The following is a 57671-nucleotide window of genomic DNA, read 5'->3' on the forward strand; positions in this document are numbered from 1 at the left end:
ACACCCGACAACGACCCGTCCCTGGCGAGCCGGGCGCCGGGCGGCAGTCCGCTCTCCACCGCATAGGTCAGCCGGTGCCCCTCCGGGTCGACCGCCGTGACGGCGCCCCGCAACTCCCGCCCCTCGCGGCCCTTCACGGAGTGCGGCATGGGGCCCGACGGCGGCCGGTTGCCGGCGATCGGCGTGGGCTCCGGGACCGGGGACGTCGGGACCGGCGTGGGGACCGGCGGGGCGGGCGTGCCGCCGAAGAAGGAGACGGCGAACGCCGACAGCAGGATCACCCCGGTCACCGCGGACGCCGCCGCGACGGCCCGGGCGTGGGTCCAGTCTGTGCGGGGTGAGGTCACCGCCCCTCCTTATGCGGGATGACGACAGGGCGCGTGCGGAGGCGCGGCCTCCCGGCACCCCCTTGTGCCGGGAGGACCACATCCACGTCCAGATCGATCATGTCCGCGCAAAGCTCAAGCCCGGGTGCCCCTGAGGCCAAATGTCGGCCAGGGTGTTGGCCGGCACGCGTTGGCAGGCGCGGCGCGGCATTGGCGGCCGTCCTCTCCTGGCCTCGGTTAGGCAGGCTCTCTCGCACAGGTCATGCCGGATCCCGGGAAGGCCTCGCCCCCTCCCCGGAAGGTCACGGCGCGACGGGGAGTGCGGCGAGCGTCGCGGCGGTGCCGGCGAAGAGCTCCACCGGAACGGGGTAGAGCCCCAGCGAGTTGTGCTGGGCCAGCCCCTGCATGGCGGCGATCACCACGGTGGCCGTCACAGTGGCGTGTTCTGAGGTCAAGGGGGTGCCGTCCGGGCGGGGACGCCCGGCGAGCGCGCCTGCCAGGGCGGACACCCGGGCCTCGGCACGCGGGGGGAACTCCTGTGCCGCCGCCTCGGAGCGGGCCGAGTGCAGAAGCAGTTCGAGTTCGAGCAGCAGGGCGGCGTTGGACATCTGTCTGCGGATCACGTCGCCGTAGCGCCGCCCGTAATCCGCGAGCGCGGTGGCGAGGTCGCGATCGTCGCCGTTCAGGCCATAAGGCGTCACCGCCATGTCGCACGCTTCCTGCTCCACGAGATCGGCCATCAGCGCGCTCAGCAACCCGTGTTTGCTCTTGAAGATCGAGTAGATCGCGCCCTTGGTCAGGTCGGCCTGGGCGGCGATCTCCTCGAGCAGCGGCCCGCCCGCACCGTGCCGGACAAGGTGGTCCGCCGCGGCGTCGAGCAGGCGTCTGCGGTTGTGGGCCTTGGCCGTCGCCCGGCGGCCAGGCTGCTCACTTGTCGCTCCCATAACACGACTGATACCTTGAGTATTGTAATACTTCAAGTATCAATTCAGCGGCGAAACCTGCCGGAGGGGTTGCATGGACGCGCTGATCAAAGCCATGGAACAGGTCCGCCCTGTGGCGAGATTTCCCACGGTCGACGAGATAAGGGCGTGCGCCAAGTCGCTCGCCGAAGCCCATCCGGACATCGCGACGTTCGAGCAGGTAGGCGTGTCTACCCTCGGTGAGCCCATCGAGCGGCTGACCATCGGCGACGGGCCGGGCAACGTCGTGGTGATCGGCATGCCCCACCCCAACGAGCCCATCGGCATGGCCACTATCGAGCACCTGGCGAGCCTGCTCTGTGCGGACGCCGCCGCCCGTGAGGGCGTCACCTGGCATTTCCTCCCCTGTGTCGACCCGGACGGCACACGCCGCAACGAAGGCTGGTTCGGCGGCCCCTTCACCCGTGCCCACTACGCCCGCCACTTCTACCGGCCCGGCTCCGAGGCACAGGTTGAGTGGACTTTTCCGTACAACGAAGGCGGACTCTCCTTCAACAATCCGCTGCCGGAGACCCAGGCGGTCATGAAGGTCATCGACGAGGCCGCCCCCGACCTCGTCGTGTCGCTGCACAACGGTGAGTTCGGCGGCGTCTTCTATTACGTGACCGACGACGCCCCCGAGTTCGCCGACGACCTGCGGGCGGTCGCCGCCCGCGCCGGTGTGCCGCTCTACCTCGGCGCACCCGACGCCCCGGGGTCGCGGCCGGTCGGCGACGCGGTGTTCGTGATGCCGTCGGCCGCCGAGATCGCCGACTCCCTCAGGGCCGCGGGCGCCGACCCCGGCCTGATGCTCTCCGGCGGCAGCAGCATGGACTACGCACGCCGCCACGGTGGTGACAGCCTCATCGTCGAGCTTCCGTACTGGTCGGATGTGCGTGCCTGCGACCCCGCAGACTCCGGGCGCACGCACGGCGAGATCGCCCGCGAGGCGGCGGCGGGTTACACGGTCACCCTGGCCGCCTTGCAGGAGGGGTTCACCCGGCTGACGCCCCGGTTCGACGTGGATCCGGCGCTCCGCGACGCGTGCGCGGCGTTCCTCAGCGCATTCGAGCACTACGCCCGCGTTCCCGAGGGCGACGACCCCCGCCCGGCGTCGGTCGCCGAGGAGTTCACCAGCGCCGAGTGGGTGCGCGGCCTGCGCCTGCGCCTGGTCGGCATGTATCTGCGCCTGCTGCGCGAGGTCCTGGAGCGCTCCGAGGCCGCAGGCGAGCCCGCGGACGAGGTGCGTGCCGAACTCGACCGGGTGGAGGGGCTGTTCGACGTCTGGTGCGCCGAGGCCGAGGCGGCGGCTCCCGCCGTACCGGTGCCGATCGAGAAACTCGTCGCGGTCCAGGCGGGCGCGACGGCGGTCGCGGTGGCGCGGCGCGTCAAGGCCGCGCGGGAGGTGTGACGCTGAACCGTACTTTCGTACGAACCACACGGGCACAAGTGCTGAGTGGGTCTTCGACGATATGACCTCGGAGTGCAGGAAGTCCCCCTGACCTGCGGAAAGACCCTCTGGGGGCACGGCGGCAACGAGGCGGGCCATTCCACCAGCGCCTTCACGACGCTGGACGGCAAGCACAGGTTCGTGGCGTCGATCAACACCTACAACGCCCCCCGAGGACGACGGCGGGCTCTTCGACAAACTGGTCGAGGCCGCCGTCTGCTAACCGGAAAGGCGAGAGGGGGCGGCCGTCCGGCCGCCCTCACCTGGCATGTCGAGCCCCGTGACCTTCCGGAGCCCCGCGCTTCTATGCGGGCCGGCGGCCGGCGTGTGGGAGCCCACGCCGGACGTACGGCATGAGCCGGTCAGTAGGAGTGGTCGGCTGTGACGTCCGCCGACAGGCGCAGGGTGTGTTCGGCCGGGGCGCCGCGGAAGGCCAGCACGGTCAGGGTCAGAGCGTCGATCACCGCGAGGTGGGCCAGACGGCTGGCGACGGTTTCGAGGCCGAAGACGAGATCCTGGCCGCCTCCCACCAGGGTGTGCGTGCTGAGCTCGCCGAGGGGGGAGCGGGCGTAACTCGTCACCGTGACGACCGCCGCGCCCGCCTCACGCGCGCGGCGGGCGGCGTCCACGGTGCTGCGTGTCGCGCCAGTGTGGCTGACCGCCAGGCAGACGGCGGAGGCGGGGAGCGCCGCCGCGGACAGGTGGACGGTGATCGGGTCGCCGGGGGCGTCGACCGTGAAGCCCAGCGCGCGCAGGCGGTAGGCCGCGTCGAGCGCCACGGCGCCCGACAGCCCCGCGCCGAAGACCAGCACGCGAGAGGCCGCGTCGAGGGTGCGTGCCGCGGCCCGGAGACGCTCGACGGGGAGCGTGGCGGTCAGTCCGTCGAGGGCCTCCCGCGCGGCGCGCAAGGTGTCGGCGAGCGCGCGGGCGGCGGGGTCCGGGTCACGGGAGGGGGCGGGCGGGGGAGCCTCCCCGGCTGCGGCGATCTTGACCTCCTGGAATCCGCGGAATCCCAGGCGCTGGCAGGCGCGCACGACGGACGACGGCGCGGTCTGGGCGAGCGCGGCCACATCACTGACGCTGAGATGCACGAGCTCCGCGCCCTTGTCCAGGATCACCTGCGCCACGCGGGCCTCGGTGTCTCGCAGACCGGACATGCCCGCGCGCACGCGGGCCGCCAGCGGACCCCTGTGTCTGGAATTGTCTTCCATAGGATTAGATTACTGTGGAATCTCATTCCGAGAGGTGGGTTCCATGGTGGCCGGATGTGGTCGACGGCGGGCACGGCGGTCGGCACGTCAGCCGGCACGTCAGCCGGCATGGCGGTCGGCACGGTGATGGGGGTGGAGACAGGCGCGGCCGCCGTGCCCGTCGCTGTGCTGGCCGCCGCCGTGTTGCACGCCGTCTGGAACGGCCTGGCACACAGAGTGAAGGACAAACTCGTCGTCTTCACCTGGATCAACCTCGCCTGCACCGGGGTCGCCGCCGTGCTGGTCTGCTTCACCCCGGTGCCGGACGCCGCGGCGTGGCCGTACATCATCGCGTCGGCCGTGCTGCAGGTCATCTACCAGCTTCTGCTGCTGCGGTCCTACCAGCTCGGAGACTTCGGCCAGATGTATCCGATCGCCCGCGGCACCTCGCCCCTGCTGGTGGCGGTGGTCTCGACGACGGTGCTCGGCCAGTCCCTCCCGGCCGGCGACCTTGCGGGGGTGGCGGTGATCTGCCTGGGCCTGATGGGCCTGACGCTGGCGGACGGTGTCCCGAGCCGGGCCGCGCTGCCCGCCTTGGCCGCGGCTCTCGGGACCGGTGTGGTGATCGCCGCCTACTCGGTGGTCGACGGCACCGGAGTGCGGCACGCCGGCACGGTCGCCGGCTACATCGCCTGGCTCTTCCTGATCCACGGACCGGTTCTGCCGCTGATCGCCTGGAGCCGGCGAGGGCGGTCCTTCGGCGCCCAGCTTCGCCCCGTGTGGGGGCGGGGCCTCACCGGAGGGTTCCTGTCTCTGCTGGCCTACGGGCTGGTGGTCTGGGCGCAGTCCCGCGGCGACCTCGCCGCCGTCGCGGCATTGCGGGAGACGAGCATCGTCATCGCCGCCTTGATCGGCGCCGTGGTGTTCCGCGAACGGCTCGGCCGCAGACGCGTCGCGGCGAGCGCGACCGTCCTGGCGGGGATTGTCCTTCTGGAGGCCGCCGGTCCCTGACCGCCGCTCGGTGGGTGACGCCGATTGTTTGTCGGCTCACCACTCATCGACGACCATCGGCGGCCCGGTCGTCGATGAGCAGTAGACGGATGCGGATGAGTGGGCCGGTGAACGGCCCGCGAGCGGTAGGCGGTGGGGTGAAGAGGCGGCCCGCGGAACGTTCCTGACGCTGCGTACTTCGTGATGTCGGGGAGTTTGCTGCATTATCAACCTTGCGCCTCGCTCTGGGCGCGGATGGACTTCGACAAACGGCAGGTGAGGTCATGAGCGAGTTCGCGATGGAGCTGCAGGCAAGCATCAGGGAGGCCGAGGAGGAGGTGACGCGCATGCGGCTCGCGGGCGACGAGCATGCGGTCGAGATGATGTCCGGTCGGCTGGAGAACCTGATGCGCATCGCCGGCAGGCACGGAGTCGAGGCACGCGGAGGTGGCGATGCGAGCGCGGAAGGCCGGCCATGACCAGCCAGGTTCCCCTCTATCAGGTCAAGGCCGAGCTCTTCCGCATGCTCGGCCACCCCATACGCATCCGCATACTGGAGCTCCTGTGTGAGGGGCCCCGGCCCGTCCGCGAACTGCTGGCCGAGACGGGCGCGGAGGCGTCCAACCTCTCGCAGCACCTCGCGATGCTGCGCAAGGCGGGGATCGTGACCTCCACCCGTGAGCTCTCCGGAGCCGTCTACGCGCTCGCCACCCCGGAGGTCGCCGAGATGATGGCCGCCGCGCGGCGGCTGCTCACCAGGCGGCTCGCCGGCCAGGGCGAGCTGCTCGCCGAACTGCGCGCGAAGGGCCGCTGAGAGGCGGCCCCAGGCGACTCAGCCCCTCACCGGCCCACCGCCGTAAGTGGAGGGGCCGTATCCGGGGTCCTGCCCGGGATATGGACTGGGGTGCGGACCGGCGTACGAACCGGGGTGCGCGCCGGGAAGTGTCCTGGGATCGGCTCCTGGAGGGTAACCGGGCTGCGCCCCCTGGTGGGGGGCCGGGTGGGTGCCGGGATGGGAACCGGGCTGCCACCCCTGGTGGGGAGCAGGGTGGGTTCCGGGGTGATGGCCGGGGTGCGCTCCAGCATAGGAGCCGGGCTGTGGGGCCGGGTGCGCTCCGGGGTAGTGGCCTGGCTGCGCGCCGTGAGTGTGGACGGGGGCATAGGCCCGGGGGTCACCGTACGGCTGGGGCATGGGCGGCATAGGCGGCATGGAGGGCATGGGCTGCATGGTGGGCACCGGCGGCATGGGCGGGTGGTACATGCCGGGAGCGCCGTGGCCGTACGGCACGCCGTACCCGGGAGGAGGGCCGGGGTGGACGGCGTAGCCCTGCCGCATCAGGTAGTCGTCGATGGCAGCCTCGTTCTCATGCCAGGGCGGAAGCCGATCGGCGGCGGTCTCACTCTGTTCGGCCAGCCAATCCTCGGCCTCCTCGTCGACGGTCTTGGGATGCGTTTCCTCCGGAAGCAGCAGGACGACGTGTTCGGCGCCGGACTGCCGCCGCTGCTCGGCCCACTCCTCGACCTGGGCGCGGCAGGCCAGGTCCAGATGGGATACGCCGATCATGTCGATGTGCACCCTGAGCTTGCCGTTCAGGGCCTCCAGGGTGTCGGTGAGCTTGGGCAGAAGCAGGAATGTCGCGTTGCCGGACATGGTCAGGTGGGTAGTGCCGTCGACCTCGCTCTGGTCGATCCGCAACCGCGACATGCGCAGGGCGGCCATCACCGTCGCGATCGCAAGTCCCGCCAGCACGCCCTCCAGGAGGTTGGTGAAGATGATGGCGGCGAAGGTGACCACCATCACCAGGCCTTCACCGCGGTCCTTGCGCCACATCTTCGCGAACTGGCCGGGATCGAAGAGCTTCCACCCGGCGTGGACCAGGACACCGGCCAGCACCGAGATCGGCACGAAGGCCAGCAGGTCAGGCAGCATCAGCCCGAATCCCAGCAGCCACAGGCCGTGCAGGATGCGGGAGAGCTTCGTCTTGCCGCCGGCCTGCACGTTCGCGGCGCTACGGGCGATCACGGCGGTGATGGGCAGCGCTCCGAGCAGGCCGCACAGCGAGTTGCCGACGCCCTGGGCCACCAGTTCGGGGTTGTACTTCGTCTTTGATCCGTCGTGCATGCGGTCGACCGCGGCGGCGCTGAACAGGCTCTCCGCCGAGGCGATCACGGCGAAGGTGATGGCCAGCTTGATCACCGACAGGTCGGCGAGGCTGCCGAAGTCGCTCAGGCCGGGGATGTGCACCGCCGCGAACAGGTCGTTGACCTCCACACGGTCGACGTGTACACCGGGGAGGGCCGCGATCAGCGAGCCCGCCAGCACGGCGACCAGCGCCGCGGGCACTTTGCCGAGGGCGCCGGGCACCTTCTTCCACACGAAGCACAGCACCACGGTGAAGGCGCCGAGTCCCACCGCCACCAGCGTCTGGTGGTTCGCCATGACCTCGCTCGCCAGCGCCGGCATGCCGGCCGCGTTCTTCAGCGCCGACCCGTGCTGCTCGGAGTCGGCCACCGCGTAGAGCTGGCCGAGGATGAGAGGCAGGCCGATGCCCGCGAGCATGCCCTGCACGACCGACAGGGAGATGGCCTGGAACAGGCGCCCGAGGCCGAACAGGCCCAGCGCTATCTGGATGGCCCCCGTGGCGAGCACGACGGGGCCGAGCATCCCCACACCGTGCTCTGTGACCATCTCCATGACCAGGGTGGCGAGGCCCGCCGCGGGCCCGCTGACCTGCAGGCTGCTGCCCGGCAGCAGTCCGACGATCAGGCCCCCGACGATGCCGGAGATGATCCCGAGTTCGACGGGAACCCCCGAGGCCACGCCGATGCCGATGCACAGCGGCAGCGCGACGAGGAAGACGACGAGCGAGGCGAGGATGTCCGTGCCGACGTGAGCTCCGCTGAACGAGAACGCCGGCGCGGGTAATGCCGACGAGGATGGTTTAGCGTGACGTGCTCGACGCTGCTGCACCATGGTGTCTGCCCCTCATTGAGTCGGTTGGGAAAGCCGGGGAGCGGCCGGACTCACGCATGCCGGATCGCCCGCCGGCGGAGAGCACGGACCGGGTAGGTGGCCGCGGGAAGCGGCGTGGATGGGCGGCGTCGAAGCCGGAGGGCCGACGGATCGCACCGCCGACGCGCGAGGTCGGCGGTGGACGGGCACGAGGTCCTGGGGCGGCCTTGGGGTGGATGGCCCTCACTCACCGTAGTGGCCCGCGGTCGAGGATGGGGAGAGCGAATGGCTTAGGGAAGGTGAGAAATCGGCGGGAGCACTCCGCCACTGTCCGCGGGCCGGGCCCGGGGAGCACCTTTCCGGGATGTGACCTGGATGTCTCCGCGTTTCCGCGGAACGCCTCCGCCGGATGTGTGCCGCCCCGGGGAGCGTATACGCCATCTTCCCGCCAGGGCCTGGCCAGAGCCGTCCCAGGAGCCGGGCAGCGGAGTGCGAGGAGCCGCGCCCGTGTCTGCCCGCGTGCGGACCGTATTTCCGCTGGTCGGCCGGGCCGGGGTGCGGGGCGGACGGTTCGCGCGGCGCGGGAGGCGGAGCGGAGGCCGCGTGGGTGGGCCCAGACGACATCCCCGTGAGGCGGCGGGGCCGGGCCGACGGCGGTCACCCAGAGTGAGAATCAAAGTATTCTCCCTGCTGAAGCCAGTAATTGCTAATTTACGCAATTTAGTACACCATGGTGCTTGGGTGGACAGAGGTTGGAGCCGGCGTGAGAAGGGAGTCGCCGCTGAACGTGGCGAGTGGTGGACGGCCAGACACTTCGCAGGAAAGGCGTCATCAGCTCTGGAAGGAACACTCGACTCGTGCCAGATGTCGTGCCCGACGACTTCACCGCGCTCGTGCGCGGCAAGGAGATGTGCGGACATGGCCACGGCGACTTCAGCGCGATCAACACCTCCTCCCGGGGCACGTCGCGATCAAGGAGAGCACCGAGCCCGCCGTCTGCCGGTGGACTTGAAAAGCCGGGTGGGGCGGTGCGATCGGCCGCAGCCGCCCCACCCTCCTCTCAACTCCGCTGATAAGCGGCGACCGCGGCATCCAGGGCGGCGAAGCCGCGCTGCATGCCACCCGGGCGGCTGCGCGCCGGCCAGCACGAGCGATATTCCTCGACCGCCTCGGTCAGGTCCGCCCGCAGGTCGTCCTCACCCGGCACGGCGAGGCCCGCCGCCGCCCCGAGCTTCCAGGCCCCGTGCCGCGCCGGCCGCACCGCCGCCGCGAGCCCGCGTACGGCGAGAGCCCCGTCGGACGACTCCGGCCGCGCGCCGGCCAGCGCCGCGAGCGAACTCTCCAGGACCGCGCGCGACCTCCGCCACCCGCTCGGCGTCGGGCTCCCGGTCGACGAAGTGCATCTGCACCGGCAGGAGCGCGGCCTGCAGCGGGCTGCCGTTGAAGGAACGCTGCCCCGTCCGCTTCCAGACGCGGCCCACACGGCGGTGACGCCGTCCGGCAGTTGCGCCACCGGCTCCGGGTGGTGGCGCAGGAAGTCGGCCCAGATCTGCACGCGGTAACGCACGACGAATATGGCGAACGGCTGCCTTCCGGGCTCACCCCCGCCGAGGTCGCGCCGCTGCTCATCGCGGTCAACGACGGGCTGCAACCGCAATGGTTGCTCAACAGCGCCGACGTCGACATCGCCGGGTTGTTCCGCGCCTTCCTCACCACGATCGTCGGCCCCCGCGCCGCGGGGCCGCCTCCGGCCGGAAGGTGATCAGCGGCGGTCTGGACCCCCACCCAGATGGATGCCGCCGAACACGTTGCCGGCCTGGATCACAGTGCCGGTGACGTGGGCGTCACCGCTGATGACGTTCGACACCTGCTGCCGCTGCTCCACGATCGACCCCGCCTGCCTCGCCCACGCGTCGAGCGACTCGGCGAACTCCGGATCCGATCGCGCCTCCTCCACCAGCACGCCCGTGATCTCCTCGGCGTCCTCGCCCCGCTCCACGGCGGCGACGGCTGCCGAGTCACCGCCGAACCTGTTGCGCACAAGCGTCGACAACGACATCCACGCGCTCCTGCCGGCCTCCCCGGCGACACCGCCGAGCAGAGCGGAGACGATCGCGGCCAGTGCGGTCGGGTCCATCGAACCTCGCTTCACGCCAGTCATCCGGAGATCACCTCCAGCCTAGATTTCCCTCACCGACTCCGCCACCGCCTCGGGGGGTTATGCCATGTTTCAGGGGTTCTGCGTTTCGGGGGCTCTGCCGTACGGGCTGTTGTGTGCCGGCTTTGGCCGGGTGGCGTCCTTAGCGGAGGAAGGCGGCTAGGCAGCCGAGGAAGACCAAGGCGAGGATGGTTGCGAGGCCGAGCAGGGGGATGAGGCGCAGCGGGCCGGCGATCGTGCCGTGTTCTCCTGGGGTGTCGCACCCGTTGCAGGTCGTTTCGGCGCCGTCGTTCCACACGTCGCACAGGCGGCAGCGCCAGGTGCTTGCGAGTGCTGTTGTGGGTGGGTGCGAGGTGTGATCTTCGGGGCGGCCGCAGCCGTCGCAGTTGTCCTTCTTCTGATGGTTAAAGGTGTCGCACTTCGAGCACTGCCAGGTGGGTTCGGTCAAGGCTCGTTTCCGTGTTCGGCCACGGTTGTCCGGGATCTCAAGACGGCGAGCAGGTCCTCCCCGATGGGCAGCGGGTCGAAACCGATCCATTCGTCAGCGGCATGTCCGTCTTCCCCGTCGTCGCCGGCCAGGGGGGAGGGGGCGGTCAACGCCTGGGCGACCTGCTCGGCCAGCGGCCAGTGGTGATGCGGCACGAACAACCTCAGCCTGCCGGCGTCCCCGGTGGGAGCATGCACCGTGTGCCGGAGGCCGATCGCCGGCTCGGCCGCCTCCCGCCGTTCCGTCCAGGTGATCTCGGCGCTGTCGCACCAGTTGATCGGCAGTTGGAGTTCGCCGTTCTCCGGCCAGGTGACGGTGAGGGGCTCGGCGTCGAATGTCATGTGTGCTCCGAAGCATTTCAAGGTGGTACTTGAGCCGGCGAACGGCTGAAGAGTCGTCGGGGTTCCGGGGGGAGGGCGGGGGAGGCACCTGCGGTCTGCGCCTGGGGATGAATCACTCCAAGACCATCGCAGGTGGACGATCACAACGTGTTCACGATTGTGTTGATTATCTCGTCCATCTCAAATTCTTCCAGACCTTCGCCCGCTTTCGAGGGAAAATGCATGGTCAGGTTCCACTCGTCGGCGATGTCTATCCAGGGGGCCGCCTCGGGGGTGAAAAGCACTAGGCGTTTGGCGGAGTTGTCCATGATCGAGTTCTGGCTGCGGGCGTAACCCCACTGCTCGAAGAGTTCGTCCATGCTCTGCGGAATGCCGTGCGGATATGTGGCGGCGGAGGTCGCCCCCGGCAGGCCGAGGGGGTGGGCGGGGGCGTCGGTGAAGACCACGATGACGTGCCGGCGCCGGTCGAGGCCGTTTTCCCAGGGCGAGCCGATGGCGAGCGCCAGGGCCTCCAGGCCGGATTCGGGCACGTCACCGCCGCCGAGGGGCTCCAGTTCGCGGACGAAGTCCTGGAAGTGGGTCACCTGCGAGGGGATGTCGAAGAAGCCGGTGGCGGCGAGGGCGTCGGCGGCGTGATCGACGAAGTCGCGGAAGGCGATGACTCTCAGCCTTAACTGACTGATCGATTTGCCTTTTTCGGCCATGGCATTGCTGAGCCTGCCGTGAAAGGACAGGGCGCTCTCTTTGACGGTGTCCAGGACCGGTCTCATGCTCGCGGTCGTGTCGATGCACATGACGATGTCGACTGCGTACTGCAGATTGCCGCGATACCACTGCGCGTCGGACACAGATGCCTCCTCGGCTCACAAGCTCCACGAAAAGAGATAAAGCGTTAAATATCGTTTTTGCCGCGATTAATCCGAACCCGGGAGACGCGCCGGGCCTCCGGCGCGGGGGTCTCTGAGGCGGCCGGCGAGGTCGCGGGCGGCGCGGGCGCGGCCGGCGAGGTCGCGGTGAAGGGCTCGGGGACCTTTGAGCGCCGGGGGCGAGACCTCAGGTTGGTGCGCAACCTGCTGCTTCTCGCCGCCCCACTCGCGGGCGGTGCCCCCGGCAGCGGCTCACCGGCGTCCGCTGGTGGAACCGCCGGCGCAGGCTCGTCGGCATCCGGAAGATCGGCGATGTCCGCCGGAGGAAACTCGCCGGCGTCGCGCAACTCGCACATCGCGAGGTTGCTCAACCGGGCCAGGAACCTGTCGACGGCGGGGCGGGCCGTCGGCGACCGGGCGGTGAGATTGTGGATGAGCACCGCCATGGCCGGGGAGAGCCGGGGATTCAGCCGCAACTCGGCACCGGCGTTCACGGCGTCGGCGGGCGAGCCGTACTTCTCGTCGAACCGGGGGATCTCACCGGTGAGGTAGTAGTGCGTCATGAGCCCGAGGGCGAACATGTCCACGGCGGTCGTGAGGTGCTCGGCGAGGGTGCTCTCGTCCCCGCGCACATAACGCATCCACTCGGGGGCGCCGAACAGGGAGTCCCCAGGGGCGCTCTCCCGATCGGGAGGTCTGCTGCTGAAGTAGGAGTCGTCGAGGTCGATGAGCTTGGCGGCGTGGAAGGCCTGCGCGTCCCGCTTCTGCACGAGCACATTGGACGGTTTGAGGTCCCCGTGCACCACGCCGATGCCGTGCAGCAGCCCGAGGCTCAGGCCGAGTGTCCGCAGGATCACCCGCTTGTTGAGCGGCGGCAGCGACTCGGGGTTTTCCAGGCTGGAGGTGTCGATGCGCTCGGTCACCTTGTAATAGGTGGTGCCCTCGTGGAAGAAGTCCAGCGCGAGCACGAGGTTGCCGCCGCCGCTCATGTTGTGCCGCAGGCGGCTCATCACCGTGCGGTGCCGCTCCTCGAACTCGCGGCACTCCTCAAGGCGGAGCTTACGGCTGATCTCGCTCGCCGTGGAGCCGGCCCTCGGCCGTTTGGGCTCGAGGAACTGCTTCAGGAAGTAGGTCTTGCCGTCCTTCTCGGCGAAGGCCCACAGGCACTTCCCGCCACTCGTGTTGGTCGGCTTGGTGACGACGCGGTAGCCGCCGACGACGTCGTGGAGCCTCATATCCGCCTCCCGTCCGCGATGCCGGGCATCAACTCCTCATAGAACCCCCGGTAGTCGCCCCACGTGCGCTCCTGCCAGAGGCGGACCGCGGCGAGGGGGTCGCCGAGGCTCGGCCGGTCGCGCCAATAGCGTGACCACAGGTGTTCCGTACGGCAGGCGAAGGCTTGGCGCAGGCTGCCGAGATCGGGATAGCCGAGCGCCACCAGCGACAGGGAGGCGTCGTCGCCGCTTCCCGCCGCCACCTGGGCGGCGAGCCTGGCCGCCCACTCGTGTTCGTCGCGCGCCGCCTGCAGGCTCTCCAGCAGGTGGTATTCGAAGTGCGCCGGGGTGGCGACGTAGCCGGACAGGCCGTCGGTGGCGCACAGCAGGACGCAGGGCAGCTCCAGCTCCACCTGCCGGAAGTCGACCGTGAAGTGCCCGGAGGCGTTGAGCACGTTCGTCAGCGGCGGATCCCGCAGCAGCTGCTGAAGGGTGTCGCTCTCGACCGTGTGGTCCCGGGTGAGCGCCTGAAGGCCGCGCCCGGGCGAGAGCGTGTAGGCGCGGGAGTCGCCCGCCCACATAGCCCGGCAGATCACCCGCCCGCCGCCCCGGCGGGCATAGTGCACGACCGCCATCGTGCTCGGCAGCTCCCGCAGGATGGTGCCGGTGAGCTTGCTGCGGGCGGCGGGCCGCATGACCGCGAGCAGCGCCGCCAGGTGCCGCTGAAGGGAGTCCGGGCCGAGCCGCCCGTCTCCGGCGATGTGGCGGCGGAACCACGACACGACCCCGGCGCGGGCCACGTGGGAGCCGACCCACGCGCCGCTGCGCGGGGTGCCGTCGCGCGACTCGAACGCCGTGGCCGAGCCCGAACCGCCCGAACCGTCGAAGACGCCGACGATGCCGGCGCCGGACGGCAGGTGGTGCTCCAGGAGCGGTTCGGCGTCCTCGCCGCCGCCGGGCACACGCTCGGTCCAGATGCCGATGGCCCGGACCGCGCCTCTGCCGTATTGCCAGATCGAGGTCCCGGCGGCGGGCCCGGCGCCGGCGGCGAGTCTCATCGTGCACCGCCGTTCGCGTCGGGCGGGATGCCGCGCACGCGGCTGACCCGGGGCCGGTCGCCGTCCACCGGTGCGGTGGGGGGCGCGTCCCGCGGCTGCCGTAAGAGGCCACCGCGGGACGCCAACCCGGGACGGCCGCGCGACGCCGGCGTGGACCCCTCCCGGCCGACGTCGCCCTGGCCGTCCCGGGAAGTCGCACCGGCACCGGCGGTGCCGACTTCGATCTCCCTGGCCATGGAGCCGCGCAGGCGGCTGGAGCGGGTGCCGCCGAAAGGCGCGGCGGACTCGCCGGTGACTTGATCCAACAGGACTCGCTGGGCGTGTATGAGGTCGAACGGCTCTCGACCGGGAGAGTGTTCAAGCACCCTTTCCAGGGCCTTGGCCGATTCGGCGCGCTCGGCCCGGTCGATCGCCACCACGGCCTCAAGCGCCGAGCACGGCCCTTCGAGTTGCCTGATCTCCGCGATCAGCCCTTCCGCGCCCTCCGCCCGCAGCCTGCTCATGTGCTCGTCGTGGCGCATGCCGGCGAGGCGTCTGCCCCGCTCGATCTCGCGGAAGGCCCGCCCGCTCGTCACGGCCTCGTCGGTGTCGATGAGCAGCTCGACGAAGATCCTGCGCACGGCGACGACGTCGCCGGCGATGTCCTGCACGCCGGTGTTGAGGGCAATTGTGTTGAGGGCGCCTTCGGCCTCGTTGAGGTCGTCGATGTCGTAAAGCCGGGCTATACGGCGGAGCACGTGTTTGATCTCGGTGTCCACGGTGTGCCCGAGGTCGGCGATGCCGCGCCTCACCACCTCGACGGGGTTCACGACGTGGCAGTCCACGGAGACCTGGGCCTGGAAGGCGAAGTTCGGGTCCCGGCTGAGCAGCGGATAGTGGTGGACGACCCGGTGTTCCCTCATGTCCACGAGCACCATGCGGGTGTAGCGGGCGTCCGGGATCGGCTCGCCCGAGTGGACGACGAGTGGCGCGCCTTGCCTGCGGACCAGCACGAGGGCGCGGCCGGGCCCGGGTGAGGGGATCGGCCTCAGCCGGAGCCGGGAGAGGGGCTGGTCGTCCACGATGGGGTTGATCTTCATGCCGAAATCTCGCTCTGGTCGGTGGGTCTGTGTCATCGCACCCGGATGAGGCCGGTGTAGAGGCTTGTGGCGGGGGTCTTCCGCTCACGGGCCCATTTGTCCAGGTAGTAGGTCAGGCGGGCGCGGTGCCGGTCGTCCCGGCCGGCGATTCCGGTCAGCAGGTCGCCGAGGTCGAGGCGGGTCCGCCGGCCCGGCACCGCGTGGTGTTCGACGAGGTGCCGCAGCGCCTTCAGCGCCTGCTCCTGCGCCTGGCCGTCGGCCAATGCCCGTGTCCACAACTCCACGAGCTGCCGCCGGTATCGCGGGGCGCGGGTGAGCAGCACTGGCACCGCCTCCCCCAGGGCTGCCGCGTCGTCCGCGCCGGGGCGGCAGGTGAGGTAGGTGAAGGCCCACAGGGCGGCCTTGACGGTGGCCGGCGGTGAATGCCGGAGGTCCGACCAGGAGAGGAGGGCTTCGAGCACCTCGGCGGTGTGGCCGTGGTCGAGCAGCCGCTGCACACATTGGCACACGGGGTGCAGCAGGTGCGCGTCCTCGCGGTCCAGGATCCGGCGCAGGATGGCCAGGGCCTGGACAGGGCGGTCCCGGCCGATCGGCCCCGCCAGGGTCGCGAGCACGGTCCGGGTGAGGCCCTGGCCGGCGGGAGGCGGCTGCTGATCGGCCCAGGAGGACAGCAGCACCCACACCTTGGCCGACAGCGCGGGGTGTTTGTCGACAGCCTCCAGCGCGCTCGCGGTGGCCTGCCGCATGGCGGGTGAGTCGCTTTCCGCCCAGGCGCGGAGGAATCGGTGGACGGCGTGGTGGAAGTCGCACCGCGCGATCACCCCGGCGAAGACCGCGGCCCGCCCCCGCACGTCCACGTCGGAATGTGTGATCAGCGAACGCAGCCACTCCAGGAGCGGTGCACGATAACCGTCGAGGTGCGTCCAGACATATCCGAGTACGGCGTGCCGCATGGACGGGTTCCTGAACACGACGCGGGGCAGTGCCGTACGTCCGTCCTCGCCGGGTGCGAACGCGACCTCGATCCACGGGAGGTCGGCGGAGAGGCGGTCCCGGAACCGTAGGTCGGGCATGACGGGCGCGGCGGGCTGGTCGGGGGTGTCCTGGCGTCCCGTCGCGAGTAGTGTGTGGAGGGCGACGGCGGCGTCCGACACCGTCAGGTAGCCCGCCCCCTCCAACGCGGCCGACGAGATCGCGAAGCTCACGCTCCCGAGGTCGTGGTGGAGCCCGAACCACGCGTGCACCTGGATGTCGGGGTCACGCTGCGACTTGACCAGCGCCGTCAGGTCCTCGCCCGCCAGGATGGCGAGGCTGAGCCGCTCGGCGACCCCCGGCTGGGGCACCTCGCGCAGCAGATGCAGGGCGTCGCACTCGGCGAGCCTGCGGCGCAGGGCCGCGCGGGCCTCGGCCGCCGGCGAGTGGCCGAGCACCCGCCGTTCGACCACCCGCACGAGATCCACGGTCTGCAGCGAGGTCATGACCTGCGGCGAACGGGTGGCCGCCTCGACCAGCGCGCCCTGCGGAGGGTCGGTCACCAGCACCATGTAGCTGCCCGACTCGCGGAGCACCGCCGTCACCTGCGCGATCCAGTCCTCGTCGATCGCCCTGGCCCATGTCCGCCGCAGGCCGGACACGTGGCAGCGTTCGAACACGGCGAGATAGCCGCTGTCTTTGTGTGGGGGACTCCAGCCCGTGCGGCCGATCCCCTCCGGGTCGTCGACGACGTAACACGCGCCCGGCGAGTCACCCCAGGCGCGGGTGGCGAGGGTCTCGGCCAGCAGGTTGATGGCGAAGGATTTGCGCCCGCTCCTCGGCGCCGAGGCCACCACCAGCAGATGGTGGTCCATGAGAATGCCCAGAGCCTCGTCGAAGCGGGGGTGGTAAACGTGGTGCTCGGTGTAGTGCGCGAGTTCCGCGGCACCGATCTGGGACACCGTGCCGGCCGGGTCGGCCGACCGGCCGGCCGACGGGTCGACCATGTGGAAACCGCCGCCGATGGTGACCTCGTCGTTGAAAAGGGCGACGGTGCCGGCATTGGGGTTGACCCCGGCTCGCTCGAATCTCTCCAGCACCCGGGTCGCGATCGCCGCGGCCTCCCTGGCCTCCTGCTCCTCGGCCTGGACCGCGCCTCCGCGCAGGAGCGCGGTCAGAGCCTCCTGGCCGAACAGGGCGTAGGCGTCCGCCGGGGACGCGTCTTCGAGGTCGCCCGCCGGGCCGTCGGGTGGAACGCCGGAGACCTGCTCATCGGCGGGGTCCCCGCGGGCGTGGCCCTCGGCGGCCTCCCGCCCGGCGGCCACGAGTTCGGTGTCGAGGGGAGGGGACATGGCGGTGGCGTGTGCCTCTCGCGGAACAGGCGGAACGGGCAGGACCTGCGGAGCGGGCGCGACCGGCGGAATGGTGGGCCACCCGGCCGTAGACCCACCGGATTTGTCGTCAGGAGAGAGTGAAGTCACCGGAGACGGTCACCGATTCGTTGAAGACCGGGGCTTTGATGAGCGCCGTGTTGAACGTCATCTGGCGTTCCTTGCGTGACGGAACCGGCGGAACCGACGGGACCGAAGTCGCGTCGAGCAGGCGGGCGACCGCCAGCTCGAACCCCGCGTCGCGGGACATGTGCGTGGCGATCACCGTCTCCAGCAGGCGCCACGCGCGCGGGCTGCCGTTCGCCTCGGTCAAGGCCCGCCGCGCCTCCTCGTCCTCGGCGATCCGCGCCCGCACAAGGTCGGTGAGTTCACGGCCACGCCGCGATGCCTCCGCCGTACTCCCGTGGCGGCGCGCTCCGGCGATCAGCGCGATGGCGCGGCCCGCGGTCGTGCGGAACGCGGGTGAGGGGGCGGCGGCGCGGAATGCGGGCGCCGCGGCGACCCCGTCCCTCGGCAAGGGTTTGACGCGTGGTTCAGCGCGTGGTTCTGTGCGGCCTTCGGCCGGAGGCTCGGGGCGGGCGAACGGCGGAGCGGCGAGGGCGTCGTCCTGCGCGGCGATGCGCGATTGCAGCCTGAACAACCAGGGCAGCGGGTCGAGCCCCTTCTGGGACTGCGCCTTGATGAGCTCCCCGAGCACCCGGAGGGCGTCGTCGACGTTCCCACAGCGATAGTGCGCGATCGCGAGAAGCTTGATGATCTCGGCGGACTCGGGGGTGCGTTCGGCCAGGGTGATGAGGTCGTTGAGGTGTTCGCGGTGCCTGCCGATCGCGAGTTCGACGTTGAGCCAGTCGACGACCGCGGCGTGGCGCTTGCGCAGCAGCTCGGTGCGCCGCCCCTCGATCCATGAGCCGCTCAGATCGGCGAAGGGTTCCGGGCCGTTGAGCGGGTCTGAGTCGAAGCTCCAGATCTCCAGCGCGGACTTGAAGAGCTCGGCCGCCCGCCACATGGCGCGTTGCCGGTCACTGGGGGTTGCATCGGCGGGTGGGCCGGTGGGCGAGCCGTTCGTGCGCCCCAGTGTGTGGGCCGCTTTGATCTTGTCGAGGAATCGGTGCAGATCGACCCGGTCTCGAGCCACTCTCACGAGATATCCGCCCGAGCACCTCGGCAGCAGGTCGTGGCCCAGGGTGCGGCGCAGGTCGCCCAGATAGCTGGTCAGTGTGTCCGAGGCGTGCCTCGGTCGCTCCTCGGGCTCCCAGCGTGCCCTGATCAGCTCCTCGCGGCCGACCTTGCGGCCGGGTGTCCACAACATCGCCGTCAGGAAGACCCGGTGTGCGGGTTGCCCAAGCTTGATGGCCTGCTGGCCGTCGGATGCCCTTACGGGCCCGAATAAATGAAATTCCACTTCCTGGTCCCTCTGGTGCCGGGTGGAGCGTTGCTATGACAAGCGGGACGGCGTACCGCGGCACAACCCCTAGGAGTTCTCCCGGTTTCCCTAGGTTTTCCGCCGGCAGCCGGCCCTGTTCGGTGCCTGAGTGTGGTGTCCATCGGGAGGACGACGAGGTCCTCGAAGACGAAAGGAGCACATCTGTGGAAAGCCACGAGGTTCTGGAGCACTCCGCCGGCTGGCGCAAAGCCTCGGCCAGCAACGGCGGCGCCGGCTGCGTCGAGGTGAAGATCGTCGAAGGCGGCGTCGCGCTGCGCGACTCGAAGTATCCCCAGGCGGGTGTGCTGCTCTTCTACCGGGCGGAGTGGGAGGCCTTCCAGAGCGGCGTCCGCGCCGGCGAGTTCGACCTGACCTGAGCCCGCCGCCGGCACTCGGGGGGCGTCCCTGAACTGCGCCCAGGACGCCCCCCGTCCCCTCCTGTGGTCGAAACGCCTATGGGGGGAATCATCGGAACCTCGGCCTTGTCGGCCTTGTCGGCCTTGTCGGCCATGAGAGCGCCTGAGGCCGATGTGCCGGGTCATGTCTGTGCCGCCATCTCGGCGGCGATGCCGGAGATGAGCTCCCCGGCCTCGTCGCCGTAAAGCGCCGAGCCGGCGAGCCGTGCCCATTGGCGCCGGTAGAGCGCGACGTCGGCGGGGGAGGTGACGGTCAGGCCGGCGTGGGCCGTCTCGACCTCGACGAGCACATCGCCCTGCCCGCCGCCGCCCTCGTATATGACGAACCCGTGCATCGGGCTCACGGTCGCCTCGCGGTTTTGCGGGATGACGCCGATGACGACGTTGCCGAGGCTGCCGATCGAGGTGATGCGGTCGAGCTGGGCCAGCATGAGCCGGGGCGGCCCCGGCCGCCAGCGCAGCGCCGCCTCGCTGATGAGAAACTCGAACTCGCGGTCCGGCGCGTAGAGGGCGAGCTGCCGCTGCAGGCGCGTGGCGACCGCCGCCGCGAGCCCCTCCTCGGAGTAGGCGGGGTCGAAGAACGAGAAGACCCGCCGTGCATATTCCGCGATCTGCAACAACCCGGGCACCACCGAGAGCTGGAAGGTGCGTATGGCGCGAGCCCGGTCCTCCAGGTCCTTGAACTCGTCCTGAAGATGCGGGCGGTCGGAGAACGCGATGTTCCACGAGTGCACCTCACCGAAGGCGGCCTCGGTCAGCGCGACGAGGGAGCGCCGTGTCTCCTCGGTCGCCTTGACCGCCGCGGCCCAGGTCTCCACCTGGGGCAGTGACGGGATCGTGGTCCCTGCTTCGATGCGTGACACCTTGGACTGACTGATTCCAATCTGGGTCGCGAGCTCTCTTCCCGAGATGCCGGCCTGCCTGCGCACTCGCGCCAGCTCGACCGCGAGTTGCCGGCGCTTGGTGCGCGGCCTGTCGTCACTGCCCGACGTGCCGCTCATCCGTCCTCGTCTCCCACTGCCCGTGCTTTGTAGCGCTCCAGGATTGGCCTTGATGCACTATGAGTCGTAACGTAGGCAGCATGAGTCGGCGTTGTCAATGCAACGACGTGTGATGATGATGGGGATTGCCGGAGGAGAGACCGCTCTCGTCTCTGTCGCCTTCACTAATACCACAGCTTCCGGGACGGATACGCGGCTTGACAAGCATTGCCTGGTGATTCACGGTGATTCACAGAGTGCCCGTGACGATATCCGGGAAAAGCCGGAGGCCGAGCGGGAGGGGTCCCCGCTCGGCCTCCAGACGGTCCGCACCGGTGGTGCGAGCGATCGAGTGCGGCGGATTCGCCGCAGGTCAGACCGTGATCGACAGGCTTGTCACGTTCCCGCGGCCGGCTCCTTCGCGGCGGTCAGCCCGGCCAGCGCCTCGGCGGCACGCTCGCGATAGGCGGCCACCCCCGACAACTTGATGTCCTCGTAGCCGCGGATGAGATCGGGCAGCTCGGCCACGGCCACCACCCGCTCGGCGGTGTCCGGCGTCAGGTGCCGCATCGCACGCCGCAGGTCGCCGGTGTATTCCGCGATGAGCCGCCGCTCCGTCCGCCGCACATGCGCCAGGCCGAACGGGTCCAGCTTGGTGCCACGCAACCCGCGCATGCCGTACAAGACCTTGAAGGCCGGGTCGAACCACGTGCCGAGCCGGATCTTGCGCCGATAACCCATCGCCCGGAAGATCGGCGGGTGGAGGTTGTAGGCCACCTTCGCCCCTGGACCGAACTCCGCGGCGATCCGAGCCCGCTCCACCGGGTCCAGGTGCAGCCGCGCCACTTCGTACTCGTCCTTGTATGCCATCAGTTTGTGCAGGTGGCGGGCATATGCCTCGGTCACCTGGGTGCCGCCGCCGGGAAGTGCGGCCCGCTCCTCTTCCAGCACGGCGCGTACGGCTTTCGCATAGCTCGCCGCGTAACTGATGTTCTGGTAAGCCGCCAGGTCGGGCACCCTGACCGTGAGCAGCCGGTGCAGTTCGCCGCCAGGTGTCGCGCCGACCGACTCGATGAGCGCCGCCTCGGCGGGAGCCGGCGCCGGGGCGACCGGCTCGGCCGGCTTGCCGGCCCGCTCGACCGACTCGGGCGCGGCGACGACGGCCCGCCCCCAGTGGAAGGCGGCGAGTGTGCGCTCGGCGGCCTTGCCGCCGGAAAGCCGGATGGCCCGCTCGATCGCGCCGAGGCTCAGCGGGATCAGCCCCCGCTGCCAGGCCGCCCCGACGACCAGCGTGTTCGCCGGCATGTGGTCGCCGAACAACTCCTTGGCGAGCTCCTCGGCGGAGAAATAGACGTTGAGCTCGCGCCGCGTCCGCGACTCAAGCGCGCCGATCGGCGAGCCGAGGTCGGTAACGTGCCGGGACGGGTCGACGACCATCGCGCCCGTCGGCACAAGGCTCGTCGACACCACGGCCACCGTACGCTCGCGGTCCGCCGTCGCCAGGTGCTTCGGATCGGTCGCCCCGATCAGGTCCAGCGCGAGATAGGCGTCGACGCTCGCCGCGCTCGCCCGCCCCGACCGGTCGTGCGGACCGTCGAAGATGCGCACGTCGGAGACGACCGTGCCGCCCTTCTGCGCCAGACCGGTCTGGTCGAGCCCCCGCGACCGCTTGCCGTCGAGCATCGCGGCGGTGCCGAGGATCTGCGCCACCGACACCACCCCCGTGCCGCCGATGCCGACCAGCCTGATCACGGCCTCACCGGTCACGACCGGCTCCGGCAGCGGCAGCGCCGGGGGCGCGGGCACCGCCACACGCTTCTTGGTCTTCTTGCCGGGCACGATGGTCAGGAAGGACGGGCAGTCACCCTCGACGCAGGAGTAGTCCTTGTTGCACGACGACTGGTGGATCTCGGTCTTCCGCCCGAACTCCGTCTCGATCGGCAGCACCGACAGGCACTCCGACTTCTTCCCGCAGTCCCCGCATCCCTCGCAGACCCGCCGGTTGATCGCGACCCGCGTGGCCGGTTCTGGCGCCTCCCCGCGCTTGCGCAACCGCCGCCGCTCGGCGGCGCACTGCTGGTCGTGGATGAGTACGGTGACCCCCGGCACCTCGGCGAGCTCCCGCTGCGCGTCGGTGAGCGCCGAGCGGTCGCGCACCTCCGCGATCGACGCCAGCCGCACGCCCCTGTAGCGGCCGAGCTCCTCGGTGGTGACGATGACGCGGCGCACGCCCTCGATCTCCAGCCACCTGGTCAGGTCGGCGACCGCGAGCGACGGCTGGATGATCTGGCCGCCGGTCATGGCCACCGCGCTGTTGTAGAGGATCTTGTAGGTCACGTTCACCCCGGCTCCGACGGCGGCGCGCACGGCGAGTGAGCCGGAGTGGTGGAAGGTGCCGTCGCCGAGGTTCTGGAAGATGTGCGGCGTGTCGGTGAAGGGGGCCTGGCCGATCCACTGGGCGCCCTCGCCGCCCATCTGGGTCATGCCGGTGAACTCGCCCTTGCCCTCCGGGTTCAGCACGATCATCGTGTGGCAGCCGATGCCGCCGGCGACCGGCGCGTTGTCGGGCACCGAGGTGGAGCGGTTGTGCGGGCAGCCAGAACAGAAGAACGGCGTGCGCTTCGGGCCGAGCAGGGTGAGCGGCGCGGGCCGTGAGATGACCTTGAGGCCGGCGGCGACGTGCTCGCCGAGCCCCTTACGGCGAAGCCGGGCCCCGATGGCGCGGGCGGCGAGGTCGGCGTCGAGGCCGCCCGTGGGCGGGATGAGCGGCTTGCCGTTCTCGTCGGTCTTGCCGAGGATCCTGGGCGCGTTGGCTGTGCCGTACAGGATGTCCTTGAGCGCGGTCTCCAGGACGGGGGCCTTCTCCTCGATCACGAGCAGCTCTTCGAGGTTGCTCGCGAAGTCGCGCACGATCTCGGGTTCGAGCGGCCAGAGCATGCCGATCTTGAGCAGCCGGATGCCGAGGGCGCGCAGGGCGTTGTCGTCGAGGCCGAGCTTGGTGAATGCCTCGCGCACCTCGTAGTAGCCCGCGCCCGCGGCGACGATGCCGAGCCAGGCGCCGGGGGCGTTGACGGTGACGTGGTTGAGGCGGTTCGCGGCGGCGTAGGCACGGGCGAGGCCGAGCCGGGGGCCCCACAGCGTGCGCTCCATGTCGAGGGAGGCGGGGGCGAGGAGTGTGCTGTTCGGGACGTGGCGGTACGGCGTGCCGTTGAACTGGACCGTCGGCACGATCGGCGTCACCCGGCCGGCGCCCACCGACACGGTGCCGGTGCCGTCCACGACATCGCTGATCGCCTTGAGCGCGACCCACAGGCCGCTGGCCCTGGACAGGCCGACGGCGTGGCGGCCGAAGTCGAGCAGCTCCTGCACGCTGCCCGGGTAGAGCACGGGCATGCCGAGGGAGGCGAGCAGGCTTTCGCTGGCCGAGGGCAGGGTGGAGGATTTGCAGGTCGGGTCGTCGCCGCACAGGGCGACCAGCCCGCCGTGCGGGTGCGCGCCCACGTGGTTGCCGTGGCGGAACGCGTCGGCGGCCCGGTCGACGCCCGGGGCTTTGCCGTACCAAACGCCGAGCACACCCCGGTGGCGCGGGCGGGGCAGTGAGGGGACCAGTTGGCTGCCCCAGACGGCGGTGGCGCCGAGCTCCTCGTTCTGGCCGGGTTTGTGCACGACGTTGAGGGGTTCGGCGTGGCGGTGCGACCGGGAGAGCTCCAGGTCGAAACCGCCCAGCGGGGAGCCGGGGTAGCCGGAGACCATGGTCGCGGTGTCGAGCCCGGCCGTCCGGTCGGCTCGCATCTGGTCGAGGATCACCCTCACCAGGGCTTGTGTGCCGCTGAGGAAGACCTCTCCTTCGGGGAGGAGGTACCGGTCATCGACGGTGACCTCGCGGGCTTCAGAGATCGTCATCGTCGCCACCTGTCTCGCGTTTATCCCCACAACCTGCGGGAATGGGGCAAGGTTATGTCAGAGCTCATGACATTCGATGCTGATATTTGACCGAAGTGGCTGGTCTATTAGCATTTGATGTTATGGATGCCACAGACCGCGCAATTTTGCGTCTCCTCCAGGTCGAGGGCAGGATGAGCAACCTTGAACTCGCCGAGCGTGTACGGCTCACGCCCTCTCCGTGTCTGCGCCGGGTCCGTAACCTTGAGGAGACGGGGGTGATCACGGGTTATCGCGCCGTGGTGGATCCTGCCGCCGTGGGGCGGGGGTTCCAGGTGATCGTCTTCGTCGAGCTCACGGGGCAGGACGCCGAGACCGTCCGGGCATTCGAGGAGGCCGTCATGGACATCGACGACGTGATCGAATGCCTGCGCATGTTCGGGCGTCCCGACTATGTGCTGCGGGTGGCCGTGGCCGACATGGAAGCGTTCAGCAAGCTCAGGATGGAGAAACTCGGCCGGCTGCCAGGGCTCGACAAGATGACCTCGCAGATCGCAATGAAAAGCTTTAAATCTGCTGGAACCCTTCCGCTGTAAGGGGTCTGGGACGGGGTGAGGCCATGCGTTGTGTACGTTCCCTGACGGAGCCCGCCGGGCGGCGGGCTCCCCGGAGGCGGACCCACCGCATCTTCCTGCGCGCCGCCGCGTCGGCCACGGCGGTCACCGGCGCCCTCACCCTCTCGGCCGGCCACGGCGCCACGGGCACGGTGGACGCCGGGTCGCCGAAACCCTCACCCTGCGGCTCCTCTCAGTGCCAGACGCTCGACGGACACCGCGTCGAATACGGCACGATCAGCAGGCCGCTGCTGAAAGATCAACCGAAACTTGGCACAACACCCGTCGGCTACGCCCGCGTGCTGCGCACCCGGCTTGACAGACCCGCGGCCGGCACTCTCATGGTCAACCCCGGCGGTCCAGGCGCCCCCGCGATCAGCGAGGCCAAAGGCTACATCGCCCAGTTCAAGGACCTGCTGACCGACTACGACCTGCTGCTCATCGACCCGCGCGGCACCGGCCGCTCCGGCGAGGTGAGCTGCCACGTGAAACGCAGCGAGATCGCCCACTCGGGCAGGCTGGGCTTTCAGGAGAAGGTCGCCCGCTGCGCCGCCGAACTCGGGCCCAGGGCCGCCGCCTACACCTCCGCCGCCACCGCCGACGACTTCGACGCGGTCCGCGCGCACCTCGGCATCGACAAACTCGTGCTCTTCGGCACCTCCTACGGCACCTACCTCATGCCGATCTACGCCCAGCGCCACCCCTCACGGGTGAAGAGCATCGTGTTGTCGGGCGCCTACCCGCTCAACACCGACCCCCTCGGCCGCGACAGCGCCCAGGCGGTCTCCCTCGACCTCCAGCGCATCTGCGCGCGCAGCGGCGAGTGCGACGGGAACCAGGCCGTCCGCGACCTCACCACCTTCGCCGCGCAGCTGCGCGAGAAGCCCCTCAAGATCTCGCTAAAGGTAGGCGACAAGACGCGGAACGTCACCTTCGACGAGTCCATGCTCGCCTCTCTGCTGTTCACCGGGGCCAGCAGCGGCGTCGGCTCCAAGCCCGACGAGCCGAGCATGCTCGGCGGCCTGCCGTCCGTGCTCGCCGCCGCGGTCAAGGGCGACTACAAGGGGCTGCGCTCCATGCTTGAGCAGACGGCCTCGGGCCGCGCGGCCCATGACGACTTCCAGTCCATGGCGGTCGTCTGCAACGACTATCCCCGGCCGTTCTCCGTCGACGCCTCCATCCCGCAGCGCCGCGAGCAGTTCGCCGACGCCCTCGCCCGGACCCGGCCCGGCGACTTCGGCGCCTTCAGCGCCCGCGGCTTCACCGGGGGCCTCGACGACCTCGCCGACGCCTGCATCACCTGGCCCCGCGTGAACACCGCCCGCCCCTACGTCTCCACCGGCCGCTTCCCCGACGTCCCCGTCCTGGTGCTATCGGGCGACCTCGACGCCAACACCACCGTCCTCGCCGGCCGCCGCGCCGCCGCCCAGTTCAAGAACGTCACCTTCCTGGTGGTCCCCAACATGGGCCACACCCCCGACGCCGACCCCGGCGGCTGTGTCACGGGCATCATCGTCAAGTTCATCCGCACCGGCGACGTCGGCCGCGCCACCTGCCTCTCCGACCTACCCGCCATCAAGGTCAAACCCCCGGGCTAGCGATCATCCTCCCTCTACCATCGGAGGCATGGACAAAGCCCAGGGGGGACCTCTTCGGCCTGCGCTTCCAAGCTGTTGGAGCGGCAGATCGAGCGTGACAATCTTCGCGATCTAATCGTTTCCGCGAAAGCCGCGCACGGCCCCCTCGACACGGCGGAGCTGCGGCCAAACGTGCCGTTCTCCGCGGAGAAACCGACGTGTCGGAGGCCGGCCACAACACCGCCAGGTGTTGACGCTCAGGTGATTTCCTTCAGCGGCAGGCGGACCTGGAAGCAGGTGTCGCCGGGGCGGGATTCGACGCGGAGGTCGCCGCCGTGGCGGCCGGCGACGATGCGGAAGGAGATGTCCAGGCCGAGGCCGGTGCCCTCGCCGACGGACTTGGTGGTGAAGAAGGGCTCGAAGATGCGTTCGCGCAGCTCCTCGGGCACACCGTGGCCGGTGTCGCAGATCTCGACGAGGGCCGAGTCGTGGCCGCGTGAGGTGCGCACGGTCAGGGTTCCGGTGTCGCCCATGGCGTCGAGGGCGTTGTGGATGAGGTTGGTCCACACCTGGTTGAGCTCACCGGCATAAGCGGGAATGGGCGGAAGGTCGGGATCGTAGTCCGTGACCACGCTGACGCCTGGCGGGATCTTGCCGCGGAACATCGTCAAAGTGCTGTCGAGCAGCTCCCGCACGTCGATCACCTGGTAGGGGGCCCGGTCCATCTGGGAGTACTGCTTCGCCGAGTCCAGCAGCGTGGTGATGCGCTCGGTGGCGTCGGTCACCTCGTCGAGCATCTGGTTGATCTCGGTCGCCCCCGCCAGCCATCGCACCGCCGCCGGCAGGTGCTCCCCGCCTACCGCCTGCCGCAGCTTGTCGAGGTGGTCCGCCTTGAAACCGACCGACACCAGCGTCGGCGCCAACTCCCAGCTCTCCTCGACCCCGGCGTCCTCAAGCTGCTCCGCCAGCTCGTCCTCGGCGTCCGAGACCTCAAGCGGTGAGCGCGCCGGCTGCTCCGCCGTGTTCCTGGCGCACTCCTCCTGCATCTCGATCAGCGCCCGGAGCCGCTCAGGTGCGATGCCCGCCTCCGCCAGGTCGGCCAGCTGGCGGCGGGACTCGCCGACCTCCTGCCGCAGTTCGCCGACCGCGCGGGCCGCCGCGGCGGCCGGGTTGTTCAGCTCGTGCGTGAGGCCCGCGGTGATCGTGCCGAGCGCGGTGAGGCGCTGTCTGCGGTCCACGAGCTCACGCCAGGTGAGCCCGCCGAGCCGCGCGCCGTCGAGCAGGTGCACGGCCATCGGGAACCAGTCGTGCATCATCTGCCCGAACCGCTTGGCGGGCAGCACAAAGAGCCGGGACGGCGCCGTGGTGCGCAGCGAGTGGCCGTAGAACAGCGGGGCACGATCGCCGAGATAGGCCGTGACGGCTCCGCCGTACACCCCCGGCTTGGAGGTGGGCTCGCCGGAGACCGGGCCCGTGGTGCTCTGGAGCGTCATGACGATCTCGCCCTCGATGAGCACGACGAAGATCTCGGCCGGCTCGCCCTGCCGCACGATGAACTCGTCCGCGTCGTGCGCCTGCACCTCGCCGTGGGAGGCGAGCCAGGCCAGCCGATCGTCGTCCAGCCGCTCGAAGAGGAACAACCGCCGGAGCTCATCGCGATCGATCATGTCTTCTCCAGGTAGCGGTGGACCATGGCCACCGCCATCGCGCCCTCGCCTACCGCGGAGGCGACCCGCTTGATCGAGTCGGCCCGCACGTCGCCCGCCGCGAACACGCCGGGCACGTTGGTCTCCAGGAAGTACGGCTCGCGCTGGAGCTGCCATCCCCTCGGCCGCTGGCCGGCGGCCGTCAGATCGGGGCCGGTGAGCAGGAAACCCTTACGGTCGCGCTCGACGGCGTCGCCCAGCCAGTCGGTGTACGGCTGAGCCCCGATGAACACGAACAACCACTCGGCCGGGCTCGTCCACGTGTTGCCCTCGGGGCCGCGGAACGTGAGCCGCTCCAGGTGACCGTCGCCCTCACCGGCGATCACCTCGGTGTGGGTGTGCACGACGATGTTGGGGATGCGGCCGATCTGCTCGATGAGATAGTGCGACATCGACTTCTCCAACCCGTCGCCCCGCACCAGCAGGTGCACCTTGCTCGCGTAGCCCGACAGGTAGACCGCGGCCTGGCCCGCCGAGTTGGCCGCGCCCACGATGTAGACGTCCTGGTCGCAGCAGGAGGGGGCCTCGGTGATGGCGGCGCCGTAGTAGACGCCCCGGCCGACGAAGTCGGAAAGGCCGGGCGCGCTGAGCCGCCGGTAGGAGACGCCGGTGGCCAGGATCACGGTGTGGGCCGCGAGGCTCTTGCCGTTCGCGAGTCCGAGCACCTTGGTCTGGCCCTTGACCGACAGGTTGGTCACCTCGCAGGCCAGCAGTAGTTCGGCGCCGAACTTCTGGGCCTGCCGCCGGGCCCGGTCGGCGAGTTGCCCGCCGGACACGCCGTCGGGGAAGCCCAGGTAGTTCTCGATCCGGGAACTCTGCCCGGCCTGCCCGCCCGAGGCGTGCATCTCGACGAGCACCGTGCTGAGGCCCTCGGAGGCGCCGTAGACCGCCGCGCCCAGCCCGCCCGGCCCGCCGCCGATGACGACAAGGTCGTAGAAGTCGGTTGTGGGGGCGGTCGACAATCCCACCGCCTCGGCGAGCTGCGCGCTGGTCGGCGCGGCCAGCGTGACGCCGTCCGAGGTCACCACCAGCGGCAGCTTGTCCGCCGGCACGTGCCCCTCCGGGTGGTCCTTCATCTCGCACACCTCGGCCGCGGCCGCGACGAGCTGGGCGCCCTCGTTCTCCTCGGCCAGCAGCCACCGGTAGGGCACCTGGTTGCGGGCGAGGAAGTCGCGCACCTCGTAGGACCGGGCCGACCAGCGGGCCCCGACCACACGCAGCTCCGCCGTACCCCGGCGGTCGGTGCGCTGCCAGGCGTCGAGCTGGGCGTCGATCACCGGGTAGAACTTCTCCTCCGGCGGGTCCCAGGGCTTGAGGAGGTAATGATCGAGGTCGACGACGTTGATCGCCTGGATGGCGGCGTCGGTGTCGGCGTAGGCGGTCAGCAGCACACGGCGGGCATAGGGGTAGACGTCCATCGCCTGTTCGAGGAACTCGACGCCGTTCATCTGCGGCATGCGATAGTCCGCGAGCAGCAGGGCCACCTCGTCCCCGCGCAGGCGGAGCTCCCTGACGGAGTCCATGCACTGACCGGCGCTCTCGGCGCGCACGATCCGGTAGGCCGCGCCGTACTTCCGGCGCAGGTCCCGGGCCACCGAGCGGGACACGCCGGGATCGTCGTCCACCGTCACGATCACCGGCTTCAGTGCCGTTTGGGGTGATGTGGGTGGGGAGATGTCCGGCTTCATGACAGCCCCGTCCATATCCCGCCTTCCTACGGCTACTTACCTCTTTCTCGCAGCATGTCACATGGGTGCTGATTTTGATGCTCTAAGGGGGGCGGGGGACCACCCGGGGCCCCGCTCTGGGAAGCGGGGACCCCAGGGGGCGCCGGCGTCACTCGTTGGGCGCCGACGTGGGGGAGGGGGAGTCAGAGGCCGGCCTCTCGCCGTCCTTCGTGTTCTTCGCCATGTCGCAACTGGAGTCCTTGAGCGCGTTCTTTGGCACCTCCGGGAGTGCGTCGACCACTGACGTCTTCCGCTGCGTGGTGATTCCGACCACCGTCCCCACCGGGGTGTCGTGGTCGTTCCCCGCGACTGCCGTGTACCTCGCGCCGAGGTAGAGATATGTCTCCGGAGCGAAGATGATCTCTTTGCGCACGCCGTCGGCGGTCATGGCGAGGGAGACGCCGTCGCGGCCGTCGCCGTCCTTCACCCCTTCTGCAATCTCCACCCCGGGGATCGACCTCGCGGCCTCGAAGAGCGCGGCGCGCTGCGCCCGAGGCACGTAGTGGTCTTGCAGCAACGTATGGACTTCCTCGAACGCCAGGAATTCCCGCCGCTCCCCCCTGCCGGACATGAGGGTGTCCTCATACGCGACTCTCTTGTCAAGCACGTCGCGCATCGCCTTCGCCTCGGTCGGCAGGCCACTGAGATAGGCGTAGTTCGGACGCCAGCCCTTCTCCCAGTCAGGGCAGTCGGCGGTCACCACAAGCCACGGTGAGAGTTCCTTCGCCTTCCGCACCGAGGGAGAGTCGCCGAAGAAGACCAGCCCCTCCTTCGTCTCGTCGTAGTACCGCCAGGTCGTGCGTATGTCATCGGTGTAGATGTACTTCTTGCTGCGATCGTCCTTGTTCCGGTAGGAGCTCCGCGACTCCACCTTGATCCACTGCCCTGGCTTCGGCTCAAGTTCCCCGCTCGTGCCGTACGGCAGAGCCGTGGCCTTGGCCGGCTGAGATGTGCCGGCCCCAGGCGGCACATCACGCGGGCCGGCGGACGACAGCGCCACCGTGACTCCGCCCACCAGCACGACGGTTGTGCCGAACGCGGCCACGGCCTGCCAGCCGATGCGGGGGAAGACGAAACTGGTGCGCCGCGGCTTGTCCGCCTCGGCGAGCAGGCGGCGGCGCGCGGCGCGCTTCGCCTCCTCCGGGTAGTGCGGACCGGCAGGCGGATGGTCGCCGAACAGCTTGATCTCATCCATGAGGGGACTCCAGGGTGAAGGGATCGATGCCGCCGAGGGCCCGGCGCACCTTGGCGCGGAGCCGGTGCAGCCGGGAACGGACCGTGCCGACGGGGATGCCGAGCGCCAGCGCCGCGTCGTCGTAGCCGAGGTTGCCCCAGGCGATCAGAAGCAGCAGGTCGCGTTCGGCGGCCGACAGGGCCGCCAGTGCGCGGGCCAGTTTGGGGTGGAGCTGCTCGGCGGAGACACGCTCGGCCACGCGCTCGTCGAACGAGCTCGGCCGGTCAGCGGCGACCCGGGCCATTGCCCGGGTGCGCCGCCTTTCGGCTCTGCGGTGCCTGGCGACCATATTTGTGGCAATGCCGTACAACCATGGCCTGGCGTCCTGGTGGACGCGGTCGTAACGGGCACGGCCACGGAACGCGATGAGGAACACCTCGGCGACGACATCCTCGGCGAGTTCGGCGCCGAGACGGCGTGCCGTGTAGCGGAAGATCTCATCGGCGTGCCGGTCGAACAGCACCGCGAAGAGCTCCGGCTCGGCCGTGGAGCGTTCGATCAGGGCCGAGTCGGAGTCCATGGTGCCATCGCGGGTGGGCGGCGTCAGGGCGTCGTCCACGGGGATCGCCATGTGATGGGCGGCCGGGGCGCGGACGGTCCAGGATGGATTCACACCCCGTTCTTCACCTCGCTGGGAAGTTGGTTCCAACTTTTTTTCTCGCGCTGATATGGAATCGGTGACGGTGAGTAGCCACTTGTATCCCGGCCGGTCTGAGGGGGCCGAGCCGGCAAAAATGCGGTTGCCTCACCTTTTCTGAAACGAAGGGCTTTCGGATCGGGCGCATGCGTGTTCTCCTAGGTCTCGTGTCTGGAGTTCACCCCCTCCGAGCCGGCTCGCCACGCGGTGCAATCGGTCAATGGCCCTTTGCTAACATGCGTCCTTCCTGGCCATTGTCGTCTTCACGGCGACGGTGCCCGCATTGAGAAAAGGCCGAGTGTGGTGATCTTCCTTGTCGCCGGCTGCTCGAGCTCTTTGTGTGGGCCTGTGTGAGCTGGGAATGTGGATGTGGCATCCATCGCCACCGCGGCCGCCGGCCGCCTCGTCCCGCGTATCGGCCGCCCGGCCGGGTGCGCTTGGCGTGTGGATGATGAATGCTGGATGGACCGAACCGTTAGCGGTTTGTGAGGTAAGGAGCGGGTTTGCATACTGCTCGGACAACAACGGAAACAACCGACAATCGGGTGGTGGACTACCGGCAGGCAGGGCCCACAGTGCTGCGCATGCTGGTCGGCGCGCAACTGCGCCGGCTACGCGAGGCCATGAGCGTCACCCGCGAGGAGGCCGGGGAGACGATCAGGGCGTCGACCTCCAAGATCAGCAGGCTGGAGCTGGGCCGCACCGGCTTCAAGCTCAGGGACGTGGAAGACCTGCTCACACGCTACGGCGTGCACGACGAGGCCGAGCGTGCCCCATTGCTCTCCCTCGCCGAGCAGGCCAACGCCCCCGCCTGGTGGCACTACTACGCCGACGTGGTGCCCCAGTGGTTTGAGCCCTTTCTTGGGCTGGAACAGGCCGCCTGCGTTATCCGCACCTATGAGGTGCAATTTGTCCCCGGGCTACTCCAGACCGAGGATTACGCGCGGGCCGTCATCCGGGCCGGCCGCGGCGGCGTCACCCCCGAGGAGGCCGAACGCCGTGTCGACCTGCGGATGAGGCGTCAGCGCCTGCTGCGCAAAACGCCCGCCCCCAAACTGTGGGCCGTGGTCGACGAGACCGCGCTGCGGCGGCCCATCGGCGGCGTCGCCACCATGAAAGCGCAGCTTAAGCACATCATCGAGATCGCCGAACTCAAACACGTCACCGTGCAGCTGATGCCGTTCAGCTCAGGAAACCACGCCGGATCGGCGGGCCCAAGCACCATTCTGCGTTTTCCCGAGAACGAACTCCCCGACATCGTCTACCTCGAACAGCTAACCGGCGCGCTTTACCTCGACAAGCCGGCCGACACCCAGCGCTACTGGCACGTGATGAACCGTCTCGGCGTCGAGGCGGAACAACCACGCGAAACCATTCAGCACCTCCACCGCATTCTCCGGGATTTCTCATAACCCGCGGCTCAGCCGCCGTCCGCCCACGGCGGGGTGAGCACGGCGGAGCCCTCCACCCGGTCGCCCGCCAGATCGGCGAGCGCCCGGCCGGCCTCGGCGAACGGGTAGGCGACGGTCGCGACCCGAGGTGACCGAGCCGTGACGATCTCCAGGAACGCGCGCCCGTCCGCACGGGTGTTGGCCGTGACGCTGCGCAGCGTGCGCTCCTGGAACAGGTGGCGCTCATAGTTCAGCGGCGGAACGTCGCTCAAGTGGATGCCGGCCACCGCGAGTGTGCCGCCGCGGTCCAGCGCCGACAGCGCCACCGGCACAAGCTCACCCGCCGGGGCGAAGAGAATGGCGGCGTCCAGTGGCTCGGGTGGTGCGTCCGCCGCCCCGCCTGCAGACGCCGCCCCGAGCTCCGCGGCCAGCTCACGTGCTTTCGCCGACCGGGTCATGACATGCACCTTCGCGCCCTGCCACATCGCCACCTGCGCGGTGAGGTGGGCGGAAGAGCCGAAACCGTAGATCCCGAGCACTCCCCGCGGTGGCAGGTCGCAGCGGAGCAGCGCCCGATGGCCGATGATCCCCGCGCACAACAGCGGCGCCAGCTGGACCGCGGGCACCTCGTCCGGTAGCGGATAGACGTAGTCAGCCAACGCCGTGACATATTCGGCATAGCCACCGTCGGCGTCCCACCCCGTGTACGTGGACCCGGGGCAGAGGTTCTCCGCCCCCCGGCGGCAATAGCGGCATCGGCCGCAGGTCGAGCGCAACCACGCCACCCCCACCCGGGAGCCGGCCAGGTCCCGTCCCCGCGCCGCGTCTCCGTGCGCCACCACCCGCCCCACGACCTGATGGCCGGGCACCGTGCGCTCCCGATGCGGTGGCAGGTCGCCCTCGGCCAGATGCAGATCCGTACGGCAGACCCCGCACGCCTCCACCCGCACCAGCACCTCGTCCGGACCGGGTTCCGGCACGGGCAACCGTACGCGCTCCAGCGGGTTCGTCCGGATGGGGCCCGGCCGGGCGACCACCCACGCATCCATCTCCTGAGGTCGCATGACATGTCCTCCCCGTGCTCCCTATGTTTCCCCGGTTTCCCCGCCCCGTTCCCTCGTCACTGGAAAAAGGAGTTGCCCTCGAATCGAGACGGGCCGTATCGTCTCACGCTATGAACGAGTGCTTCGCCTGCCTGATGGTGGGCTATGTGATCCGTCCTCGCGGCAGCCAGGCCCTGGCCCGCTGACGAGGACGCACCACACCGAAAGCCGCGCGTCCTCCATGCGTGCGCCCAGGGCCTCCGAGACCTGTTTCACTCTCGGACCCGGAAGGGCGTCACCGTGGCAAAATCCTTCGCGCACGGAAACTACTCGCACACCCAGAAAAAGGTTAAGCAGTCCGGCGGTCGCACTCAGCGTGACCTGGACCGTCGCAGACTCTCCCAGAATTTCCTCGTCGACCGCCACGCCGTACGGCTCGTCGCCGAAGCGTCAGGCACCCACGAGCTGGTGCTGGAGCCCGGAGCCGGGGAGGGCGCCCTCACCCACGCCCTGGCCGATAGATCAGACAAGGTAGTCGCATATGAAATCGATCCACTTCTAGCCGCCAAACTGGGCGCCCGCAGTCGCGACCACGACCGCATCGAGGTCGTCAAGGGTGACTTCCTCGCCGCTCGGGTCCCCCGCGAACCCTTCGGCGTGGCCGGCAACATCCCGTACTCGATCACCTCCAAGATCGTGGACTGGTGCCTGAGCGCCCCCACGCTCACCTCGGCCACCCTGCTCACCCAGCGGGAATACGCCCGCAAACGCACCGGCGACTACGGCCGCTGGAGCATGCTGACCGTGCTGAGCTGGCCCAGCCACTCGTGGCGGCTCCTCGACACCGTCGGCAGAGACAGCTTCCGCCCCGTGCCCGCCGTCGACTCCGCCATCGTGCGCATCGACCACCGGCCGGGATATCTGCTGCCGCCCGACGCCCGCGACGCCTGGCACGACTTCGTCGAACACGGCTTCACCGGCCTGGGCGGCTCCCTCCACGCCACCCTGACCACCCGCTACCCGGCCCGCCGGGTGGACGCGGCGTTCGACACCGCGGGGGTCGAACCTGGGGCCGTGGTGGCGTTTGTCCATCCGGACGAGTGGCTGGTGCTTTTTGAGGAGCTCGTCTGACATTTGGGGATCCGGGGCCTGGGGCGTTCGCCTCGGGCTCCGGTTTTTTTCGTCACGTCGTTCCGGCAGGTCAGCGGCTCGCCGATGAGCCTATAGGTCTATAACACGTACAGGGAGGTGTAGCACGTACTAGCCTTGGGTCCATGTTAAACAGAGAGAGCCACATACCGCTGTACCTCCAGGTGGCCGACCACATCCGGGCCGACATCGCCGCCGGCGTCCTCGGCCCCGGCCGGGTCATCCCCTCCGAGAGGGAGTTGAGCAGGCAATACTCCGTCTCGCTCGCCACCGTGCGCCGCGCTCTCGCCGAACTGCGGGGCACCGACCTCGTCCACCTGCCCCACCGGTGCTACGCGGTGCCGAGCAGCGGAAGACCACGCCACCCGGCCCGCTCCCGCAAACCGGCAGCCCCTCATGCTCCTCATGCTCCTCGTGCTCCCCGTGTGAAGATCACAATCGAGTGCGATGGCAACTCAGGGACACTCCAAGCCGTCCTACGAATGCTGGGAGAACAGGGGCGCTGAGTTCGGCTTTCCCTGGGCGGGCCTCGGCTTGGGGTACGGAAGGGTCACCACTTGCCATGGCCCGTCCTGGGGAAAGAGACAGGCGGGCCACCCGCTTTAGTAGCGGGTTGTTCAGTGGTGTATGCATTGTTAGGTTTTTTGAGGTGAGTTCGTCTATCGAACTTTGATGCGGAGGGGCCGTATCCGTGGCGGCGGGGCGCGAGGAACACTCTGAGCACCACTCCCCTTCGGCGATCAATGAGATAAGCGGCTCGTTGTCCGGCGCCGCCGTACAGGCCCATGCGATACACGGGGGCGTGCACATCGATGTGGGCGGCCGAAACCTCCCGCCACCCGCCGAACTCGCCCCCGATCCCGCCGTGTTCATCAACCGGGAGGAGGAGCTCAACGAACTCGACCAACTCCTGCACGAACACCCGGGAGCGGCTGCCTCGCCCATACTCGTCGTCATCGTCGGGCTCAGCGGCGTGGGAAAGCGGTCACTGGCCCTGAAATGGCTACACGGGATTCGTTCCTCCTTCGGCGACGGTCAGCTCTACGCCGATCTTGGAGGGGCGGCACCCGAGGCGGTGCTGGGAGGATTTCTCCGCGCGCTCGGCACCGCGCCTGAATTGGTGCCATCCGAATTCGAAGAGCAGGTGAGGCTGTTTCGATCTCTTACGGCGGGCCGTCGTCTCATCGTCATGTTGGAAGACGCGGTTTCGGCCGCGCAGGTGCGCACGATGTTGCCGGCCTCCGCCTCGAGCCTGGTGCTTGTCACCACGCGCCACCGGTTATCGGGTTTAGTCTTTGAAGGGGCGCATTATCTTCCATTGTCGCCTTTAAGCACAGATGCCGCGTTGAGACTTCTTGAGCGCGTGGTGGGCGCCAAGCGTATTCGTGACGAGCGGTCAGCGGCCCGCGAACTGATCCGGCTGTGCGGGCGGTTGCCGATCGCCGTCTGTGCCTCCGCCGCACGCTTGGCGTCACGCCCCCAATGGTCCGTCCAGAGCGTTGTGCACGAGCTCGCGAGTACGCGAACGAGGTTGGCCATGCTTGGTAATGAAGACGAGGAGATTTCCGCTCAAGTCGCGTTCGACGTGTCATACCGCGCCCTCAACGGGGACGAGGCGCGCATGTATCGCGCGCTCGGTGCCCATCCCCCTACGGAGTTCACCTCTGAGATCGCCGCGGTCGCGCTCGACATCGAGGTGGAGGAGGCGGCGAGACTGCTCGACCGGCTGGTCGGAGCGAGCATGCTGCAGGCCCTCGCTGCCGAACGTTTCCGCCTCCACGACCTGCTCCACCTCCACGCCCAGGGGAAAGCGGCCGACAAGGACGCGCACAGCGAGCGCTCGGCAACATTTGTCCGTCTGGCGGAGTGGTATTTGAAACGTGCCGTCGCGGCCGACCTCGTCGTGGTGCCGGGGCGCTGGCACGTCGGACCCGTCTATGAGCAGGTGAGGGGCGAGCCGTCTCCTTTCGACGGACCCAGCGTCGCACTGGACTGGCTGGAGGAGGCTCTCCCCACCATTCGGGCGTTTCTGCTGGAAGCCGCGGACCGCGGATTGCACGACTATGTCTGGCAGCTTTGTGAGGCCCTGCGGGGCCTGTTTCTCAACCGCGTCCATCTCCGCGAATGGGAGGAGACCCACGAGTGGGGGCTCGCCGCCGCCCGTGAGTCCCACAACAAACTTGCCGTGCCCCGCATGATGGAGGCATTGGCCTGGGCCAAGATCCATGCCAGGCACTTCGAGGAGGCCGTGAGCCTTTGTGAGCAGGCCGTCGAGCTGTGGCGTGCCGAAAGCCACGCCCTCGGCCAGGCGTCGACACACAGCAGCCTCGGAGTGGCCAACCTGGGCATGCAACGCCCGCGGTCCGCGGTCGAGCACTTCGCTCGTGCCAGGCTCATCCACCACAGTCTTGGGCGATTGCGAGGCGTGGCGCTCATGACACGCCGGCTAGGCGAAGCCCACTGCGCCCTTGGGAGCTACACCACCGCCGTCAAGGACCTCGCCGAGGCGAGCCGTCTGTTCGAAGAGTTGGGGGATCGCTACAACCAGGCACGCACCCTCACCCAACTCGGCTTGGCGCACCTAGAGACGCACCGCCCGGAAGCCGCGATGGAAACGCTGGCCCATGCTCTCGTCCTCGCCCACGAGATCGGGGCGACATTGCAGGAGGGGCACATCCACCTCGCCATGGCCGACGTGGACGCGGCCGGTGGAGACCGCGCCCAAGAACGCGACCATCTGAGGATGGCATTGAGCACCTTCAGCGCACTCGGCGCACCTCAAGCAGAACAGGTCCAGGCCCGGCTGCACGAGCTCCCACCTGATCTTCAGCCCTGATACAGCACTCGTGGAGGTCGTCCAGGCGTTGTCCGGCCACCGTCCAGGCGTGCGCGGCCGAGGCCGCCACCCATGGGACCAGGGTCGCGACTCGCAGAAGTCCCCCCTCCCGCGTGCCCACCACACATGAGCCGTCGTCAGTCGTCAATGCCACGACCAGGCTGCCGGGATATCGGCGGAGCGACGTCTTGAACACTTGCTCCACCTCTTGCTTCGGCATGGCGGGTCGATAGACGATCACATCGGCGACCGATAACCAGCGGGGCTCACCGCACATCACGCTCATGTGCTCGTCCACCGCGATTTCCTCCGCTTCGCCGTATGGCAGGGGCTGGCTGATGCGGACCCGCACGATATTCATCGTGTTCATCGCGTCACCGTGTGGCGAGCGGCGGTGGGCTGAGCGGGACCGGCATCGGCACCGGCTCGGCGCGCGGTTCGGCGGCGGGCTCGGGTAGGTCGAGCAGACGGTAGATCGTTTGCCGGATCCTCCGTGCCGCCTCCCCCGGCACGGAGGTGAACATCGCCCGTAGCTCGGTGGCCTCGGCGGCCGACCAGCCCCTCATCGCGGCCTCGATCTGCCCGCCGAACGGCTGTTCCCGATCCAGTCGCCCCGCGAGCCGGCCCAGCAGCTCGAAATGCGAACCCGGCACCACATCGTCGGCCTCGTACGGCATGAGCACGACCGGAAGGCCGAGCGCACTCGCATAGCAGACCGGGCTGCCGAGATCTCCGACGACCAGATCCGCTGCGACCAGAGCCCCACGCCACCCGTCCTCGGGCGGGAGCAGCGTGAGCCGCGACCCCGCATCACGGTCCATCCAGGCGTTGACCTGCCGTCGTCCGTGCCAGACCCAGGTGCTCGGGTGAAGGAAAACCACGACCCTGTAGTCCTCCGGTAACTCGGCCGCGAGCCTCACCGGCAGTGTGGGGTCCTGCTGGAGCAGGGAGTCGCCGCCGTAGTGAGAGGTGATGACGATGAGACGCTGGCCGGGGCCGACCCCCAAGGCGTTGCGGTAGGCGGTGCGCCGCGGTCTGCTCGCCAGCATGCGGTCAAAGCAGATGTCCCCAGCGAGTTCGCCGACGGACGCCGCTTCGGGACACTGTTCGGCCAGCACCCGCAGATTGTTCTCGTGCGGCACCATGATCGCGGAGGGGAGGGCGCGTCCTCTGGATGTCAGCCCCCGGGCACTGAGCCCACTGATCACCGGAGGGAGGGACGACCCGTTCCGGATGCGCTTGTTGGCGTAGAAGTTCGGGCCGGCACCGTGAAAGAAGCTCATGATCGGCGCATGGAGCTGCTCCAGCATGCCTTCGCCTGCTGCCATCGCCAGGTCGAACCTGGTCTCGGTCGCCTGCGACCAGGGCATCACCAGGCCCTCTGCTTTACGGAGGAAGTCGTGGGCGCCAGATGCGAAGACCGAGGACGGCGGGACCGTGTAGACCAGTTGCACGCGGTGGTCCGACTCCACGAGCGGGACGATGTCCATGAGACGGGTAGCGGCGGTCAGGTGGTGCACGACCACGAGGACGGTTTTATTTACCTTGACGGTGTCACCTCTGGAGGCGACGAGTGAGAAGGGACCTTTGATGGGGCGGTCACCATACGGCATGGCTGCCTCCTGGCATATGTCGGTTTTGGCATTCCAACACTCATCAAGGGGTTAGAAGGCGCAATCTCTCACATGAACGGGGAATGCCCGGCGGCCCGGACGGCCACCCGCCGACAGCATGCACGGGGAGGGTTGATAAAAAGGTTGCAGTGGTGCTGACGGCGCGGTGGCAGGTCCTGATTTTTATGGGCGACGTGGTGTGGCAGCCATATCTGCAGGATCCGGGTGACTCTGCGAGGGGGCAATCACCTTTTCCCGCTCCTGTAATTCATGGTGAGGGTGTATGCCCGGAAATATTCAGGGCATGCAGCCTAGGTGTTAGACCGAAATGTCGAGGGTGGTCACACTGCGGATGATCCACCCGGCGAGGTGGTGGGCAACTGCATCATCCATCAGCGAAAGAATGACCTGAAGCATATATATTTAGCCCTTTTTGGGTTGATTGTGGAGGAAGGTGTAGCGCCCTTTCGGGTGATCAACGCTCCATCGTAGTAGCCTCGCCCCCTTCTTGTCGCCCTTTTGGTAGGGATATGTGTCATCCATTTTATGTTATGGTGTGATATGTGGCGATTCTTCCATATTACGCTTTTGGTAGCGGCCTGAATCCGATTGTAGTCACTCTGTGCTGGTAAATATGGGCATGAGGGGCGGAAGTGTTGGTTGTGTCAATCGTCATTTTGAGTTACCAAGAAGTTGGACAACATAAAATGTGAGAATTCCTCGTGAAAATCGGAGCGTTAGCTGCATCGGTGACCGGAGGTAGAGTGCCCGTCTTCAAACTGGCAAGTGGTTCCGGTGTGGTGCTGTGTGTCGAAGGCGAGGAACACTCCCTCGGCTTCCCTCGGCAGCAGCTCATACTCGCCATGCTTCTTCTCAGCCCCGCGCAGGCGATCACGGTTAGCGAGATCGCCGACCGGATCTGGGGCGAACATCCGCCGCCCCAGGCTCGCAAGGACATAGCCAGCTACGTCAGCCGACTGCGTGGCCGGCTACGTAACCTCCTGGCGGACGACGTAAAGATCGTTTCCCGGCGGACGACATACGCTCTTGTGGTCGAGCCGGAGAACATCGACCTATGGCAGGTCCGTGCCCGATCGAGGGAGGCGCGGGCCCTTCTCAAGTCCGGCGAGATGAGGCACGCGCTCCGGCTTCTTCAAGAGGCGGAGGAGCTCTGGCCGGGCGAGGCTCTGATCGGCCTGCCGGGCGCGTGGGCGGCCCGCATGGCCGACACCCTGGCCCTGGAACGCCGGAAGCTGCGGTGCGAGCGTATCGACCTGGAGCTCCGTCTCGGGCATCATGAACAGGTCCTCGGTGAGCTCTATGGACTCGCGGCTGCGGATCCGACGGACGAGACGGTGGCACGCCAGCTCATGACCGCGCTCTACCGGAGTTCGCGGCAGGCCGAGTCCCTTCGCGTCTATCAGCGGGTCGGCCATCATCTCCGGGAGTCGCTCGGCACCGGACCCGGTCCTGAACTCAAAGAACTCCACTTGCGCATTCTCCGTGCCGACCCTGAACTCGCCGTCACTCCGATCTACAGCCGCGGCGGCGCTCAACGGCAGCCCAACACGCTGCCACGTGACATCCCCCACTTCACCGGACGACGTCGTGAGATCGCGGTCGTCAACCGGTGGCGTGCCGAGTTGGGGCACGGCTTCGCTCTGGTCTTGCAAGGCATGCCGGGAGTCGGGAAGACGGCACTGGCGGTGCACCTAGCGCACAGCCTGGCGGCTGACTATCCAGACGCCTGTCTATATCTGGATATGCGGGGACATGACGCTACGTTTCCACCGTTGAGTTCCGCGGAGGCCCTCGCCGCCGTGCTGGAGATGCTTGGCATTCAAGGCAGACGTGTGCCCTCATCCCTGGAGGACCGGGCCGCGGTATGGCACGCCCAACTCGCTCATCGCCGGACAGTCGTGATTCTGGACGACGTCAGCGGTCCAGAACAGGTGCGGCCGCTGCTGACTGGGGCTCCCTCGGCACTGATGCTGATCACCACGCGGTCCAGGTTCGAGGAGTCGGAGGCGGTGCAGCCTCTCTCACTGGACGTGCTGAGCCCCGGCGAAGCCGCCGATCTGGTGCGGCAGTTGGTGGACGGCCCCGCCGGCACCACTCCCACTCATGTGGAGGAGGTGGTCGAGGCATGCGGCGGGCTTCCCTTGGCGCTCACACTGCACGCCGGCCGTCGGTGGGAGCTGTCCGAGGAGAAGTCCGGCCGATTACGCCGCCTGCGGGGCCCCATACCGGGTACGGCCGATGTGCCGCAGGAGGTCGGCTCCGCATTCGCGCTCTCCTATCGGGATCTTCCCGGTGAGGCTCAACTCGTCTTCCGCCGTCTGGGACTGAGCCCGTGCCGCGACATCACCTTGTGGACTGCCGCCGTGCTGAGCGGCCTGCCCGTCGTCCTCGTCCGGGAGTCCGTCGACCTGCTCGTTCGTCACCATCTGTTGCGTGAGATGCGGCCGGGACACGTGCAATTCCACGATCTCATCCGGGGATTCGCCCGGGAGCAGGCACAACGGGAGGACTCGGAGGGTGATCGCAGGCGTGCGCTGGAACGACTGCTCGACCACTATCACCGCACCGTGGTCTCCGCCGTCCTGCTGGCCGAGACCGGGCGGGCCGACACGCATGCTGATGCGCAGGCTGAGTTCGCCGACGCGGAGTCCGCACAGCAGTGGTTGCGGAGCGAATGGAGCAATGTGCTGCTCCTCGCGGAGTACGCCGCCGATCACGAATGGAAACGGCATTGTGCGCGGCTCACACACGCATTGTGGGAGTTCCTTGACGCCGAATGCCGCTGGAGCGAGGCGCTCGCAGCCTGCGAACTGGCGGTCAGGGCGTGCCAGGATCCCGGCGACAGCGCATGGGTGGCGCAGGCCCTGCTCGACCTGGGCTTCTTTCAATATCGGACGGCGGCGTACGCCGAGGCGCTTCACCACACCACCAAGGCATTGAAGGCCCATCGCAGACGCGGCGACCGGCAGGGCGAAGCTCGAAGTCTGCACCAGATCGGCTTCATTCACTTCGCGTGGCACCACCTCCGGGACGCCCTGGCCCACTACGAGGAGTCCATCGTCGTGTACAGGAGCGTCGGCGACATCAAAGGCGAGGCACGTGTGCTCGGCCCCTGCGGCATCGCGCTCTTCTGTCTCGGTCGCCCGGAGCAGGCGTTCACCTTCCTTGAACGGGCGCTTGAGGCTTATAGGATCGTCGGCGACCGCAGGGGGGAGGGGGACGCGCTCAACAACCTGGCCGAGTTCCAGCGGCGGCGTGGCTTTCACCGTGACGCGGTGAAGCTTTACGAGGAGTCGATGGAGATCTTCAAAGGGCTCTCCGGGCGGCAGAGCCTCGCCATCGTGAACAAGAACCGCGGGGACGTCCACCATTACCGGGGTGAGTTCGCTCAGGCGCTCGAATGCTACGCGGTGGCCAGGGTCACCTTCGAGGAGATCGGCGACCTCAAAAATCAGGTCGAGATCTTCAATAGCCTGGGCAAGCTATATCTGGAGACGGCGGCGGCGAACGAGGCCCGCGTCTTTTTTCAGAAGGCGCGGGACATGGCGGACAAGTTTGAGTGGGCGGACGAGAAGGCCCTCTCGCTTATCGGGATGGCAGGCGTCCATAAAACCCAGCGGCGGTACGCGGAGGCCCTCGACCTGTGTCTGGAGGCCATCGCACTGACCCGCGGCTTCGCCGACATCTACCACGAGGCACTGGCCCACAAACTGATGGGCGACATCTACCTGTGCTTGCGCTCCCAAATCGCCGCCCGAATCTCCTGGCGCCAGGCACTGCGCATCTTCGAGCAACTCAGCCTTCCCGACGCGGAAGAGATCGAAATCAAGATCTCGGTATTGGCCGAGTAAGAGCGAGCACATCGCCCTCCCCCCGGTCCAGGGCGCGGGGGAGTTCCACCGTGATGGTCAGCCCGCCCTCGTCGCGGGGGCGGGCGGAGACCGTGCCGTGGTGGGCCTGGGCGATGACGCGGACGATGGACAGGCCGAGGCCGCTGCCGCGTTCGGAGTGGAGGCGGTCGCCGTGGAGGCGGCGGAAGGGCTGGAAGATGGTCTCGATCTCGTAGGCGGGGACGGGGAGGCCGGTGTTGGCCACGACGAGTTCGACGCGGTCGTCGCGTTGGCGGGTGGTGGCCCAGACTTCGCCGTCGGGGTGGTTGTGGCGGATCGCGTTTTCCACGAGGTTCTGGACCAGGCGTTCGAGGAGGATGGGGTCGCCGGCGGTGGGGGCGGAGTCGAGCAGGTGGTGGATGGTGATCTTGCGTTCGGCGGCTTTGGGGGAGACCTGGTCGAGGACGTGTTCGACGACGTCGGTGAGGTCGAAGGGGCGTTTGTCGAGGACGGTCTGTTCGCCTTCTGCGAGGGCGAGGAGGCCGTCGATGAGTCGTTCGTGCCGGGAGTTGACCACGAGGAGGGACTCGCCCAGGCGCTTGAGGTCCTCGGTCGCCTCGGGGCGCCGTACGGCGACGTCGATCAAGGTGCGGTTGATCGTGAGGGGGGTGCGGAGTTCGTGGGAGGCGTTGGCGACGAAGCGGCGCTGGCCGTCGAAGGAGCGGGCGAGGCGGCCGAGCATGGTGTCGAAGATGTCGGCCAGTTCCTTGATTTCGTCTTGCGGGCCGTCGTAGCCGATGCGTGCGGTGAGGTCGTGGCTTTGGGCGACGTGCCGGGCGGTGCGGGTGACGTGTTCCGCGGGGCGGAGGACGTAGCGCGCGGCGCGCCAGCCGAGGCCGGCGGCGGCGAGGGCGGCTACGGCGGTGCTGGCGACGCCGATGAGGCGCACGTTGGCCAGGGCGTCCTGCTGGTAGACGCGCCGGGTCACCTCGCTCCGCTCGCGGGCGATGATATATCCGTATTGCCCGGGGAAGAAGGTTTCGCCGGTCGTGTTGGAGCGGATGCTCGTGGGTTGACCCAGGCCCGCGCGGGGTTCGAGGGTCTGCCGTACGACGAGATAGGTCACGGTGACCAGGGTCAGGCCGAGGAGGAGGGAGACGAGTCCGCACGTCAGTGCGATTCTCGCCCGGATGGAGAGTTTCACGGGATGCGATACCCCACTCCGGGCACGGTTTCGATCACAGGAGGCTCGCCCAGTTTGCGGCGCAGTTTGACCATGGTGGTCCGTACGGTGTTCGTGAAGGGGTCGATGTTCTCGTCCCACACCTTTTCCAGCAGGGTCTCGGACGAGACGACCGCGCCGCGGGCGCGCATGAGCTCGGCGAGCACGCCGAACTCCTTGCGGGCGAGGGGCACATAACGTCCGTCGCGGAAGACCTGGCGGTGGCCGCGGTCGAGGCGGATGCCGAGCCGTTCGAGCATGGGAGGGTCGGCGGGGCGCACCCGCCGGCCGAGGGCGTGCACACGTGCGAGGAGTTCTTCGAAGGCGAAGGGTTTGGGCAGATAGTCGTCGGCGCCGAGGCTCAGGCCGGCGACCCGTGACCTGATGTCGCTCGCGGCGGTGAGCATAAGGACGCGGACCATCGCCCCGTTTTCTAGGACATTTCGGCATATATCGTCGCCGTGTACGCCGGGAAGGTCCCGGTCCAAGATGAGCACGTCGTACTCATGAACCCCGAGTCGCTCTAACGCGGCGTCGCCGTCATAGGCGATATCGACGGCCAGCGCCTCCGCTCTCAGCCCCTCCGCGATGGAGTCGGCGAGCATGCGCTCGTCCTCCGCGACGAGTATCCGCACGTTTCCCCCCGTGGTCCGCATTCGCTCCCCGAGCTGTGGGGGTGACACAAGAGACACCCCGCAGGCGCCCGGCGCAAGCCTGGCGAAAGCGGCATAACGCCAGCGTAACCATATCTAGTTACGTCCAGGGTATAGAGCACAAGATGAACTCTCCCCCTACGTCCGGACACATCCGGTTGTGGACAGGGGGGACCGATGTCATCACAAACAAGTGGGGTTATACCGACTGTTATCACGGCCTCACCCCAAAGAACATCCCGGTACGGCAGAGCCAGGAAACTGCTCCGCGCCCACCGCGTCTTCGCGGTGGTCCTCCTGGCCGCGGCAGCCGTCAGGGTGCTGCTGATGCTGACCTATCCCATGGCGCAGGTCTATTGGTACGACTCCTTTACCTATCTGGACACCGCCGTGCACATGAAGCCGCCCGGCGCTCTCCACCCGGCCGGCTACTCGGCCTTTCTCTGGTTGTTCCGGCCATTCGGCAGCGTGGCCCTTGTGGCGGCCGTGCAGCACGTCATGGGGCTCGGCATCGCTCTGATGATCTATATGCTGCTGCGCCGCCGGGGCCTGCCCGGATGGGGAGCGGCTCTGGCGACCGTCCCGGTGCTGTTCGACCCGTCGTTCATGCGCCTCGAACATGCGATCTTGTCCGACACCCTGGTCATCTTCCTGCTGGTGGCCGCGATCACGGTGCTCATGTGGCGCGCCAAGGTGTCGGTGCGGGCGGCGGCGATCGCCGGGCCGCTGATCGCCCTTGCGGGGCTGAGCAGAACGGTTGCGGTGCCGGTGCTCGGGCTGGCCGTGCTCTATCTCATCGCCTGCAGGGCCGGTGTGCGCGTGGTGGCGGTCATGGCTGTGGCGGGGGCGCTGCCATTGCTGGCCTACGCGGGGTGGTACGCGAGCCACCACGGGAGGTTCGCGCTCAGCGGGTCCGACGGGGTGGCGCTGTGGGCGCGGACCATGACCTTCGCCGACTGCTCGGTCGTCAAGCCGCCCGAGCCGGAGGCCAGGCTCTGCCCGAACGGCACGGTGGTGGACGCGGCCTCCGAATATGTATGGGCGCCGGGGGCCTCGCTCAACCGGCTGCCCGGCGACAGGTTCTCGCACAACGCCCTGGCGAGATCGTTCGCGCTGCGGGCCATCGCGGCTCAGCCGTTCGACTATCTGAGAGAGGTCGTGCGAGATACGTCCATCACCTTCTCCTGGACACCGATCGCCCATCCGAAAAGGGTCACCACGCCGGCGGCGACGTTTCCCGTCGGGACGTGGTCGCTGCCGGAGTTTCCGCTGATCGACAAGGTGAAGCGGGAGTACGACAGCGATATCCGGGCGCTCGGCGCCGCTGAGCCGTACGCGAGTCTCCTGTCGGCCTACTATTACCCGCTGATTCTGCGTGGGCCGCTCTTCGGGCTCATGCTGGTGGCGGGTGCGGCCGGGCTGTTTATGCGGCGGCGGCAGGCGCTGCTGCCGTGGGCGGCCGCGGTGTTCATGTTGGTCGCGCCTGTGGCGGCTCTGGGCTTCGACCACAGATATGTCTTGCCCGCCGTTCCGCCGGCCGCTTTGGCGGCCGCGCTCGGTGCACACTCCCTTGTCCGGGGCTTGCGGCGCCGCCGCCGGAACGGTGAACCCGCCAGAGAGGCCGACCGGGCCATCGACCATACTCATGTTGCGCACTACTAACTGGTTGAACCAGCGAAATGTGCGAGACGGCGGGGATCTCACACACCCGCCGCTGGAGAAAAACTCTCCTAGTTCTTGAAATACCTGGCACGGCCCCGGGGCGCGGCAGCGTCCCGGGGCCGTGCCGCGGAACCGGCCCGTACGGAACAACCGCAGGTGAAACTGCATCCGACTCGCAACTGAATGAGCAGTCAAAGCAGTAGTTGATCTCCGGGGGAATCCTAACTCTCCTCAAGATGTTTGCTCGCCCCGAGCTGGGTCGTCGCTCATTACGGTGTGTGGAAATCAGCACACACGGGAGTGAATCCATGAAGGACCTGCTGGAAAAAGCTCGTTCATTCAGTCAGCGGATCAGCGGCGAGCGGGAGAAATACCGGAAACTCGCTGCCGGCCAGTCCCCTGAGGCGCTGTTCATCGCCTGCTCGGATTCCCGAGTGATGCCCGCCCTAATCACCGTGGCGCGGCCCGGGCAGCTCTTCGAGCTGCGCAACGCAGGCAACATCGTCCCGCCGTACGGTCACCAGGCCGTGTCCGGCGAGGTCGCCACGATCGAATACGCCGTGAACGTGCTCAAGGTCCGCGACATCGTCGTCTGCGGCCACTCGCACTGCGGCGCCCTCGGCGCCCTGGCCAGGAAAGAGGACCTGTCGGCCCTTCCGGCCGTGGGCCGCTGGCTGGAGCTGGCGAAGTCCCCTCTGGCCCACGCGCTCTCCCGCCCCCCGGAGGACCCCACCCTCCTCGACCTCGGCCAGCGCCACGTGGTCGCCCAGCTCGCGGCCCTGCGCACGTATCCCGCCATCAAGGCCCGTCTCGACGCCGGGGAGATGACGCTGCACGGCTGGTTCTACAAGGTGGACACCGGAGAAGTGCGCGAATTCGACGGCCGGGAGGAATTCCGGGTGCACGGGGCTTTCTAAGTCCAGCACTACCTACCGAATTATGAGGGGCAGATTCGATGGTGCAGTCGCGCCGAGCACGCCACGCTAAATCGTCCACTACTAATGCGTCGACGCCGAGCAGGGGTGGCGGATTCTCGAAAGAGCATCTCGCAGGAGACCTTCTCGCGTCACTGGTCGTCTTCCTCGTCGCCGTGCCGCTGTGCATCGGCATCGGGGTGGCATCGGGCGTCCCGGTTGAACTCGGCATCATCTCCGGCATCATCGGAGGCCTGGTCGTCGGTTTCCTACCGGGTAGCAGCCTGCAGGTAAGTGGGCCGGCCGCGGGACTGGCCACCCTCTGTCTGGATCTGGTTACCGAGCACGGCGTTGAGATGATGGGTCCGATCGTGCTTGTCGCGGGACTCATTCAGGTCACACTCGGTATCCTCGGACTGGGGCGTATTTTCCAGGCCATTTCCCTGTCCGTGGTCGGCGGCATGCTCGGCGGCATCGGTGTGTCCCTTCTGCTCAGCCAGATTTACGCCGCGGCGGATTCCAAACAGCACGGCAACCCCGTCAAGAACGCCATGGGGCTGCCGGACCTGCTGCAGAAGACGCTGGCCAACCCCCAGGCGATGACCGCTCTGGCTCTGGGTATCGGCTCGCTTGTCATCTGCTTCGCCTGGAAGAAGGTGCCGGCACCGATCAACAAGGTGCCGGCGCCGCTCGTGGCGGTGGTCGCCGGCGCGCTGATCGCGCTGTCGCCCAGCGTCGAGGTCAAGATGGTCACCATCGGCGACCTCTTCGCCGCCGTGCAGATTCCCGGCATCGACCAGTTCGCCGGGCTCATGGATCCGTCGGTGCTTCTCCTCGGCGTCACCTTCGCCGCGATCGCCTCGGCGGAGAGCCTCTTCAGCGCCGCGGCGACGGACCGTATGCACGACGGCGAGAAGACGAAGTACAACCCCGAGCTTCTGGCTCAGGGAGTGGGTAACACCCTCTGCGGTCTCCTCGGATCCCTCCCCCTCACGGCCGTCATCGCCCGCAGCGCGGCGAACGTGCAGGCGGGTGCCAAGACCAAGATCTCCAGGGTCATGCACGGCGTGTGGCTCCTGGGATTCGGATTGTTCTTCCCGCAGGTCCTCGGTTACGTTCCCGTCTCGGTGCTGGCGGGCATCCTCCTCCAGGCCGGATGGAAGCTTCTCGACCCGCCGCAGTTCGGCAAGATGTGGCGGAAGGACCGCGGCGAGGGCGTCGTGCTCATCGTCACGACGGTCGCCATCATCTTCACCGACCTCCTCGAAGGCGTCATCGTGGGTCTCGCCATCGCCACTGTGCTCGCGGCGCTGCGCATGTCCCACCTCAAGATCGACCGCGCCGAGGTCGGCGACGTCACCCACCTCACCATGGTGGGCAACGCGACCTTCCTGCTCCTGCCCAAGCTCAACGAGACCCTCGACTCGCTGCGAAGCGCGACCAAGCTGCACATCAACATGGTCGGCGTGTCCCACCTGGACCTCGCCTGCCGCAGCCAGGTCGAGGAGTGGGCGGCACAGCATCGCAAGACCGGCGCCGACGTCGAACTCCTCCTACCGGAGGTCGACGAGGACGACGAGAAGGTCCCGGACGAGGACGCCGACGAGTGGTTCGCGGACTACCCGCGGCAGAACCCGCCGCCCATTCAGGAGCCCGCGATGGCCGGTCAGGCCCGCCACAACCAGGGCTACGACGCGAGGACGCGCGAGCACGCCGCCGTCTCGGGAGCGGGCTACGGCTACGGCAGCCCCCAGGAACAGCACCGCACCCAGGAGTACGCCGGCGCGGCTCAGGGCTACGGCAGCCCACAAGGCGCCTACGCCGGTCAGCAGGCGGCGTACACCACCCAGCAGGCGGCGTACAACACCACCACCCAGCAGTCCGCGTACACCACCCAGCAGGGTCCCATGACCCAACCGGGTTACGGCGCCCAGCAGGGACCGGTCACATATCCGGGCTACAACGTCCCGCAGAGTGGTGGTTACAGCACCCAGCAGGGCCCCATGACCCAACCGGGGTACGGAACCCAGCAGTTCCCCGCCGTCCAGCAGGGCTACGCAGCCCAGCAGGGTCCGGTGAGTCACGCGGGTTACAGTGCCCAGCAGGGTCCGGTGAGCCATGCGGGTTACAGTGCCCAGCAGGGTCCGGTGAGCCATGCGGGTTACAGCGCCCAGCAGGGTCCGGTGAGCCACGCCGGTTACAGTGCCCAGCAGGGTCCCGTCAGCCACGCCGGCTACCACACTCAGCAAGGCCCCGTGAGCCACGCGGGCTACACCGTCCAGCCGGACTACGGCAACCAGCCGACCGCTTACGGTGCGCAGCAGAGCTATGGAGCCCAGCAGCAACAGCAGGCATACGGTGCCCCGCAGTCCTACGGCGCCCAGGGATACGGCGGCCAGCAGCAGGGCGGTCACACACAGCCTCAGGCCGGCCATCAGCATTACGACTACGGCGTCCAGCACCACGACCCAGCCGTTGGCCGGGGCTACGACAGGAACGCCCCACACGGCGGTCCTACCGGAGTCCCGCCGCGAACCGGGTGACACCTCCACCCGGAGTTCCAAGCAGGTGAGCGTCCGCCACCCGGGATCGGGAGTCGGTTGAGATCAAGGGCCACAAGCCCATCTCACACGTCGGAAAGGCCCCACCGGCGTGAGACCCCGAACCGGGTGGGGACGCCCATCCGAAGGGAACCGTAAGGCCCGTTGTCCGCCCCCAGACCCAGGGGGGACGGACAACGGGCCTTGACCGTGGGCGGCCCTTCGCATCAGGTGGGGCCACATCATGTGGGGCCACGTCATGCGGGCTCCGCTCAGGCGGGTGGTGCTCAGTGCTTGTGGTGCTCAGTGCTAGTGATGCTCAATGCCGGTGGTGCTCACTGCCGGTGGTGCTCAGTGCTAGCGGTGCCCTGTGCCGGTGGTGCTCAGTGCTAGTGGTGCCCTGCCGCCAGTGGTGCACTGTGCAAGTCGTGCTCATGCAAGTCGTGCTTATGCGAGTCGTGCCCGGCCGGGTGGGCTCCGCCGTACCGGACCCTACCCAGGTTGTCCCGCGGGTGTGGGCGGGTTGGCTTTGCCGTAATGAAGTCGCCTGGCCGGCTCCGCCGTACCGGAGGGGTGCTCAGCGCGACTGAGAGGTGACGCTGTGGCGGCCGCGGCTGCCGAGCACACGGTTGAGCAGGCGATGGAACGTCCCGAGCTGGCGGGGACGGCCCTGGGGCGCCGACTCGACCGGCATCAGCGCGACGACGGCGTCCAGGCCGCTGCCGGGGGCCGGCATCAGCACGACCTCGCCGCCGCTGGCGCGGGCGAGTTGCTGGACGATCGCCAGACCCAGGCCGGTGCCGTCCTTGCCCGAGCCGGGCGCGCGCCAGAACCGGTCGAAGGCCCGTTTCCTGTGCTCTTCGCTCATGCCGGGCCCCTGGTCGATGACGTGGAGCTCCGCCGCTCCCTCGCGGCGGCGGTATCTCCCGGCGTGATTCGGTCTGCGGTCGAGCGTGATCGTGCTGCCCGGCGGCGAGACACGCAGCGCGTTGGCGAGCAGGTTGTCGATGATCTGCTCGATGGCTCCGGGAACCGCCCAGACCTCACCGATCCGCGCGCCCATCACCAGAAGGTGCACGCCGCTGCGTTCGACGACGGGCGCCCAGACGCGGGCGCGGTCGTGGACGAGGGCGTCGAGGTCGACGGGCTCCCGGATCATGGAGGACTCTTCGAGCGCGGCCATCGCGAGCAGGCCGTCGATCATGCGGGCGAGCCGGTCGGTCTCGGCGAGCGCCGACTCCAGGTTGTTTCTGGCCCGCAACGCGATGTACGGCTCAAGCGTCTCCAGCCTGAGCCTCAAAGCGGCCAGCGGCGTCTTGAGCTGGTGCGACGCCTCGGCCGCGAACGCGCGCTGGGAGCTGATCAGCTGCTGGAGCCTGGTCGCCATGCCGTTGAACGTGACGGCCAGCTGGCGTATCTCCGGCGGCCCCGTGAGCACCGAGGCCGGTTCGAAGCCTTGTCCCGCCGCGAGGAGTTTCGCGGATTTCTCCAGCTCGCGGACAGGTCTTCTGACCCACCGTACAAGCGAGAACACCACGAGCAACACCACAATTAGGAGAACAAGGTCGATCACGGTCAAAGACATCCAGACCTGTTTGACATCAGCGCCGAGCTTGTCTGCGTTAACGGTGATACGGAGGGCACCGCGCACCGAGGGGGAACGATCGAGCGGTACGGAAACGTGGACCACCTCGACGCCGTCGACAACGGCGTCCACGCGCTTGGCGGCGGCCTGCTCCCGTAAGACGGCCCTGAGATCGGGCTCGTTCGCCAGCTTGTCCCTTTGCGAGGAGCTGAGGGGATAGGTGACGGCGAGGACGCTACCTGTCGCGTCGACCACAAGCACTTTGTTGCCAAAGTACTGGCTGTGTGACTTCACCAGCACGGAGAGTTGCTCCATCTGGCCGGTCGCGATCGCTTCGTTGGCCATGGCGGCCAGCTCGTGCGCCTCGTGTTCGACGTCGGTGACGGCACGATCGAGCTCCCCCCGGATGTACATCATTCCGAGGGGAAGCTCGAGAGCGAGAAGAAGGAGAAGTATCAGGGACAGGTGACTGAGCAGCAGTCGTCGGATCATTGACGATGGCCGGCGACACTAATGGTGCGGTGGGAAGTCGGGCGGGGAGGACGCGGGGACAACGAGGCTGAAACCAACCCCGCGTACGGTTCTGATCCAAGTGGGGTTGCCGAGTTTGCGGCGTAGTGTCGCAATGTGGAAGTCAAGGGTCTTTGTCGACCCGAAGAAGTTTGGATCCCATACATTGCGAAGGATGTGCTCTCGTGGGCAAACAGCCCCCGGATCCTCGGCAAGAAGGGCAAGAAGGTCGAACTCCTTTGGAGTGAGGGCTACGAAATGCCCCTGCACCTGAACCTGGCGGGTTCGCCGGTCGATGACCAGCTCACCCAGCACCCGGGCGCCGTTGGGGGCCGGGGCCTCCTCGACGGGTGGGGGAGGGGCGGTCGTGCGTGTGCGCCGGGTCACGGCGCGCATACGCGCGACGAGTTCACGCAGGCTGAAGGGCTTCGCCACGTAGTCGTCGGCGCCGATCTCCAGCCCCACGACGCGGTCGGTCTCCTCACCGCGGGCGCTCAAGATGATGATGGGGATCTCGGAGGTCCGCCGGAGCTGGCGGCACACGTCGATGCCGTCCATGTCCGGAAGCCCGAGGTCAAGCAGGACAATGTCGCCGAGTGGGGCGCGAAGCGCGTCGGCACCTGTCCTGCTTTGGTGGACTGTGAACCCGTACTGACTCAGGCCGTCTACCAGTGGCTCGGTGATTGATTCGTTGTCCTCGACGAGTAGTACACGCATGCCAGTGCCCGTTTCGCTCGCAATGCTGACAAGCCTCCCCCCAATCTCAGTCACGGATGGTACAGCACGGATCGGCGCTAGCACCGGACATTTGACACACGTCCTGACATAGGAGAATAAGTGTCTGTGTGGTGGAGTCCCGTCACGCCGGCCACAGAACCACCTCATGCCCCACTTCCAGGGCACGTGAGGGCACTCGGCTGCGAGAAGTGAGCCCCTAATCCCTGACTCCGAGTGGGGTTGGAAGCTGTCCAATATCTGCTATTTTCCCCGGTGAAGCCATTGTTTGGCGGAAAAGTGGGGCATTCGCGGACGACGTCGGGTCAGGGGTGCGAGTTGACTTTTCCCAGTTCAGAGGCTAACCGCCGGTTGGGTCCGAGCAACGCCAACGTTGGCTGTGTGTGGTGTCCACTTTCGGATCCAGGGCCTGGTCACCAGGTGGGTCACGGCCTTCGGGGAGCCCCGCGAGGCGTCGAATCCGCAGCCCGCCGGGCCTGCGGCGGCCCCGCGTGAGCCCTTCCGGGGCCGCTCGCCGCCGCCCCTCCGGAGGACGTTGTTCGTAACCATCCGGCGCGGACAACGCCCCTGGAAGGGATGTGAGACGGCGTGTCGCAGGTTCTCGTAGCTCAATCTTCACCTAGCTCCCTGTCCAGAACTATCATCGTGATCTCGATGGAGACGGGCATGGTCGACTACACTCACGGCATTTGGCGTGAAAGTGTGTGAACGGAACCAACCTGTGAACAAACCCCGCGAATCCGCCGCGCAGTCCATAGACCTCGGCATCAACCGCCCTCACTCGGCCCGGATCTGGAACTACTGGCTGGGTGGCAAGGACAACTTCCCTGCCGACCGCGAGGCCGGGGACATGGTTGAGCAGCACATTCCCGGCATCAAGGAATCCGCCCTCGCCGACCGGGCATTCCTCGGCCGCTGTGTTCAGCACCTCGTCGCCGACATGGGCATCCGGCAATTCCTCGACATCGGCACGGGCCTGCCCACCGTCGACAACACCCACGAAGTGGCACAGCGCATCGCCCCGGAGAGCCGGATCGTCTACGTCGACAACGATCCCCTCGTGCTCACGCACGCCCGCGCCCTGCTCGTCAGCGAACCCGAGGGCGTCACCACATACATCGACGCCGACCTGCGCGACCCCCAGACCATCCTCACGACGGCCCGGGAGACGCTCGACTTCGACAAGCCGGTCGCCGTCATGCTCCTCGGCATCCTGCACCACCTCGTCGACGACGACGAGGCCCTGAGAGTCGTGCGCGAGCTGGTGGAGGCCGTGCCCTCCGGCAGCTACCTCGCGGTGGCCCACGCGACCGCCGAGGTCCACGGAGAGGCCATGCACGTGGCCATGCGGCAGTTCATGGAACGCGGCGGCACCCCCATCGTGGCGCGCGACAAGGCCGCTCTCGCCCGCTTCTTCGAGGGGCTGGAGATGCTGGAGCCCGGTGTCGTCTCCTGCTCCCGCTGGCGCGCCGAAGAGAGCCCGTGGGGGGAGCCGGAGGAGGTCTCGCAGTTCTGCGGAGTCGCTCGCAAGCCCTGACAATTACCCAGATTGCCGCTGTTGCTTAAGCGCCCGCCCGCCGTTGAAAATGGACGGCGACCGGCGGAACTCGGGGGAGCCCTCGCTTAGCGCGGGAGCCCTCTCATGCAAAACCGAGTCCCGCTCCCAACACTTAAGACGCCGCCGCTGATCCGTGGACGACTCCGCGCTCGCCCTCCAACGCCGTCTCCACAGCAGCAATGCCGTCGGTTCAGGGAGACGATGTGGCCAGCAGCAGTAAATACGAAACGCTGACCGGCGAGACCGATCTGGACTTCCCGGAATACGACTCGCCGCCGCCCGAGCCCATGGACCTCGCAGGGCGATGGCTGGCCGAGGCCACCCGGCACGAGGTGCGCGAACCACGTTCTCTCGCATTGGCCACCGCGGACACGGCGGGCCGCGCGTCCAACCGGTTCGTCACCGTCACCGAGATCGGCCGCCGGGGGCTGGTGTTCACCACTCACCTGTGCAGCCGCAAAGGGCGCGAGCTGACCGAGACCGGCTGGTCCTCGGGGGTGTTCTACTGGCGTGAGCTGAGCCGGCAGGTGATTCTGACCGGTCCCACGACCCCGCTCGGCGCCGCCGAGTGCGATGCCCTCTGGGCGGCTCGTGCCGTACCTCTCCATGCCATGTCGGCCGCGTCGCGGCAGAGCGAGCCCCTGGCGGACGTGCCGGCCCTGCGGGAGGCCGCGGACCGCCTCGCGGAGACGGGGAGGCCGCTGCCGCGGCCTGAGCGTTTTGTGGGCTTTCTGCTCGCGCCTGAGACCGTCGAGTTCTGGGCCGCCGACTCCGACCGCCTGCACCGGAGGCTGCTCTACAGCCGCGCGGGGGAAGGATGGCAGAGCACCCGCCTTCAGCCGTGACCTTCGAGGCCGGGCGCGAGCTCCTCAGCCCTCCGGCTGCGGCTCGGCGGCGAGTTCGATGAGCCGCTCCCACGCCGGTGACGACCCGTCGACCGAGGAGGCCGCCAGCCGGGCGAGGACCGGATCCCGCAGTGCCCACGGTTCCCCCTGGGCGTTATGCCGCTCGGTGAGCCATCGCCGGGTGCGATCGGCCAGCGCGGGGAGACGCGGGTCGTCCGCGGACCAGTCGAAAGCCGCGTCGTGTTCGAGGTAGAGCGCGCGGAACTCCGGATCGTTCATCGCGTCGCACTTGTCGGCGAGCCATATGGCGGCCTCGTCGGGGGAGAGCGAATGCAGCAGGATCCAGATGTCCCGCTCCATCTGGATCGTGCGCCTGCTGACGCCGAGTTCGCGCAGCCGGTCGAGATAATCCGCCACCTCCGCGGACACGTAAAGCCGGTCGCCCGCGCCCAGGCGGGCGATGCGCTCCCGGGTGCGGACGATCTCCTCCGCCTGTTCGCGCAGATCGCGGTCGATCTCGGAGATCGCCTCCGCCAGCCGGCCCGGGGAGACGAGCAGCTCCTTGACCCGGGATGCCGAACTTGGCGGCGGTCGCCCCGACGAACTCGGCCGGCGTCTCGTGTGACATTCCGTACCCCTCTCCACTCTCCAACCCACCGCGCCGCGGCACGGCCTTCCTGCCGGCCATGCTCCGACCTTGACCCAGGGGCAAGGTCAAGTCCTCCTTGACAGATCTCGCCGAGGCGGGTGGTCCACCTGTGCTTTCGCGGGCAGGAAATTCACCCGGAAAATCCCATGCGTTATGGGGGTGGAAAGCCGCTGGATATCAGGGCCCTAACGATCCTTTGCCGGCTGGTGCTGGATTATCGAATTCGAACTGCCCGCCCTTTTCGGTCGTACACAAAAGTGCCGCGATGCCGGCTGATTCAATTCCCGGGTGGACGGCTTTGCCGATCAATGCAATAAGTGACTATGTGAACTCCGGGGGTTTCGGTGGTCACCACTCACAAGGGGAGGAACCGTGAGACAGGTCGATCAAGAAGAACAAGACCTTGTCCTGGAGGTCCTGCGCAGAAACGAGACCTCATTGCTGGCCGTTCCCGGAGCTCATTACGCCGACGTCGGCTATGAGTACGTCGACGGGGCTCCGACCGACCGGCTCGCGATCAGGGTCCACGTCCAGGAGAAAAGGCCGGAAAGTGAACTCGCCGACGAGGAGACCCTGCCTCAGGAAATCGAGGGCTTCCCCGTCGACGTGATCCAGAGCGCCCCGGAGCTGCAACAGAGTCCACGTGACACCCGCTTCGATCCGCTGATCGGCGGAATCGCCGTCAGGAACCCTCGATTCGGTTTCTTCGGAACACTCGGCTTGGTCGTTTTCGACGCCGACAACGGCACGAGGCTCGGCTTATCCAATCACCATGTGCTTGTCGCCGAAACAGGCCGGAAAGGTGACGACATCATCCAGCCCGCCAACGGAGTGGTGGCAGGCGACTTGATCGGCACACTCGACCGCTGGGACGAGACACTGGATTGCGCCGTCTGCATCCTCAACGGCTCGCGGGCCTCCTCCACAGGGATCTTCGACTACCCGGGCGGAGCGACCGGAATGGCCGCGCCCGTCATCGGAACCCCCGTCACAAAGTCAGGACGCACCACGCAGACGACCTTCGGCATCATCGACGGCGTGAGCTTCACGGACTTCACCATCGTTCCCGACCCTGCTCGCCCCGCCGTGAACGGTGAAATCAGTTCCGGCGGCGACTCAGGCTCGATCTGGCTCCGCAGGTCCGACTCGGCCGCCGTCGGACTGCACTTCGCGGGCGAGTCCGACCCCAGGCCTGCGGCGGAACGAGCCTGGGCCAAACACATGACAGCCGTCGCCGCATCGCTGCGCATCACGCTCGTATCGACCTCCGGGCCCGTTGAGG

General features: G+C 68.3%; 47 protein-coding genes (2 of these 47 running past the window's edge). 19 read left to right on the top strand and 28 right to left on the bottom strand.

The features are described 5' to 3' along the window. Both Ssi02_RS27700 and Ssi02_RS27705 read right to left on the bottom strand, forming a co-directional pair. Nucleotides 1-347, bottom strand: partial view of a hypothetical protein gene (locus Ssi02_RS27700; protein WP_204030519.1) — the 5' portion only. It extends 103 nt beyond the left edge of the window; 347 of the gene's 450 nt are visible here — the first part of the coding sequence; it begins with the start codon at nt 345-347; its stop codon lies off the left edge, out of view. 281 nt (nt 348-628) lie between these two features. Then, nucleotides 629-1270 carry a TetR/AcrR family transcriptional regulator gene (locus tag Ssi02_RS27705; RefSeq protein ID WP_204030520.1) on the bottom strand — a complete coding sequence of 214 codons (642 nt, stop codon included), beginning with the start codon at nt 1268-1270 and terminating at the stop codon, nt 629-631. Nucleotides 1271-1343: 73 nt separating this feature from the next. Here Ssi02_RS27705 and Ssi02_RS27710 point away from each other — a divergent pair, with 73 nt between their 5' ends. Further along, on the top strand, nt 1344-2699 hold the full coding sequence (locus Ssi02_RS27710) for a M14 family zinc carboxypeptidase (RefSeq protein ID WP_204030521.1): 1356 nt from the start codon (nt 1344-1346) through the stop codon (nt 2697-2699). Nucleotides 2700-3100: 401 nt separating this feature from the next. Here Ssi02_RS27710 and Ssi02_RS27715 read toward each other — a convergent pair whose 3' ends face one another. Continuing rightward, nucleotides 3101-3949: a MurR/RpiR family transcriptional regulator gene (locus Ssi02_RS27715; RefSeq protein ID WP_275410749.1), complete on the bottom strand. Its 849-nt coding sequence runs from the start codon at nt 3947-3949 to the stop codon at nt 3101-3103. Between the two features lie 54 nt (nt 3950-4003). Between Ssi02_RS27715 and Ssi02_RS27720 the strand changes: the two genes are divergently transcribed. From Ssi02_RS27720 to Ssi02_RS27730, 3 genes are all read left to right on the top strand, one after another. Beyond that, on the top strand, nt 4004-4939 hold the full coding sequence (locus Ssi02_RS27720) for an EamA family transporter (RefSeq protein ID WP_307825802.1): 936 nt from the start codon (nt 4004-4006) through the stop codon (nt 4937-4939). Nucleotides 4940-5202: 263 nt separating this feature from the next. Then, on the top strand, nt 5203-5397 hold the full coding sequence (locus Ssi02_RS27725; RefSeq protein WP_204030523.1) for a hypothetical protein: 195 nt from the start codon (nt 5203-5205) through the stop codon (nt 5395-5397). Further along, on the top strand, nt 5394-5732 hold the full coding sequence (locus Ssi02_RS27730) for an ArsR/SmtB family transcription factor (protein WP_204030524.1): 339 nt from the start codon (nt 5394-5396) through the stop codon (nt 5730-5732). The genes Ssi02_RS27725 and Ssi02_RS27730 overlap by 4 nt, the downstream gene beginning before the upstream one ends. 18 nt (nt 5733-5750) lie before the next feature. Here Ssi02_RS27730 and Ssi02_RS27735 read toward each other — a convergent pair whose 3' ends face one another. Beyond that, nucleotides 5751-7892, bottom strand: a complete 2142-nt coding sequence (locus Ssi02_RS27735; RefSeq protein WP_204030525.1) for a SulP family inorganic anion transporter — start codon at nt 7890-7892, stop codon at nt 5751-5753. A gap of 1039 nt (nt 7893-8931) precedes the next feature. Beyond that, entirely contained in the window at nt 8932-9426 is a 495-nt protein-coding gene (locus Ssi02_RS27740; RefSeq protein ID WP_204030526.1) for a hypothetical protein, read from the bottom strand. On the opposite strand from Ssi02_RS27740, the gene Ssi02_RS27745 reads away from it, so the two are divergent. Next, nucleotides 9397-9633: a hypothetical protein gene (locus Ssi02_RS27745; RefSeq protein ID WP_204030527.1), complete on the top strand. Its 237-nt coding sequence runs from the start codon at nt 9397-9399 to the stop codon at nt 9631-9633. The genes Ssi02_RS27740 and Ssi02_RS27745 overlap by 30 nt on opposite strands. Here the strand turns inward: Ssi02_RS27745 and Ssi02_RS27750 are convergent, their stop codons facing one another. The 9 genes from Ssi02_RS27750 to Ssi02_RS27790 form a co-directional block, all read right to left on the bottom strand. Then, nucleotides 9634-10008, bottom strand: a complete 375-nt coding sequence (locus tag Ssi02_RS27750) for a hypothetical protein (RefSeq protein ID WP_204030528.1) — start codon at nt 10006-10008, stop codon at nt 9634-9636. A gap of 163 nt (nt 10009-10171) precedes the next feature. Beyond that, nucleotides 10172-10477 (bottom strand): hypothetical protein, encoded by a 306-nt coding sequence (locus Ssi02_RS27755; protein ID WP_204030529.1) that lies wholly within the window; start codon nt 10475-10477, stop codon nt 10172-10174. Then, nucleotides 10474-10857, bottom strand: coding sequence for a hypothetical protein (locus Ssi02_RS27760; protein ID WP_204030530.1), 384 nt, complete (start codon nt 10855-10857; stop codon nt 10474-10476). The genes Ssi02_RS27755 and Ssi02_RS27760 overlap by 4 nt, the downstream gene beginning before the upstream one ends. 140 nt (nt 10858-10997) lie before the next feature. Then, nucleotides 10998-11705: a vWA domain-containing protein gene (locus Ssi02_RS27765; RefSeq protein WP_239129854.1), complete on the bottom strand. Its 708-nt coding sequence runs from the start codon at nt 11703-11705 to the stop codon at nt 10998-11000. A 44-nt stretch (nt 11706-11749) separates the two neighbouring features. After that, nucleotides 11750-12958 carry a protein kinase domain-containing protein gene (locus Ssi02_RS27770; protein ID WP_204030531.1) on the bottom strand — a complete coding sequence of 403 codons (1209 nt, stop codon included), beginning with the start codon at nt 12956-12958 and terminating at the stop codon, nt 11750-11752. Beyond that, entirely contained in the window at nt 12955-13995 is a 1041-nt protein-coding gene (locus tag Ssi02_RS27775) for a PP2C family protein-serine/threonine phosphatase (protein ID WP_204030532.1), read from the bottom strand. Before Ssi02_RS27775 ends, Ssi02_RS27770 begins: the two co-directional genes overlap by 4 nt. Next, nucleotides 13992-15074 carry a hypothetical protein gene (locus Ssi02_RS27780; protein ID WP_204030533.1) on the bottom strand — a complete coding sequence of 361 codons (1083 nt, stop codon included), beginning with the start codon at nt 15072-15074 and terminating at the stop codon, nt 13992-13994. Before Ssi02_RS27780 ends, Ssi02_RS27775 begins: the two co-directional genes overlap by 4 nt. Before the next feature lie 32 nt (nt 15075-15106). Next, nucleotides 15107-17398, bottom strand: coding sequence for a hypothetical protein (locus Ssi02_RS27785; RefSeq protein WP_204030534.1), 2292 nt, complete (start codon nt 17396-17398; stop codon nt 15107-15109). A 109-nt stretch (nt 17399-17507) separates the two neighbouring features. After that, nucleotides 17508-18839: an AfsR/SARP family transcriptional regulator gene (locus Ssi02_RS27790; protein ID WP_204030535.1), complete on the bottom strand. Its 1332-nt coding sequence runs from the start codon at nt 18837-18839 to the stop codon at nt 17508-17510. A 185-nt stretch (nt 18840-19024) separates the two neighbouring features. On the opposite strand from Ssi02_RS27790, the gene Ssi02_RS38925 reads away from it, so the two are divergent. Next, on the top strand, nt 19025-19237 hold the full coding sequence (locus Ssi02_RS38925) for a DUF397 domain-containing protein (RefSeq protein ID WP_239129858.1): 213 nt from the start codon (nt 19025-19027) through the stop codon (nt 19235-19237). A 161-nt stretch (nt 19238-19398) separates the two neighbouring features. Here Ssi02_RS38925 and Ssi02_RS27800 read toward each other — a convergent pair whose 3' ends face one another. After that, nucleotides 19399-20277, bottom strand: coding sequence for a helix-turn-helix domain-containing protein (locus Ssi02_RS27800; protein WP_204030537.1), 879 nt, complete (start codon nt 20275-20277; stop codon nt 19399-19401). Nucleotides 20278-20652: 375 nt separating this feature from the next. Then, a complete protein-coding gene (locus Ssi02_RS27805) occupies nt 20653-24159 on the bottom strand; it encodes an indolepyruvate ferredoxin oxidoreductase family protein (protein WP_204030538.1) in 3507 nt (1168 codons plus the stop codon). Between the two features lie 122 nt (nt 24160-24281). Here Ssi02_RS27805 and Ssi02_RS27810 point away from each other — a divergent pair, with 122 nt between their 5' ends. Together Ssi02_RS27810 and Ssi02_RS27815 are read left to right on the top strand one after the other, a co-directional pair. Continuing rightward, nucleotides 24282-24734 carry an Lrp/AsnC family transcriptional regulator gene (locus Ssi02_RS27810; protein ID WP_204030539.1) on the top strand — a complete coding sequence of 151 codons (453 nt, stop codon included), beginning with the start codon at nt 24282-24284 and terminating at the stop codon, nt 24732-24734. Between the two features lie 23 nt (nt 24735-24757). After that, on the top strand, nt 24758-26350 hold the full coding sequence (locus tag Ssi02_RS27815; RefSeq protein ID WP_204030540.1) for an alpha/beta fold hydrolase: 1593 nt from the start codon (nt 24758-24760) through the stop codon (nt 26348-26350). A 236-nt stretch (nt 26351-26586) separates the two neighbouring features. Here the strand turns inward: Ssi02_RS27815 and Ssi02_RS27820 are convergent, their stop codons facing one another. The 4 genes from Ssi02_RS27820 to Ssi02_RS27835 all read right to left on the bottom strand — a co-directional run bounded on the left by Ssi02_RS27820 (nt 26587) and on the right by Ssi02_RS27835 (nt 31609). Further along, nucleotides 26587-27996: an ATP-binding protein gene (locus Ssi02_RS27820; RefSeq protein ID WP_204030541.1), complete on the bottom strand. Its 1410-nt coding sequence runs from the start codon at nt 27994-27996 to the stop codon at nt 26587-26589. Next, entirely contained in the window at nt 27993-29738 is a 1746-nt protein-coding gene (locus tag Ssi02_RS27825) for an NAD(P)/FAD-dependent oxidoreductase (RefSeq protein WP_239129859.1), read from the bottom strand. The genes Ssi02_RS27820 and Ssi02_RS27825 overlap by 4 nt, the downstream gene beginning before the upstream one ends. 133 nt (nt 29739-29871) lie before the next feature. After that, nucleotides 29872-30957: a CU044_5270 family protein gene (locus Ssi02_RS27830; protein ID WP_204030542.1), complete on the bottom strand. Its 1086-nt coding sequence runs from the start codon at nt 30955-30957 to the stop codon at nt 29872-29874. After that, complete coding sequence (locus Ssi02_RS27835; protein ID WP_307825804.1) at nt 30950-31609, bottom strand: RNA polymerase sigma factor; 660 nt, start codon at nt 31607-31609, stop codon at nt 30950-30952. Before Ssi02_RS27835 ends, Ssi02_RS27830 begins: the two co-directional genes overlap by 8 nt. A 527-nt stretch (nt 31610-32136) precedes the next feature. On the opposite strand from Ssi02_RS27835, the gene Ssi02_RS27840 reads away from it, so the two are divergent. After that, entirely contained in the window at nt 32137-33045 is a 909-nt protein-coding gene (locus Ssi02_RS27840) for a Sco1979 family transcriptional regulator (RefSeq protein ID WP_307825805.1), read from the top strand. Between the two features lie 8 nt (nt 33046-33053). Here the strand turns inward: Ssi02_RS27840 and Ssi02_RS27845 are convergent, their stop codons facing one another. After that, nucleotides 33054-34088, bottom strand: coding sequence for a zinc-binding alcohol dehydrogenase family protein (locus tag Ssi02_RS27845; RefSeq protein ID WP_239129860.1), 1035 nt, complete (start codon nt 34086-34088; stop codon nt 33054-33056). A gap of 360 nt (nt 34089-34448) precedes the next feature. Here Ssi02_RS27845 and erm point away from each other — a divergent pair, with 360 nt between their 5' ends. The 3 genes from erm (at nt 34449) to Ssi02_RS27860 (ending at nt 38052) form a co-directional block, all read left to right on the top strand. Continuing rightward, complete coding sequence (gene erm / locus Ssi02_RS27850) at nt 34449-35198, top strand: ErmE/ErmH/ErmO/ErmR family 23S rRNA (adenine(2058)-N(6))-methyltransferase (protein WP_373870214.1); 750 nt, start codon at nt 34449-34451, stop codon at nt 35196-35198. A gap of 143 nt (nt 35199-35341) precedes the next feature. Then, nucleotides 35342-35722, top strand: coding sequence for a GntR family transcriptional regulator (locus tag Ssi02_RS27855; RefSeq protein WP_204030544.1), 381 nt, complete (start codon nt 35342-35344; stop codon nt 35720-35722). Nucleotides 35723-35907: 185 nt separating this feature from the next. Beyond that, the gene (locus Ssi02_RS27860; RefSeq protein WP_204030545.1) at nt 35908-38052 is read left to right on the top strand and encodes a tetratricopeptide repeat protein; all 2145 of its coding nucleotides are present in this window, start codon (nt 35908-35910) and stop codon (nt 38050-38052) included. Here the strand turns inward: Ssi02_RS27860 and Ssi02_RS27865 are convergent. Both Ssi02_RS27865 and Ssi02_RS27870 read right to left on the bottom strand, forming a co-directional pair. Beyond that, nucleotides 37976-38422: a hypothetical protein gene (locus Ssi02_RS27865; RefSeq protein WP_204030546.1), complete on the bottom strand. Its 447-nt coding sequence runs from the start codon at nt 38420-38422 to the stop codon at nt 37976-37978. The genes Ssi02_RS27860 and Ssi02_RS27865 overlap by 77 nt on opposite strands. 4 nt (nt 38423-38426) lie before the next feature. Continuing rightward, on the bottom strand, nt 38427-39665 hold the full coding sequence (locus tag Ssi02_RS27870) for a hypothetical protein (protein ID WP_204030547.1): 1239 nt from the start codon (nt 39663-39665) through the stop codon (nt 38427-38429). A 749-nt stretch (nt 39666-40414) separates the two neighbouring features. Between Ssi02_RS27870 and Ssi02_RS27875 the strand changes: the two genes are divergently transcribed. Beyond that, the gene (locus Ssi02_RS27875; protein WP_204030548.1) at nt 40415-43537 is read left to right on the top strand and encodes an AfsR/SARP family transcriptional regulator; all 3123 of its coding nucleotides are present in this window, start codon (nt 40415-40417) and stop codon (nt 43535-43537) included. On the opposite strand, the gene Ssi02_RS27880 is transcribed toward Ssi02_RS27875, so the two are convergent. Together Ssi02_RS27880 and Ssi02_RS27885 are read right to left on the bottom strand one after the other, a co-directional pair. After that, nucleotides 43512-44720: a sensor histidine kinase gene (locus tag Ssi02_RS27880; protein WP_204030549.1), complete on the bottom strand. Its 1209-nt coding sequence runs from the start codon at nt 44718-44720 to the stop codon at nt 43512-43514. The genes Ssi02_RS27875 and Ssi02_RS27880 overlap by 26 nt on opposite strands. Then, a complete protein-coding gene (locus Ssi02_RS27885; RefSeq protein WP_204030550.1) occupies nt 44717-45373 on the bottom strand; it encodes a response regulator transcription factor in 657 nt (218 codons plus the stop codon). The genes Ssi02_RS27880 and Ssi02_RS27885 overlap by 4 nt, the downstream gene beginning before the upstream one ends. A gap of 195 nt (nt 45374-45568) precedes the next feature. On the opposite strand from Ssi02_RS27885, the gene Ssi02_RS27890 reads away from it, so the two are divergent. The 3 genes from Ssi02_RS27890 to Ssi02_RS27900 all read left to right on the top strand — a co-directional run bounded on the left by Ssi02_RS27890 (nt 45569) and on the right by Ssi02_RS27900 (nt 50510). Continuing rightward, nucleotides 45569-47053: a phospholipid carrier-dependent glycosyltransferase gene (locus Ssi02_RS27890; protein ID WP_204030551.1), complete on the top strand. Its 1485-nt coding sequence runs from the start codon at nt 45569-45571 to the stop codon at nt 47051-47053. A gap of 308 nt (nt 47054-47361) precedes the next feature. After that, nucleotides 47362-47970: a carbonic anhydrase gene (locus Ssi02_RS27895; RefSeq protein ID WP_204030552.1), complete on the top strand. Its 609-nt coding sequence runs from the start codon at nt 47362-47364 to the stop codon at nt 47968-47970. 38 nt (nt 47971-48008) lie between these two features. Continuing rightward, nucleotides 48009-50510, top strand: coding sequence for a SulP family inorganic anion transporter (locus Ssi02_RS27900; RefSeq protein WP_204030553.1), 2502 nt, complete (start codon nt 48009-48011; stop codon nt 50508-50510). A gap of 574 nt (nt 50511-51084) precedes the next feature. On the opposite strand, the gene Ssi02_RS27905 is transcribed toward Ssi02_RS27900, so the two are convergent. Together Ssi02_RS27905 and Ssi02_RS27910 are read right to left on the bottom strand one after the other, a co-directional pair. Then, entirely contained in the window at nt 51085-52584 is a 1500-nt protein-coding gene (locus Ssi02_RS27905; RefSeq protein ID WP_204030554.1) for a sensor histidine kinase, read from the bottom strand. A gap of 18 nt (nt 52585-52602) precedes the next feature. Continuing rightward, a complete protein-coding gene (locus Ssi02_RS27910) occupies nt 52603-53319 on the bottom strand; it encodes a response regulator transcription factor (RefSeq protein ID WP_204030555.1) in 717 nt (238 codons plus the stop codon). 739 nt (nt 53320-54058) lie between these two features. On the opposite strand from Ssi02_RS27910, the gene Ssi02_RS27915 reads away from it, so the two are divergent. Both Ssi02_RS27915 and phzG read left to right on the top strand, forming a co-directional pair. Then, nucleotides 54059-54874 (top strand): SAM-dependent methyltransferase, encoded by an 816-nt coding sequence (locus tag Ssi02_RS27915; protein ID WP_204030556.1) that lies wholly within the window; start codon nt 54059-54061, stop codon nt 54872-54874. Nucleotides 54875-55098: 224 nt separating this feature from the next. Then, nucleotides 55099-55740 carry a phenazine biosynthesis FMN-dependent oxidase PhzG gene (gene phzG, locus Ssi02_RS27920; protein ID WP_239129864.1) on the top strand — a complete coding sequence of 214 codons (642 nt, stop codon included), beginning with the start codon at nt 55099-55101 and terminating at the stop codon, nt 55738-55740. 24 nt (nt 55741-55764) lie between these two features. Here the strand turns inward: phzG and Ssi02_RS27925 are convergent, their stop codons facing one another. Further along, on the bottom strand, nt 55765-56385 hold the full coding sequence (locus tag Ssi02_RS27925) for a hypothetical protein (RefSeq protein WP_204030558.1): 621 nt from the start codon (nt 56383-56385) through the stop codon (nt 55765-55767). Between the two features lie 376 nt (nt 56386-56761). Here Ssi02_RS27925 and Ssi02_RS27930 point away from each other — a divergent pair, with 376 nt between their 5' ends. Further along, nucleotides 56762-57671, top strand: the 5' portion of a protein-coding gene (locus tag Ssi02_RS27930) for a chymotrypsin family serine protease (RefSeq protein WP_204030559.1). The gene runs 5 nt beyond the window's last position; only the first 910 of its 915 coding nucleotides appear in the window; its start codon is at nt 56762-56764; the stop codon falls past the right edge of the window.

Source organism: Sinosporangium siamense (genome assembly GCF_016863435.1).
GTDB lineage: Bacteria > Actinomycetota > Actinomycetes > Streptosporangiales > Streptosporangiaceae > Sinosporangium > Sinosporangium siamense.

Bases quoted from the DNA above. Each gene is read 5' to 3' on its own strand.
- Ssi02_RS27910 (WP_204030555.1), bottom strand. From the start codon at position 53,319: ATGCGTGTACTACTCGTCGAGGACAACGAATCAATCACCGAGCCACTG.
- Ssi02_RS27770 (WP_204030531.1), bottom strand. From the start codon at position 12,958: ATGAGGCTCCACGACGTCGTCGGCGGCTACCGCGTCGTCACCAAGCCG.
- Ssi02_RS27750 (WP_204030528.1), bottom strand. From the start codon at position 10,008: ATGGACCCGACCGCACTGGCCGCGATCGTCTCCGCTCTGCTCGGCGGT.
- Ssi02_RS27890 (WP_204030551.1), top strand. From the start codon at position 45,569: ATGTCATCACAAACAAGTGGGGTTATACCGACTGTTATCACGGCCTCA.
- Ssi02_RS27785 (WP_204030534.1), bottom strand. From the start codon at position 17,398: ATGTCCCCTCCCCTCGACACCGAACTCGTGGCCGCCGGGCGGGAGGCC.
- Ssi02_RS27705 (WP_204030520.1), bottom strand. From the start codon at position 1,270: ATGGGAGCGACAAGTGAGCAGCCTGGCCGCCGGGCGACGGCCAAGGCC.
- Ssi02_RS27725 (WP_204030523.1), top strand. From the start codon at position 5,203: ATGAGCGAGTTCGCGATGGAGCTGCAGGCAAGCATCAGGGAGGCCGAG.
- Ssi02_RS27730 (WP_204030524.1), top strand. From the start codon at position 5,394: ATGACCAGCCAGGTTCCCCTCTATCAGGTCAAGGCCGAGCTCTTCCGC.
- Ssi02_RS27865 (WP_204030546.1), bottom strand. From the start codon at position 38,422: ATGAACACGATGAATATCGTGCGGGTCCGCATCAGCCAGCCCCTGCCA.
- Ssi02_RS27735 (WP_204030525.1), bottom strand. From the start codon at position 7,892: ATGGTGCAGCAGCGTCGAGCACGTCACGCTAAACCATCCTCGTCGGCA.
- Ssi02_RS27825 (WP_239129859.1), bottom strand. From the start codon at position 29,738: ATGGACGGGGCTGTCATGAAGCCGGACATCTCCCCACCCACATCACCC.
- Ssi02_RS27780 (WP_204030533.1), bottom strand. From the start codon at position 15,074: ATGAAGATCAACCCCATCGTGGACGACCAGCCCCTCTCCCGGCTCCGG.
- Ssi02_RS27895 (WP_204030552.1), top strand. From the start codon at position 47,362: ATGAAGGACCTGCTGGAAAAAGCTCGTTCATTCAGTCAGCGGATCAGC.
- Ssi02_RS27820 (WP_204030541.1), bottom strand. From the start codon at position 27,996: ATGATCGATCGCGATGAGCTCCGGCGGTTGTTCCTCTTCGAGCGGCTG.
- Ssi02_RS27845 (WP_239129860.1), bottom strand. From the start codon at position 34,088: ATGCGACCTCAGGAGATGGATGCGTGGGTGGTCGCCCGGCCGGGCCCC.
- Ssi02_RS27905 (WP_204030554.1), bottom strand. From the start codon at position 52,584: ATGATCCGACGACTGCTGCTCAGTCACCTGTCCCTGATACTTCTCCTT.
- Ssi02_RS27800 (WP_204030537.1), bottom strand. From the start codon at position 20,277: ATGAGCGGCACGTCGGGCAGTGACGACAGGCCGCGCACCAAGCGCCGG.
- Ssi02_RS27810 (WP_204030539.1), top strand. From the start codon at position 24,282: ATGGATGCCACAGACCGCGCAATTTTGCGTCTCCTCCAGGTCGAGGGC.
- Ssi02_RS27715 (WP_275410749.1), bottom strand. From the start codon at position 3,949: ATGGAAGACAATTCCAGACACAGGGGTCCGCTGGCGGCCCGCGTGCGC.
- Ssi02_RS27815 (WP_204030540.1), top strand. From the start codon at position 24,758: ATGCGTTGTGTACGTTCCCTGACGGAGCCCGCCGGGCGGCGGGCTCCC.
- Ssi02_RS27710 (WP_204030521.1), top strand. From the start codon at position 1,344: ATGGACGCGCTGATCAAAGCCATGGAACAGGTCCGCCCTGTGGCGAGA.
- Ssi02_RS27805 (WP_204030538.1), bottom strand. From the start codon at position 24,159: ATGACGATCTCTGAAGCCCGCGAGGTCACCGTCGATGACCGGTACCTC.
- Ssi02_RS27720 (WP_307825802.1), top strand. From the start codon at position 4,004: ATGTGGTCGACGGCGGGCACGGCGGTCGGCACGTCAGCCGGCACGTCA.
- Ssi02_RS27900 (WP_204030553.1), top strand. From the start codon at position 48,009: ATGGTGCAGTCGCGCCGAGCACGCCACGCTAAATCGTCCACTACTAAT.
- Ssi02_RS27855 (WP_204030544.1), top strand. From the start codon at position 35,342: ATGTTAAACAGAGAGAGCCACATACCGCTGTACCTCCAGGTGGCCGAC.
- Ssi02_RS27775 (WP_204030532.1), bottom strand. From the start codon at position 13,995: ATGAGACTCGCCGCCGGCGCCGGGCCCGCCGCCGGGACCTCGATCTGG.
- Ssi02_RS27830 (WP_204030542.1), bottom strand. From the start codon at position 30,957: ATGGATGAGATCAAGCTGTTCGGCGACCATCCGCCTGCCGGTCCGCAC.
- Ssi02_RS27760 (WP_204030530.1), bottom strand. From the start codon at position 10,857: ATGACATTCGACGCCGAGCCCCTCACCGTCACCTGGCCGGAGAACGGC.
- Ssi02_RS27870 (WP_204030547.1), bottom strand. From the start codon at position 39,665: ATGCCGTATGGTGACCGCCCCATCAAAGGTCCCTTCTCACTCGTCGCC.